This is a genomic window from Janthinobacterium sp. FT14W (assembly GCF_009208755.1).
In the GTDB taxonomy this organism is placed as follows: Bacteria; Pseudomonadota; Gammaproteobacteria; order Burkholderiales; family Burkholderiaceae_D; genus Janthinobacterium; species Janthinobacterium violaceinigrum.
In genome coordinates, this window is the sequence record NZ_WFLL01000007.1 from 112,029 (window position 1) to 165,128 (window position 53,100).

At 65.0% G+C, this 53,100-nt stretch carries 47 protein-coding genes and 1 pseudogene (1 of these 48 cut by a window edge); 16 read left to right on the plus strand and 32 right to left on the minus strand.

Going from position 1 to position 53,100, the window contains the following annotated elements:
- On the plus strand, window positions 1–142 hold the 3' portion of the coding sequence (locus GCN74_RS07480; RefSeq protein ID WP_226938924.1) for an AraC family transcriptional regulator. 857 nt of this gene lie to the left of the window's left edge; 142 of the gene's 999 nt are visible here — the last part of the coding sequence; the start codon falls outside the window, past its left edge; the stop codon is at window positions 140–142.
- Between the two features lie 16 nt (window positions 143–158).
- On the opposite strand, the gene GCN74_RS07485 is transcribed toward GCN74_RS07480, so the two are convergent.
- Entirely contained in the window at window positions 159–962 is an 804-nt protein-coding gene (locus GCN74_RS07485; RefSeq protein WP_152256075.1) for an SDR family NAD(P)-dependent oxidoreductase, read from the minus strand.
- A 183-nt stretch (window positions 963–1,145) separates the two neighbouring features.
- On the opposite strand from GCN74_RS07485, the gene GCN74_RS07490 reads away from it, so the two are divergent.
- Window positions 1,146–1,703, plus strand: coding sequence for a TetR/AcrR family transcriptional regulator (locus GCN74_RS07490; protein ID WP_152256076.1), 558 nt, complete (start codon window positions 1,146–1,148; stop codon window positions 1,701–1,703).
- Window positions 1,704–1,745: 42 nt separating this feature from the next.
- On the opposite strand, the gene GCN74_RS07495 is transcribed toward GCN74_RS07490, so the two are convergent.
- From GCN74_RS07495 to GCN74_RS07565, 15 genes are all read right to left on the minus strand, one after another.
- Window positions 1,746–2,792: an AAA family ATPase gene (locus GCN74_RS07495; RefSeq protein WP_152256077.1), complete on the minus strand. Its 1,047-nt coding sequence runs from the start codon at window positions 2,790–2,792 to the stop codon at window positions 1,746–1,748.
- Window positions 2,789–4,150, minus strand: a complete 1,362-nt coding sequence (locus GCN74_RS07500) for a capsule biosynthesis protein CapK (protein ID WP_226938925.1) — start codon at window positions 4,148–4,150, stop codon at window positions 2,789–2,791. Before GCN74_RS07500 ends, GCN74_RS07495 begins: the two co-directional genes overlap by 4 nt.
- 2 nt (window positions 4,151–4,152) lie before the next feature.
- The gene (locus GCN74_RS07505) at window positions 4,153–4,746 is read right to left on the minus strand and encodes a hypothetical protein (protein ID WP_226938926.1); all 594 of its coding nucleotides are present in this window, start codon (window positions 4,744–4,746) and stop codon (window positions 4,153–4,155) included.
- 48 nt (window positions 4,747–4,794) lie between these two features.
- The gene (locus tag GCN74_RS07510) at window positions 4,795–6,570 is read right to left on the minus strand and encodes a VWA domain-containing protein (protein WP_152256080.1); all 1,776 of its coding nucleotides are present in this window, start codon (window positions 6,568–6,570) and stop codon (window positions 4,795–4,797) included.
- The gene (locus tag GCN74_RS07515) at window positions 6,567–7,538 is read right to left on the minus strand and encodes a hypothetical protein (RefSeq protein WP_152256081.1); all 972 of its coding nucleotides are present in this window, start codon (window positions 7,536–7,538) and stop codon (window positions 6,567–6,569) included. The genes GCN74_RS07510 and GCN74_RS07515 overlap by 4 nt, the downstream gene beginning before the upstream one ends.
- 9 nt (window positions 7,539–7,547) lie before the next feature.
- Window positions 7,548–8,033: a hypothetical protein gene (locus GCN74_RS07520; protein WP_152256082.1), complete on the minus strand. Its 486-nt coding sequence runs from the start codon at window positions 8,031–8,033 to the stop codon at window positions 7,548–7,550.
- Entirely contained in the window at window positions 8,030–9,610 is a 1,581-nt protein-coding gene (locus GCN74_RS07525) for an AAA family ATPase (RefSeq protein ID WP_152256083.1), read from the minus strand. The genes GCN74_RS07520 and GCN74_RS07525 overlap by 4 nt, the downstream gene beginning before the upstream one ends.
- Before the next feature lie 48 nt (window positions 9,611–9,658).
- A complete protein-coding gene (locus GCN74_RS07530; protein ID WP_152256084.1) occupies window positions 9,659–10,810 on the minus strand; it encodes an ABC transporter permease in 1,152 nt (383 codons plus the stop codon).
- Complete coding sequence (locus tag GCN74_RS07535) at window positions 10,807–11,988, minus strand: ABC transporter permease (protein WP_152256085.1); 1,182 nt, start codon at window positions 11,986–11,988, stop codon at window positions 10,807–10,809. The genes GCN74_RS07530 and GCN74_RS07535 overlap by 4 nt, the downstream gene beginning before the upstream one ends.
- Before the next feature lie 6 nt (window positions 11,989–11,994).
- Window positions 11,995–12,969, minus strand: coding sequence for an HlyD family secretion protein (locus tag GCN74_RS07540; RefSeq protein WP_152256086.1), 975 nt, complete (start codon window positions 12,967–12,969; stop codon window positions 11,995–11,997).
- On the minus strand, window positions 12,969–14,396 hold the full coding sequence (locus GCN74_RS07545) for a TolC family protein (RefSeq protein WP_152256087.1): 1,428 nt from the start codon (window positions 14,394–14,396) through the stop codon (window positions 12,969–12,971). The genes GCN74_RS07540 and GCN74_RS07545 overlap by 1 nt, the downstream gene beginning before the upstream one ends.
- A 183-nt stretch (window positions 14,397–14,579) precedes the next feature.
- Window positions 14,580–16,193 (minus strand): bifunctional aspartate transaminase/aspartate 4-decarboxylase, encoded by a 1,614-nt coding sequence (locus tag GCN74_RS07550; RefSeq protein WP_152256088.1) that lies wholly within the window; start codon window positions 16,191–16,193, stop codon window positions 14,580–14,582.
- Between the two features lie 76 nt (window positions 16,194–16,269).
- Window positions 16,270–17,958, minus strand: coding sequence for an aspartate-alanine antiporter (gene aspT / locus GCN74_RS07555; RefSeq protein ID WP_152256089.1), 1,689 nt, complete (start codon window positions 17,956–17,958; stop codon window positions 16,270–16,272).
- A gap of 55 nt (window positions 17,959–18,013) precedes the next feature.
- Window positions 18,014–19,696 carry an aspartate-alanine antiporter gene (gene aspT, locus GCN74_RS07560; RefSeq protein WP_152256090.1) on the minus strand — a complete coding sequence of 561 codons (1,683 nt, stop codon included), beginning with the start codon at window positions 19,694–19,696 and terminating at the stop codon, window positions 18,014–18,016.
- Window positions 19,697–19,946: 250 nt separating this feature from the next.
- Entirely contained in the window at window positions 19,947–20,816 is an 870-nt protein-coding gene (locus tag GCN74_RS07565) for a transporter substrate-binding domain-containing protein (protein WP_226938927.1), read from the minus strand.
- A 249-nt stretch (window positions 20,817–21,065) separates the two neighbouring features.
- Here GCN74_RS07565 and GCN74_RS07570 point away from each other — a divergent pair, with 249 nt between their 5' ends.
- Window positions 21,066–21,329, plus strand: a complete 264-nt coding sequence (locus tag GCN74_RS07570) for a heavy-metal-associated domain-containing protein (protein WP_071078113.1) — start codon at window positions 21,066–21,068, stop codon at window positions 21,327–21,329.
- A gap of 32 nt (window positions 21,330–21,361) precedes the next feature.
- Here GCN74_RS07570 and ubiT read toward each other — a convergent pair whose 3' ends face one another.
- Genes ubiT through ubiU form a run of 3 tightly spaced genes read right to left on the minus strand, consistent with a single transcriptional unit; the run spans window position 21,362 to window position 23,853 of the window.
- Window positions 21,362–21,889: a ubiquinone anaerobic biosynthesis accessory factor UbiT gene (ubiT, locus tag GCN74_RS07575; protein WP_152256091.1), complete on the minus strand. Its 528-nt coding sequence runs from the start codon at window positions 21,887–21,889 to the stop codon at window positions 21,362–21,364.
- A 20-nt stretch (window positions 21,890–21,909) separates the two neighbouring features.
- On the minus strand, window positions 21,910–22,806 hold the full coding sequence (ubiV, locus tag GCN74_RS07580) for a ubiquinone anaerobic biosynthesis protein UbiV (protein WP_152256092.1): 897 nt from the start codon (window positions 22,804–22,806) through the stop codon (window positions 21,910–21,912).
- Between the two features lie 9 nt (window positions 22,807–22,815).
- Window positions 22,816–23,853 carry a ubiquinone anaerobic biosynthesis protein UbiU gene (gene ubiU / locus GCN74_RS07585; protein ID WP_413541530.1) on the minus strand — a complete coding sequence of 346 codons (1,038 nt, stop codon included), beginning with the start codon at window positions 23,851–23,853 and terminating at the stop codon, window positions 22,816–22,818.
- Between the two features lie 84 nt (window positions 23,854–23,937).
- On the opposite strand from ubiU, the gene GCN74_RS07590 reads away from it, so the two are divergent.
- The 7 genes from GCN74_RS07590 to GCN74_RS07620 all read left to right on the plus strand — a co-directional run bounded on the left by GCN74_RS07590 (window position 23,938) and on the right by GCN74_RS07620 (window position 33,030).
- Window positions 23,938–24,426, plus strand: coding sequence for a hypothetical protein (locus GCN74_RS07590; protein ID WP_152256093.1), 489 nt, complete (start codon window positions 23,938–23,940; stop codon window positions 24,424–24,426).
- A gap of 123 nt (window positions 24,427–24,549) precedes the next feature.
- Window positions 24,550–26,298 (plus strand): ribonucleoside triphosphate reductase, encoded by a 1,749-nt coding sequence (locus GCN74_RS07595; RefSeq protein WP_152256094.1) that lies wholly within the window; start codon window positions 24,550–24,552, stop codon window positions 26,296–26,298.
- Entirely contained in the window at window positions 26,295–26,495 is a 201-nt protein-coding gene (gene nrdD / locus GCN74_RS29520; protein WP_092712624.1) for an anaerobic ribonucleoside-triphosphate reductase, read from the plus strand. The genes GCN74_RS07595 and nrdD overlap by 4 nt, the downstream gene beginning before the upstream one ends.
- A complete protein-coding gene (locus tag GCN74_RS07605) occupies window positions 26,485–27,249 on the plus strand; it encodes an anaerobic ribonucleoside-triphosphate reductase activating protein (RefSeq protein ID WP_152256095.1) in 765 nt (254 codons plus the stop codon). Before nrdD ends, GCN74_RS07605 begins: the two co-directional genes overlap by 11 nt.
- 91 nt (window positions 27,250–27,340) lie before the next feature.
- Window positions 27,341–31,396, plus strand: coding sequence for a Pls/PosA family non-ribosomal peptide synthetase (locus tag GCN74_RS07610; protein WP_152256096.1), 4,056 nt, complete (start codon window positions 27,341–27,343; stop codon window positions 31,394–31,396).
- Window positions 31,396–31,923 (plus strand): 4'-phosphopantetheinyl transferase family protein, encoded by a 528-nt coding sequence (locus tag GCN74_RS07615; protein WP_193317001.1) that lies wholly within the window; start codon window positions 31,396–31,398, stop codon window positions 31,921–31,923. Before GCN74_RS07610 ends, GCN74_RS07615 begins: the two co-directional genes overlap by 1 nt.
- Window positions 31,924–32,121: 198 nt before the next feature.
- Entirely contained in the window at window positions 32,122–33,030 is a 909-nt protein-coding gene (locus tag GCN74_RS07620) for a LysR family transcriptional regulator (RefSeq protein WP_152256098.1), read from the plus strand.
- On the opposite strand, the gene GCN74_RS07625 is transcribed toward GCN74_RS07620, so the two are convergent.
- Window positions 33,027–33,704, minus strand: a complete 678-nt coding sequence (locus GCN74_RS07625; RefSeq protein WP_152256099.1) for a phosphoribosylanthranilate isomerase — start codon at window positions 33,702–33,704, stop codon at window positions 33,027–33,029. The genes GCN74_RS07620 and GCN74_RS07625 overlap by 4 nt on opposite strands.
- Before the next feature lie 126 nt (window positions 33,705–33,830).
- Here GCN74_RS07625 and GCN74_RS07630 point away from each other — a divergent pair, with 126 nt between their 5' ends.
- Both GCN74_RS07630 and GCN74_RS07635 read left to right on the plus strand, forming a co-directional pair.
- Window positions 33,831–34,058, plus strand: coding sequence for a hypothetical protein (locus GCN74_RS07630; protein WP_077402374.1), 228 nt, complete (start codon window positions 33,831–33,833; stop codon window positions 34,056–34,058).
- Between the two features lie 96 nt (window positions 34,059–34,154).
- Entirely contained in the window at window positions 34,155–34,559 is a 405-nt protein-coding gene (locus tag GCN74_RS07635; RefSeq protein WP_152256100.1) for a hypothetical protein, read from the plus strand.
- Between the two features lie 92 nt (window positions 34,560–34,651).
- Here the strand turns inward: GCN74_RS07635 and GCN74_RS07640 are convergent, their stop codons facing one another.
- The 7 genes from GCN74_RS07640 to GCN74_RS07670 form a co-directional block, all read right to left on the minus strand.
- Window positions 34,652–35,677 carry an RNA methyltransferase gene (locus GCN74_RS07640; protein ID WP_152256101.1) on the minus strand — a complete coding sequence of 342 codons (1,026 nt, stop codon included), beginning with the start codon at window positions 35,675–35,677 and terminating at the stop codon, window positions 34,652–34,654.
- Window positions 35,678–35,743: 66 nt separating this feature from the next.
- The gene (locus GCN74_RS07645) at window positions 35,744–36,085 is read right to left on the minus strand and encodes a zinc ribbon domain-containing protein YjdM (protein ID WP_152256102.1); all 342 of its coding nucleotides are present in this window, start codon (window positions 36,083–36,085) and stop codon (window positions 35,744–35,746) included.
- A 92-nt stretch (window positions 36,086–36,177) separates the two neighbouring features.
- The gene (gene dmeF, locus GCN74_RS07650; protein ID WP_152256103.1) at window positions 36,178–37,152 is read right to left on the minus strand and encodes a CDF family Co(II)/Ni(II) efflux transporter DmeF; all 975 of its coding nucleotides are present in this window, start codon (window positions 37,150–37,152) and stop codon (window positions 36,178–36,180) included.
- Between the two features lie 18 nt (window positions 37,153–37,170).
- Entirely contained in the window at window positions 37,171–37,446 is a 276-nt protein-coding gene (locus tag GCN74_RS07655; RefSeq protein ID WP_152256104.1) for a metal/formaldehyde-sensitive transcriptional repressor, read from the minus strand.
- A 123-nt stretch (window positions 37,447–37,569) separates the two neighbouring features.
- Window positions 37,570–38,394 (minus strand): TlpA disulfide reductase family protein, encoded by an 825-nt coding sequence (locus tag GCN74_RS07660; RefSeq protein ID WP_152256105.1) that lies wholly within the window; start codon window positions 38,392–38,394, stop codon window positions 37,570–37,572.
- A 75-nt stretch (window positions 38,395–38,469) separates the two neighbouring features.
- Window positions 38,470–39,180, minus strand: a complete 711-nt coding sequence (locus GCN74_RS07665; RefSeq protein WP_226938928.1) for a DUF2325 domain-containing protein — start codon at window positions 39,178–39,180, stop codon at window positions 38,470–38,472.
- 130 nt (window positions 39,181–39,310) lie between these two features.
- Window positions 39,311–39,913 (minus strand): hypothetical protein, encoded by a 603-nt coding sequence (locus tag GCN74_RS07670; protein ID WP_152256106.1) that lies wholly within the window; start codon window positions 39,911–39,913, stop codon window positions 39,311–39,313.
- Window positions 39,914–40,205: 292 nt separating this feature from the next.
- On the opposite strand from GCN74_RS07670, the gene GCN74_RS07675 reads away from it, so the two are divergent.
- The 4 genes from GCN74_RS07675 to GCN74_RS29710 all read left to right on the plus strand — a co-directional run bounded on the left by GCN74_RS07675 (window position 40,206) and on the right by GCN74_RS29710 (window position 46,435).
- Window positions 40,206–43,367, plus strand: a complete 3,162-nt coding sequence (locus tag GCN74_RS07675; RefSeq protein ID WP_152256107.1) for a type VI secretion system Vgr family protein — start codon at window positions 40,206–40,208, stop codon at window positions 43,365–43,367.
- Window positions 43,364–45,115 carry a hypothetical protein gene (locus GCN74_RS07680; RefSeq protein WP_152256108.1) on the plus strand — a complete coding sequence of 584 codons (1,752 nt, stop codon included), beginning with the start codon at window positions 43,364–43,366 and terminating at the stop codon, window positions 45,113–45,115. Before GCN74_RS07675 ends, GCN74_RS07680 begins: the two co-directional genes overlap by 4 nt.
- Window positions 45,116–46,141, plus strand: coding sequence for a PoNe immunity protein domain-containing protein (locus GCN74_RS07685; protein ID WP_152256109.1), 1,026 nt, complete (start codon window positions 45,116–45,118; stop codon window positions 46,139–46,141).
- A gap of 69 nt (window positions 46,142–46,210) precedes the next feature.
- Window positions 46,211–46,435 (plus strand): PoNe immunity protein domain-containing protein, encoded by a 225-nt coding sequence (locus GCN74_RS29710; RefSeq protein ID WP_226938931.1) that lies wholly within the window; start codon window positions 46,211–46,213, stop codon window positions 46,433–46,435.
- On the opposite strand, the gene GCN74_RS07695 is transcribed toward GCN74_RS29710, so the two are convergent.
- The 5 genes and pseudogenes from GCN74_RS07695 to GCN74_RS28680 form a co-directional block, all read right to left on the minus strand.
- Complete coding sequence (locus tag GCN74_RS07695) at window positions 46,432–48,078, minus strand: T6SS phospholipase effector Tle1-like catalytic domain-containing protein (protein WP_152256110.1); 1,647 nt, start codon at window positions 48,076–48,078, stop codon at window positions 46,432–46,434. The genes GCN74_RS29710 and GCN74_RS07695 overlap by 4 nt on opposite strands.
- A gap of 3 nt (window positions 48,079–48,081) precedes the next feature.
- A complete protein-coding gene (locus GCN74_RS07700; RefSeq protein WP_152256111.1) occupies window positions 48,082–48,744 on the minus strand; it encodes a DUF3304 domain-containing protein in 663 nt (220 codons plus the stop codon).
- Between the two features lie 13 nt (window positions 48,745–48,757).
- On the minus strand, window positions 48,758–49,642 hold the full coding sequence (locus GCN74_RS07705) for a DUF4123 domain-containing protein (protein WP_193317002.1): 885 nt from the start codon (window positions 49,640–49,642) through the stop codon (window positions 48,758–48,760).
- Between the two features lie 23 nt (window positions 49,643–49,665).
- On the minus strand, window positions 49,666–52,575 hold the full coding sequence (locus tag GCN74_RS07710; protein ID WP_152256113.1) for a type VI secretion system Vgr family protein: 2,910 nt from the start codon (window positions 52,573–52,575) through the stop codon (window positions 49,666–49,668).
- Window positions 52,572–53,100, minus strand: a pseudogene (locus GCN74_RS28680) (hypothetical protein); the annotation flags it as partial. The gene GCN74_RS07710 and the pseudogene GCN74_RS28680, both read right to left, overlap by 4 nt.

The following is a 53,100-nucleotide window of genomic DNA, read 5'->3' on the forward strand; positions in this document are numbered from 1 at the left end:
CATGACGCGCGAATGGCTGCCGGCCAGCGGCCTGCAGTGGGATGAGCGTCCCTGCTTCGAGCGTTTTTCCGCGGCCACGGCAATGGACCCGGCCACCGGCGAATTCTCTTGCGAGATCTGCATCCCCGTGCGCCCCCTGTAGCTTCCTCGCGCACGTATCAGCCCGCGATGCCATAGCGCGATGCGGGCTTGCCGCGCATCGCGCCTGCGAACAGGGCCAGGCGGGCCGCGTCAAAACGCTCCCACAGTTCCTTGTCCTCCACGGAGGGCAAGGTCACCAGTTCGCCCTGGTCCAGGCCGGCCAGCGCCGCATCGACGCAGTCTTCGGCGCGCATGATGGCGGCCTGGTCCAGCTGCGCCAGCGGCACGCCGCTCAATTCCCAGATTTCCGTCGCCGTCGATGCGGGCAGCACCAGCTGCACCACGATGCCCGTGCCGGCCAGCTCCTGCTGCAAGCCGCGCGTGAAATTCATCACATAGCCCTTGGTGGCGCTGTAGATCGTGCTGACGGGCAGGATGTGGAAGGACAGCACGGAACCGATATTGATGATGGTGCCGCTGTTGCGCTGCTTGAACCGCGGCAGCACGGCGTAGCTGAGCTCGGCCACGGCCGTCACGTTGACCTTGTCCATGGCGGCGACGCCCGCTTTCGGCGTATCGGCGACGGGTGCCAGGGTCGAAGCGCCCGCATTATTCACCAGCATGGTAATGGCCGGATTGCCGGCCAGTTCATCGGCCACGCGCTGCAGGTCGGCCGCTGCGGACAGGTCCGCCGCCATGGCGCGCACGGACACGCCATACTTTTCCGCCAGCGACTTGGCCAGCACGCCCAGGCGTTCGACCCGGCGCGCCACCAGGATCAGATCGAAGCCGCGGCTGGCCAGGCGGTCCGCATACACGGCGCCCAGGCCCGACGATGCGCCAGTGACGAGGGCCGTGCCTGGTGTATTGACTGTACTCATGATGATTCCTTTGCAATTGGTAAATTCGAATGAATGGTTTTCAGCACGACGGATCAAGCATGATGGCCATCATGCTTTGACGCGGCATTAAACATGACGATCATCATGTTTAATGCCGCGTCAAAGCATGACGCACGTAATGTATGATGTCAACAGAAATTATTTAATGAGCGGGAGAACACCATGCGATACCCAGCGGCCGAAACGGCAGAAAAACACCAGCGCATCCTGCAGGAAGCGGCACGGCTGTTCCGTGAACAGGGTTTTGACGGCGTCAGCGTAGGACAGATCATGAAGGCGACGGGACTCACGCATGGCCCCTTCTACAACCACTTCGCCTCGAAGGAAGCGCTGATGGCGGAAAGCACCCTGCACGGCTCGGAACATTCGCGCGCGGCGCTCGATGCGGCAACCATCAGCCCGGAAGCCATGCGCCAGTATGTGCGCGATTATGTGAGCGCGGCCCACCGCGATGCGCCGGGCAACGGCTGCCTGCTGGCGGCGCTGGCCGGCGACGCGCGCAAGCAGCCGGCAGTGCTGCCCGCCTTCACCTTCCACCTGAAATCCATCATCGGCAAGCTGGCCACGCATTTTCCATGGCAGAAAAAACGCAAGCCACGGCAGCAAGCCATCGTCATGCTGTCGGCCATGGTGGGCGCCGTGGCGCTGGCGCGCACCGTCGATGATGCCGCGTTTTCGGACGAGATACTGGCGGCGGTCAGCACCGCGTTTACAGAGTAGGTCCGATGGGCGGCGCAAGCCGCGTCATCCGAACCACGCTGATCACGCCACCGCCAGCACCTGCGCCACCTGCCTGATCCTCTCGTCAACCGAACCTGACACATTGACAAAGGCGATCCCCCGCCGCGCCAGCTCGGCCTGGTACCACGCATGCTGGCGCAGCCTGAAGCTGTCGTCGCGGCGCGTGCCATCCTGAATAAAAGGAAAATCGGGCGCGCACAGCACGACCAGGTCATACGCATGGCCAGCCAGGTCCAGCAGTTCCGCCTCCGCCTTGCCGAACATCTCGACGCAGTAAAAATACGTGGTCAGGGGCGAGGTATCGCAAAACAGCCAGCGCTGCGCCTGCATGGCGGCCTGCGCTTCGCGGCGCAGCTGTTCCCTGCCGATCTTCAGCAGATCGTCGTAGGCCAGGATGCCATCCTGGCTTTCCCACAGCTCGCGGCCATACTCGGCCACCCAGGCGCAGCCGAAATGGGCCGCCAGCGCGGCCGCCAGAGTCGTCTTGCCGCTCGACTCGCCACCGAGCACGCACACGCGCGTGACGAGACTGGCGCGCACCAGGGGCGACAGGAAGGCGGCGTGGGCCTGCGGGTCTTGCCGCACCAGGGTGCCGGACACGGGCACCAGCGTTCTCGCCTGGTCCACGCTGACATGCGCCACCGGCCCGCGTGCATAGTGCCGCTCCAGCACGCGCGCAAAGCCGGGGCCATAGTCTTCGCTGCTGAACACGGCGTCGACGGGCAAGTCCAGCACCGTCCAGCACAGCCAGCCCATGAAGTGGCGATGGTGGTCGCCATCGTCATCGTTGTGCGGCAAGGTGCGCGCAGGCACGCCGCGCGCCGCGCACAGGGCGGCCAGGCGGGCATCGTCGAGCACTACGATGTGCGCCTGCGGAAATTGCGCGCGCAGCCACCCTTCCCTGCGCGCCGGGTCCAGCCCGGGAAATTCAGGTTTCGTATAGCTGACCAGCAGCAGTTCCTCGCTGGCTTCCCGCGCGCGATCGATCAACAGTTCGTGGCCCATGTGCAGCGGGCAGAATTTGCCGACCACGAGGCCGCGTTTGTATTTTGATGCCAATCCTGTCATGCCGCCGCTTCCCGCAAATCCGAGGTGTATTGAATGATCTTGTCTTCCGCCAGCAAGGTCTCGACCGTGATGGCGCCGAAAAACGGCGCGAGCAAGGCGCGCGCCCGGTCAGCCTGCGGCATGGCGTTCGGCACCAGGCGCAGCACGACGCTGCCATCGCCATGCTGGTGCACGCCGAACACGGCGATGGCCAGCGGCTTTAGTGCATGCGTGATGTCGATATTATTGATCCACTCGCCGCTGGCCGTCCGGTAGCGCAAGGGACTGCGGCCCGCCAGCCCCACCAGCACGGGACCATGCGGGCCATGCGCCAGCGACGCATAGTCGCCCGTGCGGTAGCGCAGCAGGGGCAGGCAGAAATTGAAACCGCCCGTCACGGTGATTTCGCCGCGCGCGCCGTCCGGCACGGGCTGGCCGCCGGCGTCGAGGATTTCCACGTACAGCCGGTGCTGCAGCAGCACGTGGCCGCCCGCCTGCTCGTCGTAGACGGCCACGGGGCCCACTTCATTGAGCGAATAGATGTCGAGCACGGGACAGCCGAACCTCGCCTCGAGACGCGCGCGCATGCCCGGCAACAGCATCATCGAGACGGACAGCAGCGCGGCCGGCTTGTGCGTCATCGGCAAGGTCAGCAGTTCGGCAAACGAGATGGGGTCGCCCGCGATCAGCTCGGGCGCCATGGCGTCGAGGTAGCGCGCGCGGTCGTCCGGGTCGCGCCAGTCGTCCACGTGCAGGTTGATCTTCGCCAGGCCCGACTCGTGCATCGTCGGCGTGACGGAGACATAGGTGAAGCAGCGGCGCTGGTGCCCCAGCAGCATCACGCCCACCTGGCCCGCGCCATGGCGCAGGGTCACGCCGAAGCGGCGCAGCGCGCGCTTGTGGTAGGCCAGGTAGCGCCCCGCCACCAACGGGTGCGAGGCGATCAGCAGCGGGTGGCCCGTGGTGCCCGTCGTCTGGAAATTGATCATGCGCGCCAGGTCCGCATCGTCGGGCACGAAGGCGGCGATATCGTGCGCCAGCTCGGCGCGGCTGATGGGCGCCACGTCGGCAAGGCGCGCGGGCGGCGAACCGCAGGCGCGGTAATACGGCACCGTGGCGTAGGCCGTCTTGAGAAAACCGGACAGCCAGGCCGGCGGCGCCGCGGCGCTCCAGTCTATCGCCGCGTCCATGACTTCCTGCTCGTAGGCGCGCAAGGCCGCCACTTCCGCCGCCTGCAGCTTGTTGCCGCTGCGGTTGCGGTAGCGGGGCGCGGCCGGGTGGCTGCGCAGTTTTTCCAGCATGCGCGCGCCCGCCTGCGTCAGGGTGGGACAGTAATCGCGGTCCGATTCCCAGGCGCCGCCCGGCAGATTGGCATCCACGCTCATTCGCGCGACCACTTGTCGGCCGATTCCTCGGCCGCCTTCTTCGCCAGCGCCTCGCGGATTTCCCGCGCGCGCTGTTCGGCCAGCCGGCTCGCTTCGAGCAGGCGGCGGCGCTCCGTGCCGCTGATGGCGGACAGGCGGTCCGTGGCCTGCGCCACGCTCTCATCGCGCGGTCTGAAACCCAGGCGCGCCAGCACGATGCGCGCCAGCTCCTCGCGCCGCTCGGGATCTTGCGTGAACTGGTGCGCGGGCGTGGCGGCGGCCAGTTCGCGCACCGCCTCGCCCAGCACCTGCAGCAGGTCCTGCTGCGGCAGCTGCTGGCCGATGAACCACGCGTCGGCCAGCAGCCAGCACGCGATCATGGCCAGGGCCAGCCGGTTGCGGTCCGCCTTCACCTGCGCGCCGAGAAAGCCCTGCAGGGACGCGGCCGGAGCGCGGGCGCCATGCAGCAGCAGGATGTCGTTGACCAGCGCGGCAACCGCCACCGCCTGCGCGTTGGCGACGCCGGAGATGTGCGGCTCGGCGAGGAATTCGGCGGGCGTGTCGGCCAGCCGGTGGGTCAGGGTTTCGAGGTGGGGACCGATTTGCATCATGATGTCGTTACCTCAACCCCGGCATTTTACTGCGCATATTCATCTTGTTTAGCTCTTCACATAATGCCTGCGGCTGAACGCCCGCGCAAAGTCCAGCAAATCCTCGTAGCGCTCGACGGCATGGATATCCCAGCCCTGTTCCCGGCGCGCGCGTTTCAGGTCGTCGTAGGTCTGCTGCAGCCACCTGTGGCTGGCCGCGCCTTCCCAGCCGCGCTCGAGGTTCAGGGCCATGGTGCCGCCCGCGCCGCCCTGGGCCAGCGCTTTCGCCGCAATATCCCAGCCGCTGTTGCCCAGCTCATCGTCGTCGAACATGGTGGTGATGCCATCGTCGGAAATCATCAGGATGTGCGCAGGCCGTTCGCGCTTGCCCGCATAGGTCTTGCGCAGGCAGTGGATGGGGAAACAGGTGCCGCCGCCAAAAAATCCCGTCAGCACGCCCAGAATCATGTCTTCATCGCGCACGAAACCGGGCGTCTGCATCACTTCGTTCTTGCCGCTCCACAGTGTCACCTGCACTTTCGCGCCCGCGCGCAGGGCGGACAGCGCGATGACGGCGCCCGCCAGGGTCAGGAACGAGGTATGCGCCTGCGGGTTCGGCATGGAGCTGGAACTGTCCACGTACATGTCCAGGTCGACGGGCATGGCGTCGACGGCGCGCGCCGGTTCGCGGCCATACACGCGGCGCACGGTGGTCACGCCCGGCACGGGGCGCGGCGACTGCATCACGGATTGCAGCCAGTCGATGTCTTCCAGGGGATCGCCGGTTTCCCATGGTTCCAGCCCTTCCATCTGCGGTTCCTGCGACTCGGGCACGGGGCGCCTGGGAAACGCCACCAGGTGCGGCAAGGCCCGCTCGCGGTAATAGCGGATGGCGATTTCATGGTCGCTCAAATCCACGCCCGAGGCCTTCAGGATGTCGCCCAGTTCGAACGGTTCGCGCAGCTGGCCGCCCGCCGCCCTGGCCGGCGCATCGCCCTGCGGCGCCTCGTCATCGAGGCCCGAGATGCGCTTGTCGTGCACGGGATGGATGGCGCCGTCCTCCTCGTCATCCTCGATCTGCTGCGCGCCATACGTCTGGCAGCCGCGCGCCGCATCGCGCGTGTCGAGCAGGTAGCGGCCAGGGCTCAAGGCGTCCGTATCCTCGACCAGGTAAGGCAGCAGCAAGGTGGCGAAGCGCCCCGCCGCCAGCATCCAGTCGTTTGCATACACGCGTATCAGGCGCGCGCCCAGCCAGGCATCCGTGTCCAGGCGCTCGTCCAGCTTGTCGCCAGCCAGCTCGCCCTTTTCCAGCTGCCACAGGTTTTCATAGATGCGCATGTACAAGGTCCACACGCCGCCGCTGGCCCTGGCCTTGCCATCCGCCGCCGGCTCCCTGCCCTGCTGCAGCTTGCGGTAGATGTCGGCCATGCGCAGGTTCGCCTGGCGCTGCAGGCGGTCGTTGATGAACAGGTCCGTGTACAGGTTGGCCACCATGGGCGCGTGCTGCTCCAGCGTGGGCAAGGCGCGGCGCATGCGCGCCAGCAGGCGGAACTGGTCGCCGGCGCTGCCCGGCGCGAGGATGTGGTGGCCGATTTCATGCGCAAGCACTTCCAGCGCATAGTCCTCCAGTCCCAGTTCCGCCACCAGCGCCAGGTCCACCACCACGCTCTGGTCCAGCAAGCGGATCATGGCGAAACTGCCGGACAGGCCCTGCTGGCTGGCCTGGACGCGGCTGGCGCACAGGCTGGGATCGCGCAGGCGCGTAAACTTGCTCCACACGGCAAGGGCTGCGGGCCAGGCGGCGCGCCAGGCGTCGATCAGCGCGGTATCGGCATCGTTCTTCATGCGAGCGGCAGCAGGCGGATCGCGTGCGTCCAGGGCGAGGTGATGGCCAAGGTATGCGCATTGGCGGCCAGGGCGATGTCGCCGGCAGGCAGGTCGAGCGCGATGCTGCGCGCGCCGATATGCACGCTGGCGCCGTCCACGCGCACGGACGCCGGCCTGCCGGTTTGCGCCTGCGCGTATTCTTCCGCCGTGGCGCCATGCAGCACGGCGCCATAGGCGTCGGCCACCAGCAGAAAATGGCGCTCCGCGCTGCGTACGACAAAGCCATCCGGCGTGGCGCGCACCTGCGGCGGCGTGCCGAAGTCGCCACCGAGGCCGCTGAAGCTGCCGAACTCCCTGCCATCGGCATTGCCGCGCCACGGATAGTCCAGCAACTGCGCGTGGACTTGCGGCCAGTGCGCACCCGGTTCGCCAAAGGCGGCCAGCGCCAGCGCATGCGGCAAGGTGTCGGCGGCGGCCAGCGCGCCCTGGCGGAAATGCGCGACGCCTGCGCGCCAGGCCAGCACCTGGCCCACGGCGCGCAATTGCGCCAAAGTCGTGACCTGCGGCGCCAACGCGGCCAGCTCGCGCTGCCATTGCGCGGGGCGCGCGCCCGCCACGCCGCCCACGTGAATGGCCGCGTTGCTCAGCATGCCCAGCACCTCGATGGGGGCCGTCGCCAGCAGCGGCGCCAACGCCGGCGCCAGTTCGCGCCAGACGGTATTGAGGAAGGGATTCTTCGCGGCCGGCCCCGCCAGGCCGTGGCCCACCAGCTCCAGGGCCATGTCGTAGGCGGCCAGGGTCACGCTGCCCGCGCGCTCGGGCGCCGCAGCGGCTACGGCCGCCACCAGCGGATCGACGCCATCGTGCAGAAAAACGCCGAAGGCAGCCATGTCGAGCGAGGGAAAACGCCGGCGCGCTTCCGCCGCGCGGCCGTTGAACTGGGCGCGGCCGCCGGCAAGGATGGCCGCAAAGGCAGGAGAAATCATCGCCATCCCTCAATCGCTATGCGAAAAATGCAGCAGATAGCGTTCGCTCCCCGATTCGAACGCGATCTCGTTCCAGTGGATCGCATACCAGACGCCAGGCGGCAAGGTCATCGTCACCGCGTGCGCAGCGAATCCGGCCAGCGACATGTCCAGCGCGTCGAGGAAGGCGTTGACGAGGCAGGCGCGGAAACGGTCCGGCGGCGCCGTCCGCATGTGCTCCGACGAGAAGAACCAGCGCCGGCACACCTGCTCCAGGTGCGCGCGCCCGCACGGCGCCACCGTGATCTGCCACAGGGGCGCCGGCAGCGCGCACGCCGGGGAGCCCGCATGCAGCGCGTCATCTTCCACGCGCAAGCCCAGCGCCGTGAGCAGGTCGGGCGCATCGGGCAGCCGTTGCAGTTCGTAGGTCGCGCACAGGTCGCTGGCCTCGCTGTTCAACATGGCCAGCGCGTCGAGAAAGCCGCGGCAATGGTCGATGTTCAGTGCGGAATTCATTGCGAACGCAGCCAGCTGCGGTAATTCGTATAGCGCTGGTGCAGATATTTGAGCTTCAGCAAATCGTCGTACAGGGGGCCGTACAGTTTGCGTCCCTTCGTGCGCTCGCCGATCAGCTTTTCGATGCGGTTCAGGCGCGCCAGGGTCTCGCGTTCGCTGACGCCGTCGAGGCCCAGGTCGAATTCGGCCGACAGCACGCCGACAGGATCGTCGCGGTCCAGGTCCAGGCGGTTGAATTCATCGTTCGACAGGTCGAACAGGCGGCGCAGCCAGCCCAGCCTGTCGCTGCGGTAGGCGGCGTTTTCCGGCAGCGCGAAAAATGGCGCATCCGGGTCCGGCTGCAGCTTGTTATGCAGGACGAACGGCAGCACCTGGCGCAAGTCTTCCAGCTCCACCTCGCCATTGCCGCGGAAGTAGCTCATGGCCTTGGCGTAGATCAGCAGCGCCATCAGGGTGCGCACGGAAATGCCGTTCAAGGTCTGGCAGCCCAGGTCCTTCAGGCGGTCGCGCCCATTGTCGGCCGCCTGCGCGGCGCCACGGTCGGCGCCCGACAGGCGGGCCGTATCCTTGGTCATGTATTCGAACTGGCCGCCCGCCGTCTCGAACAGCTCGAACTGGCTGGCGAAAAACTCCAGGCGGCGCCGCACGGCCTCGGGCACCGCCACCTGGCGGATATCGTTGCCAATCTGATCCACTTCTGCTTCCGTGAAGATGATATCGGGCGGCACCAGCTCTTCGGGCCGCACGTTTTCTTCCACGCGCAGCAGCAGTTCATTCAGGAAGCGGGGGTTGAAGGCCAGCGCCTGCACCGTCACGTCGACCCGGTCGCGCAGCGCCTCGATCACCTGGTAGGTGCCGCCGCCCTGGTCGTCGTTGGCCGTCAGATACCAGGCCGCTTCCGGGCATTCGTAAATGTGGTTCAGCACTTCCGCGTAATTGTCGCCCATCACGGTGAGCAGCGCGCTTTGCGTGCGCGTGGGGATGCGGTTGTATTCATCGACGATTTTCACGCGCATGCCCAGCCAGGCGCGCCAGGCGATGCGGATATCGTCCATGCTTTGCGCGTTCACCAGGTCGGCCGGCAGCGGATTGCCCAGCAAGTCGGCCACCGTCATCTGCGGATGGCCATGCTGCATGGCGCGCTTGACTTCCTTGACGGTGGAACCGGCCAGCACGCCCATCAGCAAGGCGCTGGCCGTCTTGCCCCGCCCCGGCCCGCCCACGAACAGGCATTTGCGCCGCGTGGCGAACGTCAGCAGGGGCAGCAAAATAAAACTGGAATAGCTTTGCGCCGACGGCAGGTTCAGGGTGCGGCGGCTGTCGCCCACGGCATACGTCTGCGACGGGCCGTCGTTGTACTCGATGTCGTAATGGGGGCTGATGATGGCGTGGTTGACGATCCAGAAATATGCCTGGCGCAGCTTTTCATCGAAAGGCCGGGCTTGCGCCTCGCCTTCCGCTCCCAGCGCGATGGGGCCCTGGTACAGGTCCGCCACGTCGAATTGCCGCGCGGCAGGCGCCGCCTTGGGCTTGGTAGGGGCTTGGGACAGGCGCTGGAACAGATTAAAGGCTGACATGATGGACAGGCAACGTGGCGGAAACGAAATTATTGCATATCGGCCCAGTTAAGCCTTGTTCAAATCGACAACAGTTTCGTCCATCGTGCGCCAGCGCCGCCAGCCCAGCGCCACGCAGGCCAGCAGCAAGGCCAGCAAGCCTGCCACTTCATGGCGGATTTCATACAGCGAGGCGCCCATCTGATTGAGCGCGACAAAGCCCTGGATGCCGGCCGTCGATGGCAGCAGCCAGCGCAGCCATTGCAGCACGACGGGCATGGACGACACGGGCCAGGTCAGGCCCGCGAGGAACAGCACGGGCATCGACGTGGCGATCATCAGCTGCGTGCCCCGCTCGCGCGTGCGGAACAGCATGCCCAGCAGCATGCCGAACGCCGCTTCCGCCAGCGAGAACAGCACCAGCAGCAAGAGCATGCCGCCAAAGTTGCCGCCACGGGGGTAATCCTGGAACCAGAAGACGAAACCGAAGAAATAGCAGCAGTTGAGGAAGGCCACGCAGGCAAACGCCAGCAGCATGCCCGCATAGCCGCCCGCCGTGCGCTTGCCCGGCACGGGGAAGGCCTGGCGCTGGTACCAGGTGCCGAACAGCATGGTCATGCCGATCAGCAAGGTCTGCTGCACGATCAGGGTGGCCACGCCCGGCACGACATAGGCGCCATAGCCTTCCTTGACGTTAAACAAGGGCACGGCGTCGAAGGCGATGGGTGAGCGCTGCTGGCTGGCCTGGACGGCCGAAGGCGTGCCCGCGCCCAAACGCTTGAGCTCGATGCCGGCCGACACCGTGCCCACCACTTCGGCCAGCCCGTTCAAGGCAACCTTGTTCAGCATCAAATACAAGCCATTGCCCGCCACCTGCGCATGGGCGGCGCGGCCGGCCAGCACGTCCGTCTGCAAGCCGTCGGGAATGATCAATACGCCCATGACCTGGTCGCGCCACAATAAATCTTGCGCGACGGGCAAGTCCGGCGTGACGGCGACCACGTGCAGCGATGGATGGGCCATGGCAAAGCGCGTCAGCTGGCGCGACATGGCGCTGCGGTCCTGGTCGACGACGGCCACGGGCACGCGCTGGACGATTTCCGTCGAATACGGCAGCGGATAAAAAAACGAATAGATGATGCCGCCGATAAACAGCAAGGTCAGCGCGCCCTTGTCCGTCAGCATGGCGCGCCAGGTGGCGACAAAGGCGGACCAGATCATGTGCGCCCCCAGGCCGCAGGCGCATGCGCGCGGCGCGCCAGCAGCAGCACGCCCACGGCGCCGCAGCCGATGGCGATGCCGGCCAGTATCAGCATTTCCTGCACGCCATAGCGCCACGGTGCGCCGGCCAGCCAGTATTTCGTTTGCAGCTGCAGATAATGCGTGAGCGGCAAGGCTTCCGCCCAGGCGCGGGCCGGCGCCGGCATGGCCATCAAGGGAAAGGCCTGGCCCGCAAACGCGAAGGCCGGCGCCGTGATGAAGGCGGCGCCCGACAGGGCCAGGCGCAGGGACAGGGTGGCGGCGATCAGCAAGGTAGCCAGGCCGCAATACGCGAGCACCAGCAGCAGCATGCTCAGCAGCAGCGCCGGCAAGCTGCCCGCCACGGCCCAATCCCGCGCCAGGCTGAAGAAGAGCAGATACAGCAGCGCCAGCGCGCAGTAGGCGACGAGGGGAAACAGCAGCTTGGCCCCGACTGCGCGCGGCCAGCTGCCATGGGCCGAGGCCAGCCATTGCGGTACCGTGCCGTCGCGCAACTCGCGTCCGATGGACGTGACGACGGCGACGACGATGAAAATCTGCAGCATGGCCGGCATCAGGGCCAAGGTCAAAAATGCCTCATAGCTGATGTTGTCGTTATACAGGCTGTTCAAGGTGGTGCGGATCGGTTCGAACTGGGCCGCCGCCTGCACGCCCGACATGCCTTTTTTCATGCGCGCCGTCATCTCGATACCGGCCGACAAGGTCGTGCTGACCGTGCGCACGTCGCGCAGCAAGGCGCCCGCATGCGAGGAAAACTGCGCGTTGTACAGCCATTGCACCGTGGCTTGGCGGCCGCCCAGCAGTTTCTGTTCGAAATCGTTGGGGATCAGCAGATAGCCGAAAGCCTGGCGCTCGCGCAATTGGTGGAGGGCTTCGTCGCTGGACGCCACCTTGGCCGCGACCTCGATGCCGGGCGAGGCGTCGAGCCAGCGCGTCAACTGGCGCGACAGGGTGGAATTGTCGTTATCGATGACGACGATGGGCAGGTCGCGCGCGATGCCGGCGGAAAAGACCAGCCACAATATGCCGCACAGCACCACCGGAATCCAGCTGAGCATGCCGAAGTCCCAGAAGTCGCCGCGCAGCCGCCGCCACTCGCGTGCCAGCGCCGAAACCGGCTCTTTATCCGCTTCGCTCATCGGCGATCAGAGCGGCGGGAACACGACCGACATGCCCGGACGCAAGCCCTCGACCTTGATGGCGGGACGCAAGCGGATTTCAAACGTACGCAAGTCCGTGCCGCCCGGACGGGCCGCGCGCCACGTGGCGAAATCGGGCAGCACGGCCACGGAGCTGACCTTGAAACTGAGCTGCTGTTTCAGGGCCGGCACGTTCGCCGTGTGCGTGCTGCCCATGGCAAACGCGGCCATCTCGTCTTCGCGTACCTGCAGCACGGCCCAGGCGTCGTCGAGTTTCACCAGGGTAATCACGGGGAAACCTTGCGGCGCCAGTTCACCGGGCTGTATCTGGATCTTGCTGACCTGGCCCGCCACTGGCGCCGCGATCTTCGTTTCCGCCAGCGCGATCTGCGCTTCCGTCAGCACGGCGCCCACCTGGCGCGCCTGGGCGGCCGCAGCCGTCTTGTCTTCCGGACGGGCACCTTTTTGCGCCATGTCATATTGCGCGCGGGCAGCTTGCGCCAGCTGGTCGGCGGCGCGCCATTGCGCTTCCGCTTCGTCACGTTTCTGGCGCGCAATCACGCCTTGTTCGAACATATTATTGACGCGGGTAAAGGTGGTGCGGGCGATGGTGGCACCCGTCTGCGCCCGCTCCCAGTTGGCTTTCGCAGCCGTGATCTCTTCCGGCCGCGCCCCCGCTTCCGCCTTCTTCGCCACGGCATCGGCCGCCTGCGTGGCGGCCGTCGCCTGCGCGATCTTCGCATCCACTTCCGGACTCGTCAGCTGGAACAGCACCTGGCCCTTCGGCACCGTCTGGCCCAGCTTGACATACAGCTCGCCCACCCTGCCCGGCACTTTCGACGACACATTGACTTCCTGCGCATCCATCTGCCCCTGCAACGGCAGGCGCTGCGGCTGGAACGCCTGGTACAGGCCCCAGCCCACGAAGGCCAGGACAATGACGGCGCCGACTATGGCCAATGGTTTTTTGGATGTGCTCATTATTTGGTGTCCACAGGTAATTGGATGTCGGCCGCTGCCGCCAGGCTGCCCAGGCGCTGCGTCTCGCCCGTCGCTTCCAGCAATTGCGCCAGCCCCATCACATAGTTATAGGCTGCCTGCGCGCGCTGCGTTTCCACCTTGGCCAGGTTCAGGCGCGCGTCGACCACTTCCAGCGACGTCACTTGCCCTTGCTGGAAAGCCACGGTTTGCAGGCGGATATTTTCGCGCGCCAGCTCCACCGACGACGCCGTGGACAGGTACTGGATGCGGGCGTTTTCCAGCGCGCGCCAGTTCTTTTCGATCAGGGTGGGAATATCGCGCTCGGCCTGGCGGGCCACCACTTCCACCCGTTCCTGGTCCAGCTTGGCGGCGGCGATCATCTTGCCCGTATTGATGCGGTGCACGAGCGGCACGGACACGACGAGGCCGATGGCCCAGTTCGAACGCACGAGCTTTTCGTTACCGCGGTTCAAGTTGTAATTACCGATGGCAAACACGGTGGGCGCATATTCCTTGCCGTGCAGCTTCAACGCCTGTTCGGCCTGCACGCGCTTGCTGTCGATCTTCTTCCAGTTCGCGTTTTCGCGCATGCCCGTGCTGATAAACGATTGCAAGGTACCGACCGGCAAGCTGTTGACGAACAGCGGCGTGCTGGGACGCACTTGCGTATTGACGGCGAGCAAACGGTCGAGCGCCACTTGCGCGATTTCCTCATCGCTGCGCGCCTGCGCTTCGTCGCTGCGGGCGCCGTCCAGGGCCACGTCGGCACGCAGGCGTTCCGCGCGCGAAATCAGGCCGCCCTTTTCCAGCCTGGCCGCGTCGCGCTGGTGTTCCGTCACGCCGGCCGTCACTTCGGCCCGCACAGCCACCACCCGCTTGGCCAGCAGCAATTGAAAATAGCGCTGCGCCACCAGGGTGGCCAGCTGCTCTTCCGCTTCCGTGCGCTCGGCCTGCGCGGCCAGGGTCAGGCTGGAAGCGAGTCCCTTGACGGCGTCCAGGCGTCCGCCCGTGTAGATGGGCCACATGCCCAGCAAGCCGAACGAAGTCAGGTCCGTCACCACTTCGCGGTTCAGGGAATTGGGAATGTGTGGCGTAGGCAAGCCGGGAATGGGCGGCAGCACGGATTCGATGCCGCCCACCACGCCGGACAGGCCGCTGGTATCGATGTTCAAGTCCGTCGACAGGCGGCCGCGGAACGCCGTCAAGTCCACGGACGGGCCGTCGATATTCGACAGCGCCTCGGCCTTGAGTGTCTTCGCGCGCACGTCGAGCGCGGCGCCCTGCACGGCGCCCGAGGCCGCAGCCGCTTGCTGCAGCGCTTCGTTGAATGTCAGCGGCGCGCCGGCCGGCTGCTGCGCCAGGGCGGGCATGGCCGCGCCCACGGCGGTCGCCAGTAATACTGAGATGTGTGCTTGCAATCTGCCCATGTAGCGTCCAGTCAATGAATGAGGGGAAAGCACGGGATTGCCATGTTTATACTTTCACAATAGCAATTATATGCAAGGATGTCTATTTCAGCCTGCACTATTGCTTACTGCAGCTGACACATCAAAACGGGCGCCTCTTGCGGGGCGCCCGTTGGCGTCAGTCAATGTGCGTCCGCTTGCCGTTTATTTCTTCGGCTTCTTGGCGCCCTTGCCCGCCTTTTCCTTTTCAAACACGGCAAAGAACTCGGACGCCATGCCACGGATGGCGCGGCCTATGTTCGCGTAGTCGTATTCGTTCAGGTTGGCCAGCGACACGCGGCCCGACGGATGCGTGGTGCCGAAGCCGCGGCCCGGCAACAGGATGACGCCCGTTTCCTCGGCCAGGCGGAACAGCGCCTCGTTCGGTTTCAGCTTTTTCAGCAGCCACTGCGAGAATTCCTCGCCATGCATCTGCGCGGCCAGCGATTCCATGTCCAGCAGGTGGTAGTAACGCACGGAATTGGCGTCGTGCACCATCGGCAAGCCCAGTTCGCGGTACAGCGCTTCCTTGCGGCGCAGCACGATGCGCTTCATCGACTGCTTGTACTTCTGCTCTTCATCCATCAGCGAGAACAGCGAGAACAAGGTCATCTGCGCCTGCACGGGGGTGGACAGGCCGGCCGTGTGGTTCAGCGCCACGGTGCGGCTGTCGGCCACCAGGCGGTCGATGAATTTCAGCTGGCGGGGCTCCGTCGTGATGGAATGGTAGCGCGCGTCCAGCTGCTTCTTGATGGTTTCCGGCAACTTGGCAATCTTCTCGTCCAGTACGTTTTTCTCGTGCGTGGCCACCACGCCCATGCGCCAGCCCGTCGCGCCGAAGTATTTCGAGAACGAATACACGAGGATGGTGTTGTACGGGCACATGGCGAACAGCGAGACGAAATTGTCGGCAAACGTGCCATACACGTCATCGGTGAGGATGATCAGGTCCGGGCGCTTCTTGATGATCCTGGCGATGTATTCCAGGGTCTCGTCGTCGATCTTGACGGATGGCGGATTGCTGGGGTTGACGAGGAAGAAGGCCTTCACTTTCGGATCGAGCAGCTTGTCCAGCTCTTTCTTGGTGAATTGCCAATTGTTCGATTGCGGCGCATCGATGTGCACGGTATTCAGCTTGTAGTCGTTCAGCTGGGGAATCTCGATATACGGCGTGAAGATCGGCATGCCCAGGGCGATGGTGTCGCCTTCCTGGATGATGTGGTTCGATTTCAGGCTGGAAAACAGATACGTCATGGCCGCCGTGCCGCCTTCGACGGCGTACATGTCGAAGTTGCCGACGAAGGGATGGTCGCCCACCATTTCACGGTGAATATACTGGCCCACGATCTTCTCGGACAGGCGCAGCATGCGGTCGGGCACGGGATAGTTGCAGCCGAGGATGGCTTCGCACATTTCATAGATGAAGTCGCCGGCGCTCAGGCCCAGCTGGTCGCGCACATACGACACGGCCGCCTCGATGAAGTGCACGCCGGGCGTATCGGCATGCTTGCGCACGAAGATTTCAAAGCGGGCCTCGATGCCGTCGCGCGTGGGGAAGCCGCCCACGTCTTCCATGTACACATAGGAGCGTTCCGCTTCCGTCATGGCAAACTGGCCAAACTGGAAGAAACCGTGGCGTGGCGTGGTCGCCAGGAAATTCGGGTTGCCGCGGCCCGCGTTCAGCATCAGGCGGTTGCTTTGCTTGGCCGTCTGGATCAGCGCATCCTTCAATTCGAATGGGCTCAACAGCGCGAGTTTTTCTGGGTTACTGAAATCCATTTCTGCTACTCCTTATCAACTGACAATTTGGGGAAAGCCCCGCACAGGCGGCTCGGGTCCTGCAGATACGCCCGACTCAGACGAAGGCCACCACCAGGGGGCCCAGCAAGGTCAGGAAAACGTTGGCCAGCGCATACGTGATGGCAAATGGCACGGTGGGAATCGAGTTTTGCGCCGCGTTCAGCACTTCGCCGAACGCGGGATTGGCGCTGCGCGAGCCGGACAAGGCGCCGGCAAACACGGCAACGTTGTCATAGCGCAAGATGTAGCGGCCGATCAGCATGGTCAGGATCATCGGCAGGATGGTCACGACGACGCCCACGCCAAACAGGGTCAGGCCGTGTTCGCGCACGGTTTCCACCGCTTGCAGGCCCGATGTCAGGCCGACGACGGCGACAAAGCCGGCCAGGCCCAGGTCCTTGAGGATTTGCACGGCGCCGCTGGGCATGTAGCCGAAGGTCTGGCGCTTGGCGCGGAACCAGCCGAAGACCAGGCCCGACAGCAGCACGCCGCCGCCGCTGCCCAGGGTCAGCGGAATCGAGCCGATGCGCGCCACCAGCAAGCCCACGAGCAGGCCGACAACGAGGCCGGCGCCCATGTAGACGAAGTCCGTCTTGGCGCTCGGCACGATCATATAGCCCACTTCGGCCGCCACGCGCTTGACGTCCTGCTCGGCGCCATAGATGGTCACCACGTCGCCCGTCTGCACCACGGTTTCCGATTGCATGGGCAGGATCTTGCCCATGCGGCTCAGCTGCACGACAAAGATGCCGTGACGCACGCCCGGCGCCGTGGCGCTGCGGATTTCACCCACCGTCTTGTTGTGGTAAGCCTTGTTGGTCAACACCATGTCGCGGCGCTGCATGACCAGTTCCATGCCTTCCACGGCATGCAATTCCTTGCCCAGCTGGGAAGACACGCTGAGCATCGCTTCGCGCCGGCCCACCAACAGCACAATGTCGTCGGCCGCCAGCATCAGGTCGGGGCTGACGTCGATGACCTGGCCATTGCGTTTCACGCGCTCGATGGTGATGGCCGTGTTCGGATTGGCGCTTTCGATGTCCGCCACGGAGCGGCCGGCGCCCGGCCCCACCTCGTAGATGCGGCCGATGAGGTCGGGCGCGGCGGGCGTCTGGCCCGGCCCCAGCACCTGCACGCCCGCCTGCAGCGCCGTTTCCGCCTTGATCGCATCTTCGCGGATGGTGCGTTTCATGAGCTTGGGCAAGATGTTGACGCAGACAATGATGGCGCCAAACGAGCCGAACACATACGTCACGGCATAGCCGACGGCCACGTTGCCCTGCAGGCGCGCCACCTCGTCGGCCGCCAGGCCCAGCTTGGTGATGGCGTCGCCGGCCGTGCCGATGATGGCCGACTGCGTCAGGCCGCCCGCCGCCACGCCCGCCGCCAGGCCCTTGTCCAGGCCGAAGATCTTGGCCATGATGACCACCGTCAGCAGCGCCGTCACGGCCAGCACGACGGCCAGGATGATTTCGCGCACGGACTGGCGGCCCAGGGAATTGAAGAACTGCGGTCCGCTTTCATAGCCGACCGCATAGATGAACAGCGCGAACAGCACCGATTTGACGCCGGGATCGATGGCGACGCCCACCTGGCTGACGAGCACCGCCACCAGGAGTGAACCGGCGACCCCGCCCAGCTGAAACGAGCCGAACTTGATCTTGCCGATGTAGTAACCCGCTGCCAGGGAGAGAAACAAGGCAATTTCAGGCGACTTCTTGAATAACTCGTGCAACCATTCCATGCTGACCGCCTTTCATGTTGAAGGAATTCTTGTTACATCCGCCGTGGCGGACGGCTTACGCGTGCACCGAGCCGGCCAGGGCCACGATGAGGGGCCCCAGCAAAGGCAGCACCACGTTCGAGATGGCATACGTAATCGTGTAGCCCAGCAAGGGCGTGGAATTGCCGGCCGCGTTCTGCACGGCCGACAGGGCCGGCGTGCTGCATTGCTGACCAGCAATGGCGCCCAGCAGCACGGGCGCTTCCAGCTTGAGGAAAAAGTGCCCGACCAGCAGCGACAGCGAGGCGGGGATGACGGCAATCAAGATGCCCATCAAGGGGAGCGACAGGCCGTACTGGCGGATCAGGTCGATTGCCTGCGGCCCCGATGCCAGGCCCACGCAGGCGATGAAGGTGGCCAGGCCGATATCTTTCATCATGTCCAGCGCGCTGGGGGGGATGCCCGGCATGCCCGGTTTTCGTGCCTGGTACCAGCCGAACACGAGGCCCGTCAGCAAGGCGCCGCCGCCCGTGCCCAGCGAAAAGGGGATGCCGCCCAGCTTGGCGGTAAAGCCGCCGATATACACGCCCAGCACGATGCCGATGCTGGCGTACACGATATTGCTGCGCTCGCCCGTGGGCACGCGCTTGCCGATGGCGGCCAGCGCCGTGTTCAGCTCGCGCCCTTCCGTCGTGCCGTACAGGCGCAGCACGTCGTCGCGTTGCAGGGAAAGATCGGGCAGCGGCGGCATGCTGTGCTCGCCGCGGATGACGGCCGCCACATGCACGCCGGCCGGCAAGGCCAGCTGGCGCAAGGGCTGGCCCACGAGGGCCGCCTGCTGCAGCACCACTTCCACGGCGGAGACAGCCATGTTCAAGCCCGTCGTGTCGGCAAATTCTTCGCCCAGGATGGCTTCGGCCGCCACCAGCGCGGGACGGTGGCCGATCACCAGCACCTCGTCATTGTTGCGCAGGCGCAGTGCAGGTTCCAGGGCCAGCACCTTGCCATGCCGGCGCACGCGCGTGATGCTGGCGCGGCCCGCGAAGATATGCTGCAAGGCATCGAGGCGGCGTCCCGCGCCCCGGCTGATGCGGTAGGCGCGGCCCACCATTTCCGGCGTCGCCTGCACCCCGTCGCCATCCGTTTGCGCGCCGCCCATCTTTTCCCACAGCTTGTCCGCTTCCTCGCGCAGGTTGACGCGCAGCAGCAGCGGAAAGATCTGGCTGGTGACGATGACGATGGCAATCAGGCCGAAGATATATGTGATGGAATAGGCGGTGACCACGTTGGCCTGCAGCTCGGCGATGCGTGCCGCCGGCAGCGCCAGCTTGGAAATGGCGTCCGTGGCCGTGCCGACGACGGCCGATTCCGTCGCTGCGCCAGCCATCATGCCGGCCGCCGTGCCCTGGTCCAGGCCCAGGAAGCGCGTGGCCAGCAGCACCAGCGCCAGCACCACCACCACTTCGATCAGGCACAGCAGCCCCAGGCGCAAGCCCTTGGCATTCAGGTTGGCAAAGAACTGGGGACCGCCCGCATAGCCGAGGGCAAAGATGAACAGCATGAAGAAGACATTCTTGACGCTGGCGTCCAGGGTGATGCCCGCCTGGCCGATCAGCAGCGCGGCGATCAGGGTGCCGCACACCCCGCCCAGCTGGATGGGACCGAAGCGTATCTGCCCGACCGCGTAACCGAGGGCCAGCGCCAGGAACAAGGCCAATTCCGGAACCTGGTGCAATACCGACGCGATCGAATCGAGCATGGACAAACCTTCGAAAAGAGACGGATGGTGACCCGTTCCCGGGCTGGCAGACGCTGGCGGTTGAACGGGCGTACAGGGTCCCGCGCAGCACGGGCCATGGCGGCCCGTGCCGGGGAAATGTTGTTACGAGGAATCATATTCGGTGAAAAATTTACAAGTGTCAACAGGTGTTCTGTTGAACTCGCCTTGCGTTTCATCAAACATCGGGCGCACGATTGAAGCGGTTATTTGACACAAGTCAACAAAACCATTAGTGATGTTTGGGGCGATACCACAGTGCCTTGCGCACCAGCGGAGTGGCCTCCGGCAGGTCCGCATTGGCCAGCTCCAGCACGTGGCGCCGGGACAGCTGCAAGCTATCCGCCAGGCGGCCGAAATGCTGCTGGAACAGCTGCGCGAAGCTGCCATCGGCCAGCATGGTTTCCAGTCCGATTTCAAGATGGCGCGCCAGTTCCGGCCGGTGCTTGCCGACAAAAAAGTACAGCGCGGCCGGGTAGCGGATGACCAGGTGGGCGTCCAGCGCCAGCGGCAGCTGCGCATGGCTGGCCAGCTCGCTTTGCGCTTCGATCACGGAACGGGGAAAGTAATCGATGCGCCCTGCCGCCAGTTGCTGGAACAGGCCCTCGTAGGTGCTCGAGGTATCGAGGCGCAAGCCGTTCGCCTGCAGGATGGCGCAATCGGGCCAGTCGCGCATCTGGCCCGCCGACAGCCGCGCCAGGGCGGCGATGCTGCGCACGTCGCGCAGCAGCTGCGGCTGGCGCGCCTGGATCAGGGCCACGCGCCAGCCGATCAGGCCGCGGTCGATGGGGATGCGCACCGGCAGCAAGTGCGTCTCGCGCGCGCGGCTCGTCATGGCCCAGACGACGTCGACGCTGCCCGACGCCGTGGCGATTTCCTGCATGGCGCGCGTCTGCACCATGCGCAGTTCCGAACGGCGCAAGGCATATGCGTGGCCCGAACGGGCCAGCGCCCGTTGCAGCAAGGCCGTCACATATGCCTGCTGCGGATCGCTGAGCGCCTGATGGCGCGGATACACGAGCGGCGGCGGCGGCGACGGGCCCGCGGCCGCCGCGCGCAACGGCCACAGGCCGGCAAGCATGAGCAGGGGGCGGCGCTGCATGGCCCCTCCTTTCCAGCGCTTTCATCAGCGTTCTTATCAGAATGACAGTATCGCGCAGCACACTGCGCTTGTCGACTGGAATAGGACAGCTGTGTATAAAACAACAGCAGTTTCTGGCTGGCCCCAGGAGCCTGGAATTAATACAGATCAACAAAAGCTCAAATAGCAAATAAATCTTGCGTGCTGCTCTGGACGGCATGCGCAGCCCTCGCCTACGCTGTTTTTTTATTTGAAAAACAAGAGGGATACATGCAAACAGCACGCTTGAATATCATCGGTATGGATCACGAAGGCTGCGCCGACAGGCTGACGGGAGCGCTCGAAGCCGTCACGGGCGTGGCCACCGTGTGCGTCTCGCTGGCGCGCCACGGGGCCACGGTGCAATTCGACGAGCGGCTGGCCACGCAGGAGCGCCTGCTGGCGGCCGTCAACGACGCCGGCTTCATGGGTGAAGCCTCCGACGAGGAACAACTGCCCTCCTGCAGCGGCGCCTGCGGCCACTGCCGCCACTGAACGCCTGCCGCCGCCTTGCTCCCCCCGCTCGCCTACCCTTCCCGCGCGCCCCGGTCGCGCAGATGCGCGAGCACGCGGCGCGGTCCCAGCGCCTGCAGGTCGAACGGCGGCAGCTCGATGGCGTCGAGCGTATTCTTGAACAGCAGGCCCAGTTCCGTATCGCCTTCCAGGCTCAGACGGCGGCTGAAGAACAGGGTGTCCGGATCTTCCTGGCGCCGCGCCAGCAGCATCAAATCATGCACGCTGGCGGCGATGCACAGGTCCGTCACGTCGGCATAGCGCTCGGCCACGAACACCGTGCCCTGCCACTCGAAATCGAAGGCGATGCCCGCATCGAGCAGGCGCAGGCGCAAGCTGCGCCCTTCCAGGCTGCGCCGCACGTCGTCCGGCAACTGCGGCGCCAGCAGGCGGTTCAAGCCTTGCACGAACAGCCACGAAGCGGGATACGGCGGCAGCTTCGACAGCAATTCGGCCAGCGGTTCGGGCAGCCGGTACGACGCTGCGGGCTTGCTCATGCCGGGCCGGGCCGGGACAGGCAGTCTTTCCAGTTGATCTTGCATGGTGTGTCCTTTCGATGCGTTCAATGAGCGGCGTGCTGTTCCATGCCAGGCTGGCCGTGCCAGTAACCGTCGCAGGCGCCGGCCGGCTGGCAGGCCGCCAGCTGCGCCTGGGCGCCGATGCCGCTGACCTGGCCGCGGCGGGCACGGTCGAAGATGGCGATGACTTGTTCCGTATGCATGGCCTGCGGGCTGATGCGCGCCACGGCCACGCCCATGTCGCGCATGGCGTCGAGTTCGCGCACCAGGTTGTAGACGAGCGCCGACTGCGTCTGCGTGCCGTTGAGCACGAGGAACGGCACTTCGTCGCGCGTGCGCAGCAGCAGGCCGTCCGGCTCTTCCAGGCAGCTGTAGCCGCAATCGTCCTTCGGCAGGTTGCGGTTGCGCGCCGTGAAGCAGCGCGCGGAAAACGCCAGCGGCATGCGGCCGTAGGCAAACACCTCCGTCTCCAGCCCGTCCGGTTTCTGGCGCTGCATTTCAGCCAGCGCCGCCTGCCCCATTTCCAGCGGCATCACCCAGCGCCGCGCGCCCAGGCGCGCCAGCAATTGCAGGCTGGGGCCATTGAACAGGTTCAGGTGGGGACCGGCGACGAAGGCAACGCCCTTTTCCATGCAGTGCACGGCGCCCATGTCGTTGGCCTCGACGCCGTAGCGGCCATTGCCCGTGATGCGGCGCAAAGTCGCCAGTTCCGCGCCCGCCTCGATCAGCGCCTGCGTCGACAGCACCACTTCCTTGCCGGCAGCGGCCAGCATGTCGGCGATATCGAGCCAGTCGGCCAGGCGCACCTCATGCCGGCGCGAGCAGACGGTTTCGCCCAGGTAGACGATATCGACGGCGGTGCCGGCGATCTGCTGGTAAAACTCGAAGACCGTGGCGCGCGGCCAGTAGTACAGCAAGGGACCCAGTGAAAGCTTCAGCATGTTCATCCTCTATTTCCAAGATCTGTGGTAAGCGCCCAAGGTGTGCTGCTGGCCCTCGGCCAGCTTGTCCATGGCCGCCATCCAGCCCGGCTTGACGGCATAGCGGGGATTGCCTTCGCGGCAGGCGTCGATCGCTTCGCGCCACACGCGCGTGACCTGCGCCACGTAGGCGGGACTGCGCTGGCGCCCCTCGATTTTCACGGCGCGCACGCCCATGGCGATCAGTTGCGGCAGCAGCGCCAGGGTATTCAGGCTGGCCGGTTCCTCGATCGCGTAATACTCTTCGTCGTTGACTTCGAAACGCCCCTTGCACAGGGTGGGATAGCTGGCATTCTCTCCTGGCGCATAGCGGTCGATCAGCACGCCGTTCAGGCGCGATTCCAGGCCGTTCGGCGTTTCCAGCCAGCGCACGGATTTCGCCGGCGAGCAGACGCCGTGGGTGTTCGGCGCCTCGCCCGTCGCATACGACGACAATGCGCAGCGCCCTTCGACCATCACGCACAGGCTGCCGAAGCCGAACACCTCGATCTCGACTTCCGTCTTGGCTATCAGCTGCTCCACCTGCGCCATCGACAGCACGCGCGGCAGCACGGCGCGGGCGATGCCGAAATGTTCGTGGTAGAAGTTGATGGCCTCGTAGTTGGTGGCCGAGCCCTGCACGGACAGGTGCAGGCGCAGCTGCGGCTGGTGCTGGGCCGCGTAGGCCATCAGGCCCGGATCGGCAACGATCATGGCGTCGATGCCGGCGTCGGCGGCGCGGTCGATGGCGCTGCGCCACACGGCCCAGTTGTGCGGCTGCGGATAGGTGTTCAGCGCCAGCAGCACCTTGCGTCCGTACTGGTGGGCGTAGCGCACGCCCTCGGCGATGGCCTTTTCATCGAAATTGAGGCCGGCGAAATTGCGCGCGTTGGTGGCGTCGCGAAAGCCCAGGTAGACGGTGTCGGCGCCATTGTCGATGGCCGCTTTCAGGGCAGGCAGGCTGCCGGCGGGACAGACCAGTTCCAGCGGTCCGGCCACGCGGGTGGCGGGGGTTGATTCAAGCATCATGATGTTCACAGTCCTGTATCGGCTCAGGGTGCAGACTATAGCCCCGCCCATGCCGCCCAGTCCTTGACGCAGGTGAAGGAATGCATGCATGGCTGGCGCGCGTTCGACTTGCTTGACCTGGCTGTAAAATGCCCGTCCCCTTACCCGATTCCGCTGACCGCCATGCCCCGCAAACCGCTGCTGATCTTCCTGCTGACCCTGTTCCTCACCGTGCTGCAGGTGCAGTGGGCCGCGCCCGCCGACGGCTATGACGCCGAGTCGCTCTCCATCCTGTCGCCCGAGGTGCTGGGCGCGTATCCGGGCGTATTGCTGCTGTTCCTGCTGGCCGTCTTCGCGCGCCGCGCCATGTCCGTGCGGCGCCAGGCCGCCATCTGCACGGGCTTGCTGGCCGCCTACTGGCTGCTGGCCAACTACGTCACCTTCGACGCGCGCGTGGCCAGCTGGAGCACCTTCTCGCCGCTGGAAATCTGGATGCACGTGCTGCCCGCCTCCGTCATCAGCATCGCCGTCTGCGGCGCCGCCTGGTTCGGCCTGGGCTGCGTCGTCCTGCGCCAGTGGCGCGCGAAAAAGTAAACAGGGGCGCTTTTTTCACCTGCATCAAGGATTCGTCACGCCACTGCACGCGCCCTTTGACGCCACTATATTTAGTCATTAATCTCCATAAAAACACCGCATGTTGTGTTTATTGGAGGTTTCATGACGACGAATGCAGTTTCCCCCCCGCGCGGCCAGGTCGATGTCGCCGCGTCCATCAACGAATACCTGGAACGGCGCGACTGGCGTGTCAACGCCAACGCCAACCAGGGTTATTCCCTGGGCGGCCTGATCCTCAATGTATCGGGCAAGGTCATCGCCAACTACTGGCTGGACCAGGTGTACCCGCCGGAAGTGGGCGCGGCGCACCGCGAAGCGGCGCTGCACATCCACGACCTCGACATGCTGGCCGGCTATTGCGCGGGCTGGTCGCTGCGCACCCTGCTGCATGAAGGCTTGAATGGCGTGCCAGGCAAGATCGAGTCTAGCCCGCCCAAGCACATGTCGAGCGCCATCGGCCAGATCGTCAACTTCCTCGGCACCCTGCAAAACGAATGGGCCGGCGCGCAGGCGTTCAGCTCCTTCGACACCTATATGGCGCCCTACATCCGCAAGGACAGCCTGCGCTACGAAGACGTGCGCCAGTACATGCAGGAACTGATCTTCAACCTCAACGTGCCATCGCGCTGGGGCACGCAGACGCCGTTCACCAACCTCACTTTCGACTGGGTCTGCCCGGACGACCTGCGCGAGCAGATTCCCGTCATCGCCGGCCGCGAGATGGATTTCAGCTATGGCGAGCTGCAGGCGGAAATGGACATGATCAACCGCGCCTACATCGAGATCATGATGGCGGGCGACGCCAAGGGCCGCGTGTTCACCTTCCCCATCCCCACCTATAACATCACCGAGGATTTCGACTGGCATAGCGAGAATGCCGAACGCCTGTTCGAGATGACGGCCCGCTACGGCCTGCCCTACTTCCAGAACTTCATCAATTCGGAACTCAAGCCGAACATGATACGCTCCATGTGCTGCCGGTTGCAGCTGGACTTGCGCGAACTGCTGAAACGGGGCAATGGCCTGTTCGGTTCCGCCGAGCAGACGGGTTCCCTGGGCGTGGTGACGATCAACTGCGCGCGCCTGGGCCACCTGTGGCGCGGCGACGAAGCGGCACTGCTGGCCGACCTGGACCGCCTGCTGGAGCTGGGCAAGGCCAGCCTGGAAATCAAGCGCCGCACCATCGAGGAGCTGATGCAGCAAGGCCTGTTCCCCTACACGAAGCGCTACCTGGGCACCCTGCGCAACCACTTTTCCACCCTGGGCGTGAACGGCATCAACGAGATGATCCGCAATTTCAGCGGCGACGCCCATGACATCACGACGCCCGAAGGCCATGCGCTGGCCGTGCGCCTGCTCGACCACGTGCGCGCCCGCATGGTGCAATTCCAGGAAGAGACGGGCCATATGTACAATCTGGAAGCGACGCCGGCCGAAGGCACGACCTACCGCTTCGCCCGCGAAGACCGCAAGCGCTATCCCGCCATCCTGCAGGCAGGCACCGTCGACAACCCGTATTACACGAACTCGTCGCAGCTGCCCGTGGGCCACACGGACGACCCGTTCGAGGCGCTGGAATTGCAGGACGCGCTGCAGCGCAAGTACACGGGCGGCACGGTGCTGCACCTGTACATGACGGAAGCGCTGTCGGACGCCAACGCCTGCCGCGAACTGGTGAAACGCGCGCTGAGCCGCTTTTCGCTGCCCTACATCACGGTCACGCCCACGTTTTCCATCTGCCCGCGCCACGGCTACCTGGCCGGCAAGCATGAATTCTGTCCCAGCTGCGACGCGGAGCTCATTGCCCGTAAGCAAGCCCAACCTGCTCCATCACTTGAGGAAACGCCATGAATGCACGTCCCGACTTCACTCCCGCCATCACCCTGCTCGATACGGAACGCCAGCGCTGCGAAATCTGGACCCGCGTGATGGGCTACCACCGCCCCGTCGCCTCGTTCAACATCGGCAAGCAGGGCGAATTCCACGAGCGCCAGTACTTTACGGAAGCGAGCGCCCGGGTCGGCCAGCCCGCCTGCCATGGCGGCTGAACTGAAGGTGGGCGGCCTGACGCCCTTTTCCGCCACCGACTATCCGGGCAAGCTGGCGGCCGTCGTCTTCGTGCAGGGCTGCCCCTGGCGTTGCGGCTATTGCCACAATCCCCATCTGCAGCCGCGCACGCCGGACGGCGCCATGCCCTGGCGCGACGTCCTGACCTGGCTGCGTCGCCGCGTGGGCCTGGTCGACGCCGTCGTCTTCAGCGGCGGCGAGGCGTGCATGGACCCGGGACTGGCACGCGCCATGCAGGACGCCAGGGCGCTGGGCTTCGGCATCGGCCTGCACACGGCCTGCATCTATCCGCAGCGCCTGCAGGAAGTGCTGCCCCTCGTCGATTGGGTGGGTTTCGACATCAAGGCGCCGTTCAGCGACTATCGTCTTGTGACCCGCGTGGCGGGCAGCGGCGAGCCGGCGCGCGCCTGCCTGGACGCCATCCTCGCCAGCGGCGTGGCCCATGAATGCCGCACCACTACCCACCCGGACCTGCTGCCCGACGCGCAGCTGCTGGCCCTGGCCGCCACCCTGGCGGCGAAAGGCGTCAGCAACTACGTGCTGCAGCAGTTCCGGGCCGAAGGCTGCCAGGATGCGGCGCTGGCCGGCCGCCCCCTGCACGGCTATCCGGCGCCGCAGACATTGGCGCAAATCGGTGCCATGTTTCCCCGTTTTACATTCCGTAACCATGGCAATGAAGCCGGCGGCAACATAATTTCGGAAAGCCCCGCAAAATTCCCCGTTCTGCAACGCTGAAATGTCTTGCGTGCTGTAATGTATCAACTGTGCTGCGCAACGCGCGCAGCCCGTCAGATTCCTCACACAGCATTACAGATAAGCGTCATCCATGAACGATTTCACCGCAGTCAGCCCAGGCATTCCTTCCACCCACGCCGACATCCTGTACGGCCCGCCGCGACCGGATCTGCTGCGCGAGGAAGTGCTGGCCGACCTGCTCGAGGCGACCGCCTGCCGCTGCCCGCAGCAGATCGCCCTGATCGATGGCGCGCGCCGCATCACGTATGCGGAACTCGATGCGCAGGCTAGCCTGGCCGCGTCGCGCCTGGTGGCCGCCGGCGTCCAACCCGGCGACATCGTGGGCCTGTGGCTGCCGCGTGGCGCCCACCTGCTGCTGATGCAGGCGGCCATCGCCAAGGCGGGCGCCGCCTGGCTGCCCGTCGATGAAGACACGCCCGTCGAGCGCCTGCAGGTGTGCCTCGATGACGCCAGCGGCGCGGGCGTCGTCAGCTGCGCGCAGTTCGCGCCGCGCCTGGCGCAGGCCGGGGTAGGCCGGCCCGTGTGGACGGCGGAAAGCCTGCTGGCCCCCGCCGCGCCGGGCGAGGCGCTGCCCGCGCGCGGCGCCGTGCTGCCAGAACACCCGGCGTACGTGATCTACACGTCCGGCTCCACGGGCAAGCCGAAGGGCATATTGATTTCCCAGCGCAGCATCTGCCACTTCCTGCGCAGCGAAAACGCCGTGCTGGAAGTGACGCAAGACGACACCGTCTACCAGGGCTTTTCCGTCGCCTTCGACATGTCGTTCGAGGAAATCTGGATCGCCTACCTGGTGGGCGCCACCCTGTGGCTGGGCCCCAAGGATATCTCGGGCGATCCGGAAGCCCTGCCCCGCGCCCTGGCCGCAAACAAGGTCACCGTTCTGCACGCGGTGCCGACCTTGCTGGCCCTGTTCGCCGAAGAAGTGCCCAGCCTGCGCCTGATCAACCTGGGCGGCGAAATGTGCCCGGAATCCCTGGTCGAGCGCTGGTCGCGCCCGGGCCGCGCCATGTTCAACACCTACGGCCCCACGGAGGCGACCGTCTCGTGCAGCCTGGCGCGATTGCGGCCCGGCGAACCCGTCACCATCGGCACGCCGCTGCCCAACTATGGCTTGCTGGTGCTGCAAGTGGCCGAAGGGGGAGAAAACCGTCCATTGACCCTGCTGCCACGGGGCGAGACGGGCGAATTGTGCATCATCGGCCCCGGCCTGGCCGAGGGCTACCTGGGCCGGCCCGACCTGACGGTGGAAAAATTCCTGCCCAATCCCTGGGCGACCAGCGACGACGATGCGCGCCTGTACCGCACGGGCGACCTGGCGCGCATCGATGCGGATGGGCAGGTGCTGTGCCTGGGCCGCGCCGACGACCAGGTGAAAATCCGCGGCTTCCGCGTGGAGCTGGGCGAGATCGAAGCCGTGCTGGCACAGCAGCCCGGCGTGGGCACGGTGGCCGTCCTGCTGCGCAAGGATGACGGCATCGACCAGCTGGTGGCCTACATCGTGGGCAGCGACGATGCGCCCGACGACGCGCTGGCGGCGAAAACCCTGCGCGCGGCCCTGAACCTGCATTTGCCGCCGTATATGGTGCCGGGCCGCTTCGAGCTGCTGCCGCTGATGCCGCGCCTCACTTCCGGCAAGATCGACCGCAAGGCCTTGAAAGCCATGCCCCTGTCGGCGCCGCCGGCCGGCGAGGCGGGCGAATCGGACGTACCGGAAACGCCGGCCGAAGCAGCCCTGTTCGCGGCGCTGGCGGTGCTGTTCCCCGGCCAGGCTATCCTGCGCCAGCTGGATTTTTTCAGCGACCTCGGTGGCCATTCCTTCCTGGCCGCGCGCCTGGCATCGAGCCTGCGCGCCAATCCGGCCTACGCCCATATGACGGTGCGCGACATTTACCAGAACCGGCAGATCGGCAAGATCGCCGCCGTGCTGAACGAAGCGCCCGCGCAGGCCACGCCGGAAGCGGAATGGACGCCGCCATCGGCCTGGAAGCGCTGGACCTGCGGCGCGGCCCAGGCGGCAGCCGTGCCGGGCCTCGTCACATTGCGCATGGCCCAGTGGATGGCGCCGTTCTTCACCTATCACTTCTTCACGGGCGATACGGGCGACACGGTGCCGCGCGCCATCGCCGCCTCGATCGGCGTGTTCCTGCTGGCGACCCTGGCCGAATTTGCCATCGCCATCGGCGGCAAGTGGCTGATTGCCGGGCGTCTGAAGCCGGGCAGCTATCCGCTCTGGGGCCTCACGTATTACCGCTGGTGGCTGGCCGACCGCCTGGTCGAGTCGGCGCCCGCCTACCTGCTCAGCGGCTCGTCGCTGAACAGCTGGTGGCTGCGCGCGCTGGGCGCGAAGGTGGGCAAGGAAGTGGTCATCGGCTCGATGACCCTGCGCGCGCCCGACTTGCTGGCCATCGGCGACAACGTCAGCGTGGGCAATGCCGTCAACTTTGAAAACGCGCGGGTGGAACGGGGCCGTTTGCTGCTGGGCCAGATCCGCATCGGCGACGACGCCTGCATCAGCTCCTACGCGATTTTGGAGGGCAACACGCAAGTGGGCGCCTTCGGCCACCTGGAGGGGCAATCGGCGCTGGCCGATGGCGCCGCGGTACCGGCCGGCAGGGTTTACATGGGATCGCCCGCGCGCGACATCGGCCCCTACGATCAGGCCAGCCAGCCGCCCCGCCCCGCCGTCTCGCGCCTGCGCCTGACGGGCGAAACCCTGTTCTTCTGCTTCGGCATGATCCTGATCGCCGTGCTGTTCTTCATGCCCGTCTTCCCCAGCTTCGTGCTGATCGACTGGTTCGACGAACGCGAAATGATGCCGTGGCTGCAGGGCCGCGACGTGACGACCCAGCTGGCCCGCTACTTCCTGCTGGCCTTCCCCGCCAGCGCCGTGCTGATCGTGCTGACGGCACTGCTGTCGGCCGCCATCCGCTGGGGCGCGCTGCCGCGCCTGAAGCCGGGCAGTTCGCCCGTGCACAGCAATATCTATTGCGCCAAGTGGCTGGTCAGCCATATCCAGGAATCGAGCCTGAACGTCCTGCACGGCATCTATGCCACCGTCTACGCGCCCTACTGGTACCGCCTGCTGGGTGCCAAGGTGGGCAAGGGTGCGGAGATTTCCACGGCCCTGGGCGTGGTGCCCGACATGCTGACCCTGGGCGACGACACCTTCATCGCCGACGCCGTCATGCTGGGCGACGAGCAGATCGACGGCGGCTGGATGACCATGCGCCCCACCGTCATCTCGCACCGCAGCTTTGTCGGCAACGGCAGCTATATCCCGGACGGCACCGTGCTGCCCGAGCACGTGCTGATCGGCGTGCACACGCATGCGCCGCGCAATGAACAGATGCACAGCGGCGACACCTGGCTGGGCTCTCCGCCCATGCACCTGCCCGCGCGCGAACAGGTCAGCGGCTATGCGGAGCACCTGACGTTCAAGCCGTCCGTGCTGCGCCGCCTGGGCCGCAGCCTGATCGAAGCCTTCCGCATCGTCGCGCCGCACGCGGTGGTGATCGCCGTCGGCTACACCCTGGTGCTCGACGTGATGCCCATCGCAGGCGCGGGGCGCTGGGGCGAAGTCGTGGGCGACCTGGCGATTGCCGGCATCGCCTACGGCATCGGCAATTTCCTCGTCGTCGTGCTGTTCAAGTGGCTGCTGCTGGGACGCTACCGCAAGCACGCGGCGCCCATGTGGACGCCGTTCGTGTGGATTTCGGAAGGCGTGACGAATCTGTACGAAGGCATCGCCGTGCCCAACTTCATGCGCTACCTGCGCGGCACGCCGTGGCTGCCGCTGGCCTTCCGCCTGTTCGGCTGCAAGATCGGCCGCGGCGTCTACATGGATACGACGGACATCACGGAATTCGACTGCGTGCACATCGGCGACTACAGCGAACTCAATGCCCTCACCTGTCCGCAAACGCATCTGTTCGAAGACCGCGTGATGAAGATCGACCACGTGGAGATCGGCCAGCGCGTCTACATGGGTCCGCGCAGCTCCGTGCTGTACAGCGCCAAGGTGGGCGACAATGCGCGCCTGGGCCCCTTGACCCTGGTGATGAAGGGCGAACACATCCCTGCCGGCAGCAACTGGGCCGGATGCCCGGCGGCGCCGCTGCGCAGCTGATGGATATAACAGTGCTGTGGTCGGCGGACGGCGTGCTGGCGATCGGCATCGCCGCCGTCCTGCCGCGCGCCGAAGCCCGGTTGCGCATCCGCGCCGCCGTGCGCGAGGCGGCGGCGCGCTGGCTGAATTTAAGTAGCGAAGCGATTTCGGTGGAGTCTACGCCGGGCGCCCCTCCCCGCCTGCTGCTGGCCGGCCGTCCGGCAGGCCTGTCGTTCAGCCATGACGACGGCTGGTCGCTGGCCGCTGTCCACCTGCATGGGGCCGTCGGCATCGACGTGATGCGCGTGCAGGACATTCCCGACTGGCAGCAGGTGGCGCGCGATTACCTGGGGCCGCAGGTGGCCGAAGCGCTGGCGGCCTGCCCCGCCGACCGGCGCCCCCTGGCCCTGGCGCAGGCGTGGACGGCGCGCGAGGCGGCGCTCAAGTGCGCGGGCTTGCCGCTGGCGGAGTGGGACGGCGCGGCGCCGGCGTGCCGCCTGCAGCTGCTGTCACTGCCAGCGCCGTATGCGGCAACGCTGGCATGTTAATCCTCGTTTCCTTCGGACGCACCGCCGATCTGGACGAAAATCAGTTTTGCGATAATACTGACGAGCAGTCCCAACACCCCGATCAATTCCAGCATGGCCTTTCCTTTGCAGTGACAGCAGACCAGTCCACTGTAGCGTGCTTGCTGCATCCAGGCTAATATCAAATCCGGCGCTCACCGATCTCGAAAAGGCATACGATTGATTTCTCTCAAACAGTTCAAGTACTTTGTCGAGATTGTCGATGCGGGCAGCTACTCGCGCGCGGCGGAAAAATTATATATTGCGCAGTCGGCCCTGAGCCGGCAGATCAAGGAGCTGGAAAGCGAAGTGCAGGCGCTGCTGCTGACGCGCGATGCGCGCCATATCGAGCTGACGCCCGCGGGCCAGGTCTTTTATGAGCGGGCCAGGCGCATCCTCGACGACATCGAAGAAACCGTGCGCCAGACGCGCCACGTGGGACAGGGCGAGCAAGGCATCATCCGCCTGCTGCATTCGAGTTCCGTGACCCTCACGCCCGCCATCGGCGCCGTGCTGAACCGGCTGCTGGCGCAGTTTCCCGGTGTCTCGCTCGATATTTCCAAGGGCTCGTCGGAAAACCAGGCGGCCGACATCGAGGAAGGCCGAGCCGACCTGGGCCTGGTGCGCCTGCCCACCCTGCGCAAGCACGCCAACATCGTCGTGCGCGAACTGTTTGCGGAAAAGCTGGTGGTGGCCGTGTCGTCGGCCTCGCCGCTGGCGGCACTGGACAGCACGACGATTGCCGCCCTGCGCAACGAAGCGTTCGTCTCTATCCCGCACAAGGACCGGGGAGGCCTCAGCTACCTGGTGGCGGGCCTGTGCCTGGCGCAGGGCTTCTTTCCGAAGGCGGCGCGCGCCCTCTCGCGCAAGACGTCGCAGCTGAACCTGATCGAGGCGAACATGGGCATCGCCATCGTCCCCGACAGCATGCGCCTGGTGGCGCCGCCCGGCGTGCGCTTTATCGCCCTGCCGGACGAGGAATCGCATTCCATCGTGGGCCTGATCTCGCCGCGCGCGGCCAGCGGCATGGTGGCCGCGTTCACGGAAGCGTTCGTGCGCGAGATGAACGCCCTGCCGCCGGACGACTAAGCTTCCGCGTACAGCGCCGCATCCGCGTCGCGCACGGCCGCCATCAGCAGGGCCAGCTTCATGACATCGAGCTTGCCGTCCGTGCGCACGCGCGAGCACAGGTCGATGCCGTAGGGGCGCACCTGGCGCAGCGCGTCGGCCACGTTGGCCGCGTCCAGCCCGCCGGCCAGGAAGACGGGACGGGGGCTGGCGCGCACGAAGCGCGCGCTGACGGACCAGTCGTGCGTGCGGCCCGTGCCGCCCAGTTCAGGCACGGCCGCGCCGGGGCGGCCCGAGTCGAGCAAAAACGCATGGACGTGGGGCGCGTAGGCGGGAATCAGCTCCAGCGCCTGCGGTCCTTCCACGTGGATCACCTGCACGCGCCGCACGTGCGGCAGCAGGCGCGCCAGTTCGGCCACCTCGCCCGGGTCGATATGGCCGACGATCTGCACGGTCGATGGCTGCGTGGCGCGCACGTGCCCGGCGATGGACTGCGCCGTCGTCTCGGACGTCAGCAGGAACGTGGCCACGGGCGGCGGCGTCCAGGCGGCGATCTGCGCAATGCGCGCGTCGGGGATCGGGCCGGGGCCGGACGGCATGGCCGCCACCAGGCCCAGTGCGTCGGCGCCGGCGGCAATCGCCAGTTGCGCTTCGTCGATGGAAGCGATGCAGCAGATCTTGATGCGGGTTCTCATGGCCTTGCATATTCAGTCGGGATGAGCAACATTACAACACAGGGCGGCGCGCACGCCAAGACACGCGGTCAAGGCCGCGCGCGATTGTGTGCCAGAATGGGCCATTGCCCACTTCCCGAGGAATCCATGGCCGACTACAAGAACCCCAGCTACGTGGCACGCTCCATGCACCCGCGCTTCGATGAGCTGACGTCGCCGGGCGAAGCCGTGCCGTACTCGGGCATCTACCGCTGCGACGGCTGCGCGCACGAGATCGTGTCGACGGAAGGCCACGTCATGCCGCCGCAAAACCACCATCAGCACAGCAGCGAGCAAGGTCCGATCCGCTGGCGCCTGATCGTCAGCCCGCGCTGATGGAGCATGACGCGGGGCGATGCTGCGGCGCAGATTGACAGGCGCCGGGCGCCGGCCGATACTTGATTTTTCCGCAGCCGCCACTGGAACCCCAGCATGCGCATCGTCGATTTTGAAGTCCGCAAGGAATGCCCGCCGCAGCTGTGCGACTGCGAGCGCGAGCGGCTGCTGCACGATCCGCAGGCGGACGTTTCCATCCTGCGCCTGAACCTGACGGAAGAAAAGCGCCTGCTCGCGCATATCGAGCAGATCGACAGCTATGCGCAGTTGAAAAAGCTGCAAGAGCGCTTGAAGAGCAACCTGGGCGTGGCATTGCAGATCGCGCCGGGCAGCGGCGAAGTGCGCACCGTGCGCGGCTTCCAGATCCGCCTGCAGGAACGGCCGGGCCTGTGCCGCAAGACACGCGCCGCCATCCCGGCCGCCGTGCGACGCTGCCTGGCCGCGCATCCCGAGATCGCGTTTGCGATATTGAATGAAAACGATTTGCTGGGCGGGGCATAAGCCAGGGCTGGGGTCAGACCCTCAACGCCGTTAGCGTCAAGCTCAGTGCCAACGTATCCGGGGGTCTGACCCCGGCTCTACGCTGGGTGCCGTTACGCCGCACGGATGGGAATGACCTTGCCTTTCGCTGCGCGCGCCCTTAACTGCCCGCATCCGCCCTCCACGTCCTGTCCGGCCGAATCGCGCAGCTTGGTCAGCACGTCCCGTTCGTGCAGGGCGGCGGCGATGGCCCGCGCCTTTTCCCAGCTGGGGCGCCGGAACGGCAAGTCGTCGATGGTGTTATACGGGATCATGTTGAGCACCGCATATTTCCCCTTCAGCAGGTCGACGATGCCATCCATCTCGTCCGCCCCATCGTTGACGCCTTCCATCAGAGTCCATTGGTACTGCACCGGGTAGCCGGTCAGGCGCGCATACGACTCGCCGAAGTCCACCAGCTCGCGCGGCGTGAGCCTGGGCGCGCGCGGCAGCAGCTGCTCGCGCAGCTCCCGCTTCGTCGAGTGCAGGGACAGGGCCAGCGCCGGCTTGACCCTGCCCTGCGGCAGGCGCTCGAACGCGCGCGGGTCGCCCACGGTGGAAAACACCAGGTTCTTGTGGCCGATATTGCCCTCGGTGCCCAGCAGGTCGATCGCTTCCATCACATTGTTCAGGTTGTGCGCCGGTTCGCCCATGCCCATGAAGACGACTTTTTTCACGGGACGCAGGGTACGCGCCAGCACCACCTGGGCCACGATCTCGCCGCTGGTCACTTGCCGTATCAAGCCGTCGCGGCCCGTCATGCAGAACTGGCAGCCCACGGCGCAGCCGACCTGGCTGGACACGCACAGGCCGTCGCGCGGCAGCAGCACGCTTTCCACCGCCTGGCCGTCGTGCAGCCCCACCAGCAGGCGCGCGGAACCGTCGGCGCCCGGATGGCTGCTGAGCAGTTTCAGCATGCCCTGCAATTCAGCGTCCAGCGCGGGCAAGGCCTCGCGCACGGGCAGCGGCAGGAAATCCTCGGCGCGGCGCCGGCCCTGGTCGTGCGGCTGCGCCTGTATCCAGTCGCGCAGCACGCGCTGTTCGTGCAGGGGCTTGGCGCCCAGCGCGCGCAGGCGCTGGCGGAGATGGTCGATTTGCATGGCGTCCGGATAAAGAACGGCGCGCCGGCAAAAATGCGAGGCGCGCCGCGGATGGCAATATACAGCTTAGACTTTTTTCACGAACTCGGTTTTCAGGCTCATGGAACCGAAGCCGTCGATCTTGCAGTCGATATCGTGGTCGCTGTCGACCAGGCGGATGTTCTTGACCTTGGTGCCCATCTTGACGACACCGCCGCCGCCCTTCAATTTCAAGTCCTTGATGACGCTGACCGTGTCGCCGTCCTGCAGGATGTTGCCGGCCGCATCGCGGTACACGCGGGCGCCCTCTTCCGCCGCATCGCCAGCCGTGGCCGACCATTCATGCGCGCATTCAGGGCAGATCAACTGGCTGCCGTCTTCGTACGTGAATTCGGATTTGCATTGCGGGCATGGTGGTAATGTGCTCATACTTCTCTCTGTCTGGTGAACAGCGCCTGGCTGTAAAAGCCGACATTATACTGCCTACGCCCCGTATCAGCTTGCTTTTTTCACCATCATTATCAAGGCCGCCGCACAATCTCGATGGTGCTGTGGACGATTTCCTCGTGGATGCCGATGCGCGCGCGCAGCTGGGCCGCTGTCAGCGCGGGGTTGCGGCTGACCACGGACAAGGCGCACGAATACAACTGCTTGCCCACCCGCCAGACGTGCAGGTCGACGATGCGCGGCGTGTCGCCGCCCGTTTCCACTTCCACGGCCTCGCGGATTTCAGCCACCACGGGGTGGTCCATCTCGCGGTCCAGCAAGACCTTGCCCGTCTCCTGCATCAGCTTTTTCGCCCACAGCGCCACCAGCACGGCGCCCGCGATGCCCATCACGGGGTCGAGCCAGCTCCAGCCGTAAGCCCACGCGCCGCCCAGCGCGACGATGGCCAGCACGGACGTGGCGGCATCGGCCAGCACGTGGACGTATGCAGCCTTCATGTTCAGGTCTTCGCCATGGTGATCTGGATGGTCGTGGTGGTCGTGGTGGTCGTGGTGGTGACCGTGGTGGTCGTGTCCATGGTCGTGGTGCCCGCCCAGGATCAGCGCGCACACCAGGTTCACCAGCAGGCCGAAGGCCGCCACCGCCATGGCCTGCGGATAATGGATGGGCTGCGGCGAAAACAGGCGCTCGACGGAAGCGGCCACCATCAGCACGGCCACGCCCAGCAGCAGGATGGCACTCGTGTAGCCGGCCAGCACTTCGATCTTCCACGTGCCGAAGGCGAAACGGGAATCGCGCGCATAGCGGCGTGCCGCCGCATACGCAAAGGCGGCCAGGCCGATGGCCAGCGCGTGCGAACTCATATGCCAGCCATCGGCCAGCAGGGCCATGGAGTTGTACCACCAGCCGGCGACGATTTCCAGCGCCATGGTGGCCAGGGTGATCCACATGACGATGCGCGCGCGGCGTTCCGCCTTGTCGCTGGCGGCGCCAAAGACGTGATCGTGCTGCCAGGCGGACAAGTCTTCCCCGATGTGTTGTTGTGTCATGCTGGTCTCTCCGACGGATTATTTGAGGTAGGTGCGCAGGATGGCGGCGATGTCGTCGGCGCCCTTGCTCCGCTCGTCGCCGGCCAGATCGGGACTGGCCACGTGCTCGCGCAAGTGCTCCTCGATCACTTCGGCCATCAGGCCGTTCACGGCGCCGCGCACGGCGGCGATCAGCTGCAGCACCTCGCCGCAGTCGCGGCCCTCTTCCAGGCCCCGCTCCAGGCCTTCCACCTGCCCGCGGATGCGCTTCACGCGATTGAGCAGCTTGGTCTTGTTGTGTGCCGTGTGTCCCATGCTTTCGTCCTGATAAATACTATAGGGGGGTATACTATCAGGAAAATCCTCCTGCGGCGGCCAGCCGCAAAAAAAAGCCGCGCATCCTCGCGGATGGGCGGCTCGCCAAATTATGGCTATGCGCTAGGGCGCCGGCGCGATCTTCTGCAGCTTGCTGGCCAGCGATGCATCGGACAGTTCGCCCAGGTGGGTATCGACCAGGCGCCCCTGCGCGTCATAGAACAGGGTCGTCGGCAGGGCCGAGGAGCCGGCCGCCTTGCCCAGCGCCGCCTCGCGGTCGAGCACCACATTGCGCAGGGTCGCGCCGCTCCGCGCCAGGAAAGCGCTGGCGGCCGCCGCATCCTCGCGCTGGTTCGCGTAGACGAAGACGATATCGGTGCGCGCCTGCTGCGCGGCGGCCAGCACGGGCATCTCGCGCCGGCATGGCGGGCACCAACTGGCCCATAAATTGACCACCAGCGGCTTGCCGCCGGCCAGCGCCGCCAGGGTCGCTGGCGCGCCGTCGACCGTCTGCAGCGCCACGGTGGGCAAGGCCGCCGGCTTGCCGTACGCCAGATACAGGCCCGCGCTCAGCACACTCCAGGCCAGCGCGCCGGACGCCACGCCGATGGCCAGCGGACGGCGCATGTCCGCCATGGCGGGACGCCGGCAGCGCCACGCGGCGATGGCCAGCGCGGCGGCGATGCCGGCCGGCGCCATAAAACCGCCGTCGCGGATATTCAGGATGGACCAGGGCGCGGCCAGGTACTGCTCGTGCCAGCGCAGCACGAACGCCAGGCGCGCCGCCAGCAGGCCGGCGATCAGCAGGTCGGAAACGAGGGGGCCGGCATCGGGCAGCTGGCGGTAGCGCCGCAGCCAATAGGCGACGCCGTAGGCCACGCACAGGGAAACGAACAGCAGGACCAGGCCCGTAGGCAGGGCCAGGGGGCCGATTTGCAGGGACAGCATGGGCGCTTTCCATCACGTCGAAGGGACGGACATTGTGCCCCAGGCGGATTAAGCCTGCGTTAAGCGGTGCCCGTCTCAGGTGGCCAGCGCTTCCTTGCGCACGAAATGCATGGCTTGCGGCTGGTCCACCAGCACGCACTGCTTGCCCGTGCGCTTGCAGTGGTCGTGCACGCGCCAGTAGGCATCGTGGCTGACGCAGCCCGTCTGGCAAATCACCAGGTCGGCCGCCACCAGGCCCGCTTCCAGCGCGGCCGCATCGTCGGCGCCGGCATCGCCGCCCGCGTGGTGCAGGAAGCGCCCGCCCGCCTGCTCGATGGCTTGCTGCGCCACGTTGGCGCCGTGCGCATTCTGGCCCGCCTCCTCGTTTAAATAGTTGCCCACATACAGCACGGCTTTTTCGCGCACGCCAGCCAGCAAGTCCGCTTGCAGCGCGGAGCGGGGCACGGCCGATGGCGCGGGCACCCATTGCAGGCGCAGCAATTCGCGCATCAGATCCTGTACCCGCTCGCTGAGCCATTCGACCTTGCGCGCCAGCCGCGCCCGCGTCGGCAAGCCCGGCGCGGCCGCGGTCAATTCGGCCAGTTCCTCGCGCGCCAGCACCAGCTTCGTATCGCGGATCACGACCTGCGCCCGCGCGCGCATCAATTCCGACTCCAGCTGCGCGATGCGGGCCGCCTGTGCGGCCAGCTGCGCACTGCAGCGGGCCTGCGCCCGGCCATACTCGCCCATCAGCACGCGATGCTCGCGCGCGATCGGGTCCTCATTGCCATACATACTGCCCATCATGCCCTCCTTCACTACCCTTGGCGCCATGGCGCCAGCCCATCGCTACCCCATAGGCCGGGATTATAAATGAGAATCATTATTATTTGTGTAAGCACGCGTGCGCAGTAGGGGTATGCCAAGGTTGCCTGCATCAGGCGGCGGGCGGGCAGGACAGCATGCGCCGCCAGACGTCGTCCTGCACTTGCCGCACCTGCCGCAAGCCGTCCGGCCCCCGATAGATGTCCAGGGTGTTCGGCCACGCCATATCGATGAACAGCAGCCGCGCCGGATCGATCAGCAGGGATTGGCCGACATAGTTCCCCTTGATCTCGCCCTTGTTTACGGTCAGCAGGCGCGCGCCGCCGGCCAGCGCCCGCTCTTCCAGCGCCACGCCGCTGCGCTCGGCCACATCGCGCAGCCAGCGTTCGCGCCAGCGCGCCTGCTCGCCGAACTGCCCCGTTGGCGGCCGGTCCAGCTTGACGACGGCCGCCACGGGCCCGCCTCTCCCCGCCTGCAGCGAAAAACCCATGCGTTCCTGCAGTTCGACCGTGTATGCCTCGCCCTTGACGTCGATCCGGTAGCGCCCCGCCCCGTCCTGCATCAGCAGGTCCGCCTGGTGGTAGCCAGGCTGGACGCACTGGGCGTACTGATAGGCCAGCACATCGAGGAACGGTGGTTCGGCAGGCGCCGCCGCCATGGCGGACGCCAGGCTGGCACACAGGGCGGCCGCGGCCGCGCATTTCATCGTATTCATTCTTGCTCCGGTTCGCGTGGGATGGCGATGGCGGCCGAAAAACAGGCCCGGCACGCCTTCATGTTGCTTTTATATCAAATCTTGCACTATTTTTTTCTGATGGTGGATTTGGCAAGACGGGCACTGTACCCGATAGGGGAAAAATGCCCCGCACGGCCAGTGCAGAACGGCCGCTGGCGCACGATTCAATTGAATCGCGCTTGTTAAATCACTATTTCTAAGGTGTAATCTTATAAGCAAATCATTGAATTAATTGCAAGTACGCTCATTTCGCCACACGGAGTACCCCTCAATGTCCGACCTGGTTCATGCAAGCGCGTCGTCGCCATCCCGTGCCTCCCCCGGCGCGGCACCCGCCGCCAGCGGCTACAGCCAGGCCACGCGCCTGCTGAAGCTGAGCACGCCGCTGGGCCCGGACAAGCTGCTGGCCGAATCCGTGCGCGGCGAGGAAGGCTTGAGCCAGGGATGCGTGTTCCACATCGCCGCCCTTTCGCTCGACGCGGCCATTCCGCTCAAGTCGCTGATCGGCCAGCCCGTCCTGCTGGAATTGCTCATGGCCGACGGCGGCTGGCGCCCGTTCCACGGCCACATCACCGCCGTCGAACGGGCCGGCGCGAACGGCGGCTTTGCCCGCTACAAGCTGACCCTGCAGCCGTGGAGCGCCTTTCTCGCGCACGGCCGCGACAGCCGCATCTTTCAGGACATGGCGGTGCCCGACATCCTCGAAGTGCTGTTCCAGCGCTACCAGGGCCAGGGCATGCTGGTGCCGGCCTGGCGCTTCGAGCTGCTCGACCGCGCGCGCTATCCGAAGCGCAGCATCTGCACCCAGTACCAGGAAAGCGACTGGGCGTTTGCGGAGCGGCTGATGAGCGAGGAAGGCATGTTTTACCATGTCGAGCACGCCGGCGACGCGGGCAGCGCCAGCCTGGGCAGCCATACCCTCGTGATTGCCGACCACAACGGCAGCTTCAAGCCGAATGCCCAGGCCAGCATCGCCTTTACCCAGCCGGGCGCCGTCATGCCGCAGGACAGCATCGACCGCTGGCGCATGCACCTGCGCCAGCAAACCAACGGCATCGAGCTGTCCAGCTGGGATTACCGCACGCGCGGCGAGCGCGCCGTCAGCGTGGGCAGCGCCGCCGGCGACGGCATGCCGCTGGTCAGCCGCGACGCGCCCGGCGCCTATGCCTATGCCTCGCGCGAACAGGGCCAGCGCATCGCCGAGCAGCAGCTGCAGGCGTTCACGGCCAGCAAGGAAGTCTTCGTCGGCGCGGGCACCGTGCGCACCCTGGCGCCGGGCACCACGTTCACGCTCACGGGCCAGGCGCAAACCGATGCGGCCGCCAATGACGACGAGCGCAGCTTCCTCGTGGTGCGCACCGTGCACCTGATGCACAACAACCTGGACGCGGAACTGGGAAGCGGACTGCTGCAGCGCTTTGGCCAGGGCTTGCTGGACATGCTGACCGGCGAAGAGCAGACGGACAGCCTGCATGCGGCCGGCAAGTCGATCGCCGAGCGCGCGCCCTACCGCAACCGCATCGACGCCATCCGCAGCAAGATACCGTACCGCAGCAGCCGCGCCGACAGCCACGGCCACTTGCTGCATCCGCGTCCCACCGTCTTCGGCCAGCAGACGGCCATCGTCGTGGGCCCGGCCGGCGCGCAACTGCACACGGACCGCGACCACCGCATCAAGGTGCAATTCCACTGGCAGCGGGGCGCGCAAAGCCACAGCCGGCTGGCCCATCCGGCCGCCGACGGCCACACGGGCGCGCCCGGCGACGACAGCGCGGGCACCTGGGTGCGCGTGGCAACGCCGCTGGCGCCCGTCGCCGGGGCCAACTGGGGCAGCAATGCCCTGCCCCGCGTGGGCCAGGAAGTGCTGGTCGACTTCCTTGAGGGCAATATCGACCGCCCCGTCGTGATCGGCACCCTGTACAACGGCCGCGGCCAGGCCGATGCGCAAAACAACCAGGTCAACCGCGGCGCGGGCGCGGCGACGGGCAATGCGCCCGCCTGGTTTCCCGGCCAGGCGGGCGCCCACGCCCATCCTGCCGCGCTGTCGGGCATCAAGACCCAGGCCATGCAGGCAAGCCAGAGCGGCGCCGGGGCCTACAGCCAGCTGGTGTTCGACGACAGTCCGGGCCAGGCCCGCGTCGCCCTGCAGCGCCATGCGGGCGCGCACCAGGGCACGGCCGAGCTGAACCTGGGTCATCTGCGCCACCAGAGCGACAATCAGCGGCTCGCGCCGGCCGGATTCGGCGCCGAGCTGAAAACGGAACACAGCGCCGCCCTGCGCGCGGGCGCGGGCCTGCTGCTGTCGACGCATGGCCGCGATGGCGGCGCGGGCAGCCAGATGGATGCAAAGGAAGCGCTGGAACAAATCCGGCAAAGCCTGCAATTACAAACGTCGCTGGCCGAAACGGCGCACAAGCATCAGGCGCTCAAGCTGGCCATTCCCGAGGGGGTGGGGCAGCCGGCAGCGGCAACGCAGCCGGCTGCCGCGCCCGAGGCGGCCACCTTGCCCGCCATCGCGCAGATGGAACACAGCGCCACCGTCCTGGGCGCCACGGCCGACGGCCAGGCCGCGCATGCGGGACAGGGCCAGCAGCCATCGGGCGGCCAGGGCCAGGTCAGCGCCTACGCGGAACCGCATCTGCAATTGTCCAGCCCGTCCGGCATCGCCGCCACGACGCCCGCCAATGCCGTGCTCACGGCGGGCGGCAGCGCCAGCGTGACGGCCGGCGCCGACATCAACTTTGCTGCGCAGGGCAACAGCATGTATGCGCTGGGGAAAGGCATCAGCTTGTTTACCTACGGCAAGGCCAGCAACAAGGACAAGCCGAACCAGGAAACGGGCATCCGCCTGCATGCGGCCAGCGGCAAGGTCAGCAGCCAGAGCCAGTCCGATGAAACGCGGCTCACGGCGGACAAGGCCGTCACCGTCACCAGCACGGCCAAGAGCGTGGGCGTGGCGGCCAAACAGCACGTGCTGATGACGGTCCAGGGCGCCTACATCCGCCTCGAAGGCGGCAACATCATGCTGCACTGCCCCGGCAAGGTCGATTTCAAGGCCAGCATGAAGGAATTGACGGGGCCGGCGAGCAGCCAGCCCACCTTGCCGGCGATGCCGAATGCGGCCGACCTGGGCCGGGCAGTCGAACTGAACCTGCATTATGGCGATCTCGAGCCCGTCATTAACTCCCCCTACAAAATCACGTTCGCCAATGGCACGTCACTCAGTGGATTGCTCAACGACAAGGGCCATGCCCGCCTCGAAAACATTCCTCCCGGCGCGTATCACATTGAATATGGCGAGGACCAGCGCGACTGGGTGGCGCCCCCATTGGTTGCGGAGCCCCGTCTGCAGCAAGCGAGGCAGCAGCTGAAACAGGCATCCGCATTGCTGGACGCGGCCAGGAAAGCCAGTAAACCGGATCCCCAACCATGAGCCAGAACTTTGTCGATGAGATTGTAGAGTTTTTCAAGGACCTGATCCTGGGCGACTTCGAGGATGACCAGGGCAAGGCCGCCATGATCGTCGGCGGCGCCATTTCCCTGATCCCCGTGGTGGACCAGGTGATGGACGTGCGCGATGTCTCGGGCATGATCTACCGGGTCGGCAGGAAAGGCGTGTCACGGGCGACCCGCGACGACTGGGTCGATATGGCGCTGGCAGCGTTCGGCTGCATTCCGGAAGTTGGCAGCCTGTTCAAGACCATCATCAAACCCTTGCGCAAGTACCGCAAGGAAGCCGGCGCGGCGGTCGCGGGCGGCAATGTCATGATCGAAGCCATGCTGGGCAAGAGCAAGGGCGCCGCGATCAAATTCCTGAAAACCTTCCAGTGGGCGCAGAACACCCAGCTGGCGATCAGCACGGCCATGAGCGCGCTCGATAACTGCGTGGAATTGCTCGGCTACCTATCGACCAGCCATTGGTGGCTGCCGTCGGACTTGCAGCATTTGGCACGCGACATGAAGCCGCAAGTCGAAGCGGTGCGCGGCCCCCTCAAGGCCGGCATTGCGCAAGGCGCCAAGGCGCTGCAGGACTTGATCGAGGACATGCTGGGCGAAGACGCGTTATGGGCGGCAAAAAAAATCGCCGTCGCCGCCGGCACCGGCGCCAATACGGCGGCCAGGCACAATCACAAGCCCGGCAACACACATCCGCACAGCGCCAACGCCCAGTTCAAATCGCCCACGATCAGCACCGATAAAAAAACCAAAGGCGTGGATGCCAAAGCAAAAACCAAAGAACGGGACTCGCCGGGCAAGGGCAAGGAGCACAAACCCGTGGACGACTCGCACCGCCAGAGCAGCGACGGCGGCACCGCGCCGGTGAAGAATACGTCGCGGCCGATTCGCGAATTGCTGTCTGAAATCAAATTTGGGCCACGGGGACTGGTCGGTGAGCATATGGCCGACTATTACCATATGGATCATGTGCTCAAGAAAACAGGTGACTGGCCGCACGGCAACATCCAAGGTAAATGGCGCAGCAAGTATCCACGCATCGTCGGACCGGACAGCAAACACAAGCGCCCCACCGAACTGGTACCGGAAGACCTGGCCAAGGTGACACTGTCAGGCGTGGATACGATCTGGCAGACCGACACGACTACCTATCACTTCATCGAAGCCAAATTCACCGAGAGCGTGTACAGCCTGCACGGACGGATGAAAAAGAATATGGCAAATGGGAAAATCCCGCGTGCGCCGGCATCGTTAAATGACCGGCAGTTAACTTTATGGGCGTTGCTTGGGGAGCCTAAAAAGGGAACACAGATGGGAAAAAAATGGATTACCAAAAGCACGAATAATCCTGCAATGGTCACGTCCAGCAATTTCAAAAACCGCTGGGTATATCTGATGCTTGGAACTGCAGCCCTGACCAATCCATTTGTTACGGCAGCACATCCCACAGGAAAACTTAAATTAACGGCTGCACCGGGAATTTTCGAACACATGGAAGCCATATGGGAATTGATGAAATCAAACGATCATTACAATATAAAAATACATGACAAACACAAAAAAACGCATGGAATAACTGATGAATTTGACCATCTGGAAATTGATCGAGTAGCAGATTTGCGCGAAGTAGCGACAAAGTTATCTTCCGAAAAACCTGCGGGACAGGAAAAGCCCAAAGGCAAACAGGAAAAACCGAAGTCACCCAAACGAAAGCCTGGGAAATAAATGCATAACATTCCATTCCATGATCGCCGCCGTCAGCAATTCATTTACCAGGAACTGTATGAAAAAACACTGGAAAATTCGCTTGCCCTGATACAAGTCCAACAGAAAAATAAGGAATCGGCTGAATCCGCGGCAGATCTCAGCCTGGCTTACAATTTTTTGTATCTTGAGAATTTTTGGATTTGGCTACTGGATTACACTGCGGGCATGCCCATAGAGGATCTCGCACCACGCCTGGCTGGCATCGTGGACAAGTTTGCGGAGTGGAATGAAGTCGATCAAATCCATCAGAAGGAAATATTATCGGAATATCCTGAATATGGCCCGTATAAATATCGGGCAGCACCAAATTTCGGCGACCTTGCCGATTATGAAGATACTCTGCAATTACTAAGTATCGCCATATTATTGCGCGACCAGCGTTCGGTCAGTCGCATCATACGCATACTAAGCAGCCACCGTGGACAGGATGGTTTGTTCGAGGAGCTGATTAGCGCCTATGTGGAGGATGCGATCATGATCGATACTTGCGTACTTGGCAAGCCGTACGATATCTTGCTGCAGACAGTTTATGAAGATGATGAAAATTCGGCACGAAATTTACTGAAGAAGTATTTGAAACAATGGTACCCTGCAATGAAGGACCATCCTCGCTGGTACAACGGCCACCTCAGAATCAGCGATGAAGGCTACGCGCCATATTATGGTTATTGGGCATTTGAAGCAGCTGCAATGGCTTTTGTTTTCGACTTCGATGACAGCGACATAGACCATTTGGTCTATCCAAGAGACCTTGTTGACTATGCGCGCAAGTTACGTAAAGAAAATCGATATACGAGTATCGATGTGGAAGATGTGACAGGTATCCACCGTGTCGAAGGCGGCCAACCCTGCCCCCAAACCGGCTTCTGGGAAACCCCAGCAAAGCTACACAGCCGTAGCCATTTTGAGCAAGGCCAGGTCATGCCTGTCTTTGACGATGCGGCATACGGTGAAACCATCTGGCACTGGAGTGAAGAACAATAGCCAAATTCCATCTCGCACAGCCAGCGATTGGCCCAGCGCCGAGCTGCGTCGGCGCACGAGCCTTTGGAATTGCGCGCCAGCCGCCGCGAACCCTACCGTGACAGTCACGAGCGCGACACCTCTTTTTCAGGCTATGGGTCATGGGAGGCGGCGGCTATTGGCTGCCTGCCAGATATCCACGACAGCAGGTATCGCGATGCCCAATTCTATCCGGCAGACCTGACGGCCTTCTTCAGGCAGGCGCCCCTTGTCCAGGACCACGAAAGCATGCCAGCCTGTTCCGCCTGCGGCTAAGCTAGCGCCGTGTCGCCACCCGTCGACGCCTCTTTCGGCGGTACCCGCATCGCCTCTTTTACGCCGCCCAATTCCGGTTTTGACCCCTCATATCGCCAGTAAAGAAACTTCTTGCCTCGCTTCCCCATGAAATACTGGCGGTTTCGAGACCAGCGGCTGGCTTCGACAAAGCCGATACCGGAGTCACTCATCTGGTTCTTGAAACCCGCAACGGAATCATGCACATAACGATCGAAGAATTTGTCGAATAAAGTCCGCTCCGCCGCCGGCATCGACTTTCGGAGCTTGCCTTTCCAGGCATCGTAGATCGCATCTTCCAGCGGTTCCGTCGCACTACGGAAAAAGCCTGTCTTCTTTTCTGCGATATTCTGCACGTCGCGCTCCCATTCGCTGTCCGTCGTGGTCATGTACTTGTCCGGCGTGGCATACATGACGGATTGTCCCTTGGCGATGATGGCTTCGCGTTCCTTGCGCGCCGCGCGCTGGCGTTCCGTGCGCCCCCAGCGCCAGTGATAGTAATTGTTCATGTGGCTGATGACCTGCTTCTCGAGCTGCTTGTCTGTGCCGACGTGCTTCATGTAGGTGTCGAAGCAGGCCTGCAATTCGCTGCTGATGTTAAACAGCGAGCCGTAATCGCGCAGCACTTCTTCCGGCGACTTGAACGGCACCCCGGCAGCAAATGCCGACAGATACATATTGCATAGCGGAATGCGCGACAGCTCGTTTGAACGCCCTTCCTGATTCATGTCGTCATAACCGCCGCCCACGTCGGAGTGCGCCCCCGGATAGAGGGTTTCCCGGCAGTTCGAGTCAGTGGTTTGATCAATGCGGACCGAATCCGATGGAAATTTCTCCCGCACTTCATGCGCAGCCACATAATGCTCGCAAAAGCGCACATACGGCGGTATGCGCAGATCGGATGCCCATTCCGCATGGCCGCCCTCGTCCGCCATATACATCACGCCCCCCCAGACAGGTCCCAGGTAATATTTGAGATTCGATTCGAGGCGGCTGCCGCCAAAGCCCACCGATGCCACCGTATCGAAAATGCCGAGGAAGTAAATCACCAGGCGGGGCTGGATAAAGCCGCCACTTCTGGTCCAGATCAGCCCATCGCCTTGCTGGTAGCACTGCGCAGCCAGTTGGCGCACGAAGCCCCGCGCCTGAGCCGCACCCCGGCTGAAGCCAAAAACCGCAACATTGATCTGATTCACATGCGGCATGTGTTTATCCACCCGCATCTTCAGCTCCTTCAGCATCCAGCTGATCCGGGCCTGCCCCTTTGCGGCGGACGCCATGCCGAGCGCCTTGTCGATGCCATCGCCGCTGTCTTGAATCTCCGGAAACGGCGTGCCGACCCCTGGCGCATAGATCGCGTAGGTCTGGCTTTTATCGTCTTCGGCCTTATGGGCAAATTTTCCCAGTTTCGCGATATTGCTGTACTTTTCACTCGACGCAGCCAGGGAACCATTGCCATCTTTTTTGAAATTATTGCCAGTCCCGTCAAAAAAACAGCTGATCCAGACGGGCTTTCGGCAATCGGACGCCTTCGCACTGTTTTCCAGTCCCTTGCGATAAATTCCTCGGGCAATCCGTTCGCTTTTCGTGACGTCGCTAAGCCGGCGTATCGTTGGTTTGCTCATGGTCTATTCCCTGTGAGGTGTGCGGGGTATGCCAAAAAACGGATTTTCAATTTCCTGCTTGCAGAACTGGCCCTGGGGAAGGCGCGTGGCATGCAGTTTCACCTGCTCGGCATTAAGCGGCGATTGCGTCTTGAATGTGCCCAGATGTGCCTGGACTGTGCCATCGGCCAGGAAGTGAAACAGCACGATGCTCGGGCGCTCTGGCCCTTTGGCGGGCAGGATGTCGACGGTTGCCTGGCACCAGCGGCTTCCAGGAGAACTCTGCCTGGAAGTGCGTTCGTCATAGTCAGCGCTCGATTTTCCATCGTGGTAGCTGGTATCGAACACCACGCTCCAGACCACCCGCACTCTGAGCGGCTTGTCCTCGGGACCGTCCCAGATAAAACAGCAATTGCCGCTACTGAAACTGACTTTTTCGCCATTGTCCATGTCCGCTTCGCTCGCGTCGCGGAAAAAAATGGAACCGCCGCTGGGCGCTTCATCGATATTGAAGGGAAGTGACATCCCCTTGAAGGCGATGGAATAAATATCGTAGGGCGTGTAGTTGTATGAGGTGGTGGTGAAGGTTTTCTCGCTTAATGCCTGCTGCAGCCGCTCTTCCTTTTCCCGGGAATTGCAGCCAACCAGAATAAATATGAGCACGACGATAGAGGTCAATTTTTTCATGTCTGGATCGCCTTCATGCGCGGGTCGCGGAATTGTCTTCGAGTGCAGCCCATTGCCCGGGACTCCAGGCCAGGATACGGTCGCTGAATGACTGCGCCGTTCCTGCGGCCTGCAGGGCGATGGCGGCGGGCGGGGCCAGATGAAAATCGGCGCCGAACATGAGCGCCAGCATGCAATAGCTTTTCAAGTCCGTGGCCGAACTCAATCCATGGGCTTGCGCCCGGCCCAGTTGCTGGAAAAAAAAGTCGTAGCGCTGATCCAGCGGCAAGACATCGAGCGCCTGCGCCTCATCGTTCTCGATTTGCTTCATCACCATGTACGGCAATGTTCTATTCATCAGTTCGACATATTGATGTTCTGTCAAGGACATCGGTTCGCTTCCCATGGGTGCGGGCGCCGCACTCCGATCACCGAGTACGGTTTGCGGCCGCCCACGTGCGTCCAGATACAGCCATCCTGTAATGTCTGCGAGCGCCGCCTTGCGCTGCGCCGGTTCCAGCACGTCCAGCCAGTGCGGCAGGACAAGGGGATCGTAGTAACGCATGATCCACTCGGTACCGTCATCGTGCACCACGTCGGTCAGCCAGGTCAGCCGTTCCAGCAATGGCGGCAGGGGCTGGTCCGCAACAATCAGCGACATGAAATGGGCGCTGCCGGCCGTGCACAGCAATTTGGCGAGCAAGGGACATTGCCCGCCTCGTATATGCCGCAGCAATATCGGACCAGCGTACATGGCGTCCGGCCTGGCCGATTCGCCCAGCAGAAAATACAGCTCGACGCTGTGATCGCTGGGCAAGCTGATACGGGCCAAGCCATCGAACTTGGCACCGTCAATCAGGCTGCAGAGGGCCATGTCCTTGTCAAAAGTGGGGTTATGGAGCAGCGCCAGCAACTGCAAGCCGCACGCGTTGTCGGTCATGGCTACTCGCCCTTCGCGGCAAAGGGCGAGCCGCTCCTGGCCGCATTTAACAGACATTCCAGGCATATACTGCGCGGCATGACCGGCAGTGGATAGCTTTCGCGCTGCGGCCCGCTAAAACTCTTCTTGCCGGCATGCACCGTGATCTTGCCCGGGCACTGGATGATGATATTGCCGCCCTCGAGCGTGATATTCGCCCCGCCCGCCGTCGACAGGCGGATGCTTTTTGCCGCCGCCCAGTCGATGTGCGCCGTGGCGCTGACCACATGGACGTCGTCGCGCGCCTGCACCTTGAGCACGTCCGCCTGCGCCTGCAGGTCGATGGCTTGTTTGGCGGCGATCAGCTGCAGGCCGATATTGTCCTCGCCCGCCTTGACCACGCCGCCCAGGGTGCCGATGGCCTGGCCCGCGTGCACGCGCAGCTGGCCGCCACCGACAAATTGCGTATCGAGTCCGCTCATCAGCGACACGGTTTCGCCGTTCGCCAGCTGGATGTCCTTGCCGGCCAGCACGCCCAGCCCCGCGCGGGCGGCGATGGCGATGATGGCGTCGCTGCTGTGCGGCAGCTTGTCGTCGCCGGGACTGGTGGGCTTGGCGGCCGCGTCGCGCCTGGCGGCGGCCGTATCGTCCTGGCTCAGCATGCCCGAGGCTGTCGTCAGGAACGCGGCCAAGGGCGCCGCCTTCTCGTCGAGCACGCTGGCATCGGCCCTGGCCGCGCCGAGATGGCCCGCATAGGCCACGGTCTCGTGCGTGACGGCGGCGGCGCTGAAGGTTGCACCCAGCTTGGCCGCCTGCTTGAGCAAGACCATGCCGGGCGCATTGTCGCCGGCCGGGTCGCGCGCCTGCGCGTCGTGGTTGACGAGATAACTGGAGATCAGGAGTCCGGCACCGGCCCGCACGGCGCCGTAATCGTCGGTGCGCAGCTCGGCGCCCGTGCCGCGCAGGCTGCCCCGGTAATTGTCGGCCGCATGCACCAGGTGGCCCAGATTGAGTTCGCTTGCGCCATGGCTGCTCTTGAGCTGGATGCGGCCCTGCTGGTCCGTGTCGTCGAACAGCAGCTGGTTGTAGCCGGCACCGGCGCCGGCGCCGCCGAATTCCTTGCTGCGGATGCCCCATTGCGCCGCGCCGTTGCGGTGGCTGGCGGCGCCGCCCGCCGCGCCATGCCACAAGGGACTGTTGCCGCCCGCCACATTGCCCTGCGCCGACGGGACGTGGTCGCGCGCGGGGTCGAATACGCCCGCATCGGACGGCTGATCGGCCACGCCGCCCGGGGTCGGTGCGACACCGCCCTCGCCCTGTCCGTTGTACAGGGCGCCGACGATGATGGGGCGGTCGATATCGTTTTCCAGGAATTGCACCAGCACTTCCTGGCCGATGCGCGGCAGAAACTGGCTGCCCATGCCGCCGCCGGCCGAACGCTGCGCCACGCGCACCCAGCAGGTGGCATTGCCGTCCTGCTGCCAGTGAAAGCGGATGCGCACCCGGCCCAGCCTGTCGCAATGGATCTCGCTGCCGCCGCTGGCGCGCGCGCCGCCATCGGGCCCCACCACGATGGCGCTCTGGCTGCCGAAGGCCGTGGGTTTCGGGTGATGGCGCAGGTCGCCGCCGTCTTGCGCCGGGCGCCACGGCGTATCGGCCGCGATCGCTTCAATATGGTTGGCATAGCCGCTCTCGGCCGCCTGCGCGATCACTTGCTGGAAATGCGCGATATCGCCCGGCGCCAGCGCCTGGTCCATCAAGCCTTCCTGCAGCAATTCGGGAATGGGGCCGAACAGTTCGGCCAGCCCCTGCCGGGCCGGCGCCGGCAGGTTGTTGACGCCCACGCTGCACACGCGCAATACGACCAGGGTGGGCGCCTCGTCGCCCTCTTGTTGCAACGGCCCCTGCGTCAAGGTAAAACGGGTGCCGGCGCGCAAGGTGCGCACGGTGGAGCGCGCCTCCCAGCGTGCGCTGCGCGCTTCGATCGCCTGCATCTGCAGCAAGGCATAGCGGGCCGCCTGGGCCGCATCGGCATAAAAATACTGGCCCGGCGCATCATAGCTTTCCAGCGCCATGGCATTCTTGCCGCCGGGCGCCAGGCGCGTGGGCACGCTGGCGCTGACGGCTTTCTTGGCCTTGTAATCGTAGCTGAGGACGGTCGCTATCGAGGTGCTCAGCGCCCGCCCACGGCGCAGCGCCTGGATCGCATCGGCCTGCTCCATGGCCCGCGCGCCGTGGAAGCGCAAGCCGCCGCCGGCCGCACTGCTGGCGTCTTCCGGCACGGCGCTCAGCGTGCTGCTGTCGGCAAACAGCACCAGGCAGTGGCCGCCCTCCTGTTCTTCGAAACGCCAGGCCAGCCCCTCTTCGGCCAGCAGGCGGCTGACGAAGGCCAGGTCCGATTCGCGGTACTGGCAGCAATAGCTGCGGGGCGAAGCCTGCTGCATGAACGGGCCCGTGTCGTCGCTCCAGCGCCAGACGGCCTGCGGCGCGTAGGCGGCGAAGACGCTTTCCACAATCTCGGTCACGCTCTTGTCTTGCCACACGCGGCTGTTGCGCGCCTGGCTCAGCAGCCACAGCCACGGCGTCAGGCGCAGCCGGAAACGGGCCAGGCCCCCTTCGCTGCCCAGCATGGCTGCTGCGCTGACATAGCCGCTGAACGCGGCGCGGCTGCCGTCGGCCAGGCTGGCCTGCAAGGTGGCCGGCTGGCCCAGCAGCGGCGCCAGCGCCAGGTTGGCATCTGTGGACAGCACGATGATGTCGCGCGCGCCCACGCCTTGCACCTGCTCGTCGGAAGCAAACGCTTCCACCAGCAATCCGGCCGCCGTGTCGCCGCCATCGCCGCCCAGGACCAGTTCATACAGCCGCGTCACGCTGCTGAAACCGGCCAGCGACGCGCCGACCTGCGTGGCCTGGTCGGTGCGCGCAGCGCTCATGCGCCGGCCTTTGCGGCGGACCTGGCCGCCTTGCATTGGGGATTGCCGGCGCCGCGGCCCTTGCACACGCGTTCGCGGCACGCGTCGGCCGCCGCGCGCTTCAAGCTCGCGCATTGCTGCAGCTGGGATCGCAGGCTGGCGGGCGGGGCGGGAACGGCTTGCGCGTGCGCCACGAGTGCCGCCAGCAAGGCGACATCGCTTTCTTCCTCGCGGCTGGTGGACGCTGCCGCCTCGGCCTTGGCGGCCGGTTTTTTGGCCGGCGGGTGGGCTGCCTTGGGCACGCTTTTGGCTGGCGTTTTGGCGGGCGTCTTGGCTGGCCGCGCGGCAGGCGCCGACGGCGTTTCCAGGGCCTTGCTCAGCATATCGGCGGGAGGCGTGGCGGCAGGGGGACGGGCTGGCGCGGCAGTCAGCATGTCATTCAGGCTCTGCCGCGGCGCCGGGTCGATGGCGGCCGGCGCCTCATCGTGAATGCGGGCCGCTGCGGGCGGCGCGGGCGGGACAGTGGCGGCGGCCGGCAAGGCGGCC

Bases quoted from the DNA above. Each gene is read 5' to 3' on its own strand.
- GCN74_RS07485 (WP_152256075.1), bottom strand. From the start codon at position 962: ATGAGTACAGTCAATACACCAGGCACGGCCCTCGTCACTGGCGCATCG.
- GCN74_RS07490 (WP_152256076.1), top strand. From the start codon at position 1,146: ATGCGATACCCAGCGGCCGAAACGGCAGAAAAACACCAGCGCATCCTG.
- GCN74_RS07495 (WP_152256077.1), bottom strand. From the start codon at position 2,792: ATGACAGGATTGGCATCAAAATACAAACGCGGCCTCGTGGTCGGCAAA.
- GCN74_RS07505 (WP_226938926.1), bottom strand. From the start codon at position 4,746: ATGATGCAAATCGGTCCCCACCTCGAAACCCTGACCCACCGGCTGGCC.
- GCN74_RS07510 (WP_152256080.1), bottom strand. From the start codon at position 6,570: ATGAAGAACGATGCCGATACCGCGCTGATCGACGCCTGGCGCGCCGCC.
- GCN74_RS07515 (WP_152256081.1), bottom strand. From the start codon at position 7,538: ATGATTTCTCCTGCCTTTGCGGCCATCCTTGCCGGCGGCCGCGCCCAG.
- GCN74_RS07520 (WP_152256082.1), bottom strand. From the start codon at position 8,033: ATGAATTCCGCACTGAACATCGACCATTGCCGCGGCTTTCTCGACGCG.
- GCN74_RS07525 (WP_152256083.1), bottom strand. From the start codon at position 9,610: ATGTCAGCCTTTAATCTGTTCCAGCGCCTGTCCCAAGCCCCTACCAAG.
- GCN74_RS07530 (WP_152256084.1), bottom strand. From the start codon at position 10,810: ATGATCTGGTCCGCCTTTGTCGCCACCTGGCGCGCCATGCTGACGGAC.
- GCN74_RS07535 (WP_152256085.1), bottom strand. From the start codon at position 11,988: ATGAGCGAAGCGGATAAAGAGCCGGTTTCGGCGCTGGCACGCGAGTGG.
- GCN74_RS07540 (WP_152256086.1), bottom strand. From the start codon at position 12,969: ATGAGCACATCCAAAAAACCATTGGCCATAGTCGGCGCCGTCATTGTC.
- GCN74_RS07545 (WP_152256087.1), bottom strand. From the start codon at position 14,396: ATGGGCAGATTGCAAGCACACATCTCAGTATTACTGGCGACCGCCGTG.
- GCN74_RS07550 (WP_152256088.1), bottom strand. From the start codon at position 16,193: ATGGATTTCAGTAACCCAGAAAAACTCGCGCTGTTGAGCCCATTCGAA.
- aspT (WP_152256089.1), bottom strand. From the start codon at position 17,958: ATGGAATGGTTGCACGAGTTATTCAAGAAGTCGCCTGAAATTGCCTTG.
- aspT (WP_152256090.1), bottom strand. From the start codon at position 19,696: ATGCTCGATTCGATCGCGTCGGTATTGCACCAGGTTCCGGAATTGGCC.
- GCN74_RS07565 (WP_226938927.1), bottom strand. From the start codon at position 20,816: ATGCAGCGCCGCCCCCTGCTCATGCTTGCCGGCCTGTGGCCGTTGCGC.
- GCN74_RS07570 (WP_071078113.1), top strand. From the start codon at position 21,066: ATGCAAACAGCACGCTTGAATATCATCGGTATGGATCACGAAGGCTGC.
- ubiT (WP_152256091.1), bottom strand. From the start codon at position 21,889: ATGCAAGATCAACTGGAAAGACTGCCTGTCCCGGCCCGGCCCGGCATG.
- ubiV (WP_152256092.1), bottom strand. From the start codon at position 22,806: ATGCTGAAGCTTTCACTGGGTCCCTTGCTGTACTACTGGCCGCGCGCC.
- ubiU (WP_413541530.1), bottom strand. From the start codon at position 23,853: ATGATGCTTGAATCAACCCCCGCCACCCGCGTGGCCGGACCGCTGGAA.
- GCN74_RS07590 (WP_152256093.1), top strand. From the start codon at position 23,938: ATGCATGGCTGGCGCGCGTTCGACTTGCTTGACCTGGCTGTAAAATGC.
- GCN74_RS07595 (WP_152256094.1), top strand. From the start codon at position 24,550: ATGACGACGAATGCAGTTTCCCCCCCGCGCGGCCAGGTCGATGTCGCC.
- nrdD (WP_092712624.1), top strand. From the start codon at position 26,295: ATGAATGCACGTCCCGACTTCACTCCCGCCATCACCCTGCTCGATACG.
- GCN74_RS07605 (WP_152256095.1), top strand. From the start codon at position 26,485: ATGGCGGCTGAACTGAAGGTGGGCGGCCTGACGCCCTTTTCCGCCACC.
- GCN74_RS07610 (WP_152256096.1), top strand. From the start codon at position 27,341: ATGAACGATTTCACCGCAGTCAGCCCAGGCATTCCTTCCACCCACGCC.
- GCN74_RS07615 (WP_193317001.1), top strand. From the start codon at position 31,396: ATGGATATAACAGTGCTGTGGTCGGCGGACGGCGTGCTGGCGATCGGC.
- GCN74_RS07625 (WP_152256099.1), bottom strand. From the start codon at position 33,704: ATGAGAACCCGCATCAAGATCTGCTGCATCGCTTCCATCGACGAAGCG.
- GCN74_RS07630 (WP_077402374.1), top strand. From the start codon at position 33,831: ATGGCCGACTACAAGAACCCCAGCTACGTGGCACGCTCCATGCACCCG.
- GCN74_RS07635 (WP_152256100.1), top strand. From the start codon at position 34,155: ATGCGCATCGTCGATTTTGAAGTCCGCAAGGAATGCCCGCCGCAGCTG.
- GCN74_RS07640 (WP_152256101.1), bottom strand. From the start codon at position 35,677: ATGCAAATCGACCATCTCCGCCAGCGCCTGCGCGCGCTGGGCGCCAAG.
- GCN74_RS07645 (WP_152256102.1), bottom strand. From the start codon at position 36,085: ATGAGCACATTACCACCATGCCCGCAATGCAAATCCGAATTCACGTAC.
- dmeF (WP_152256103.1), bottom strand. From the start codon at position 37,152: ATGACACAACAACACATCGGGGAAGACTTGTCCGCCTGGCAGCACGAT.
- GCN74_RS07655 (WP_152256104.1), bottom strand. From the start codon at position 37,446: ATGGGACACACGGCACACAACAAGACCAAGCTGCTCAATCGCGTGAAG.
- GCN74_RS07660 (WP_152256105.1), bottom strand. From the start codon at position 38,394: ATGCTGTCCCTGCAAATCGGCCCCCTGGCCCTGCCTACGGGCCTGGTC.
- GCN74_RS07665 (WP_226938928.1), bottom strand. From the start codon at position 39,180: ATGATGGGCAGTATGTATGGCAATGAGGACCCGATCGCGCGCGAGCAT.
- GCN74_RS07670 (WP_152256106.1), bottom strand. From the start codon at position 39,913: ATGAATACGATGAAATGCGCGGCCGCGGCCGCCCTGTGTGCCAGCCTG.
- GCN74_RS07675 (WP_152256107.1), top strand. From the start codon at position 40,206: ATGTCCGACCTGGTTCATGCAAGCGCGTCGTCGCCATCCCGTGCCTCC.
- GCN74_RS07680 (WP_152256108.1), top strand. From the start codon at position 43,364: ATGAGCCAGAACTTTGTCGATGAGATTGTAGAGTTTTTCAAGGACCTG.
- GCN74_RS07685 (WP_152256109.1), top strand. From the start codon at position 45,116: ATGCATAACATTCCATTCCATGATCGCCGCCGTCAGCAATTCATTTAC.
- GCN74_RS07695 (WP_152256110.1), bottom strand. From the start codon at position 48,078: ATGAGCAAACCAACGATACGCCGGCTTAGCGACGTCACGAAAAGCGAA.
- GCN74_RS07700 (WP_152256111.1), bottom strand. From the start codon at position 48,744: ATGAAAAAATTGACCTCTATCGTCGTGCTCATATTTATTCTGGTTGGC.
- GCN74_RS07710 (WP_152256113.1), bottom strand. From the start codon at position 52,575: ATGAGCGCTGCGCGCACCGACCAGGCCACGCAGGTCGGCGCGTCGCTG.